Source organism: Amycolatopsis sp. NPDC058278, assembly GCF_042881395.1.
In the GTDB taxonomy this organism is placed as follows: Bacteria; Actinomycetota; Actinomycetes; order Mycobacteriales; family Pseudonocardiaceae; genus Amycolatopsis.
The window spans coordinates 1-57,671 of record NZ_JBHVXZ010000004.1 but is presented as its reverse complement, the minus strand read 5'-3'; the positions used below and the strand labels follow the sequence as shown (position 1 = coordinate 57,671).

General features: G+C 74.1%; 40 protein-coding genes (1 of these 40 running past the window's edge). 26 read left to right on the top strand and 14 right to left on the bottom strand.

What is annotated here, in order from left to right; all coding sequences use genetic code 11:
• Positions 1-251: the beginning of an RNA polymerase sigma factor gene (locus ACFVYA_RS02930; protein WP_387041687.1), read on the bottom strand. 985 nt of this gene lie to the left of the window's left edge; 251 of the gene's 1,236 nt are visible here — the first part of the coding sequence; the start codon lies at positions 249-251; the stop codon falls past the left edge of the window.
• Complete coding sequence (locus ACFVYA_RS02925; RefSeq protein ID WP_387041929.1) at positions 248-622, bottom strand: YciI family protein; 375 nt, start codon at positions 620-622, stop codon at positions 248-250. Before ACFVYA_RS02925 ends, ACFVYA_RS02930 begins: the two co-directional genes overlap by 4 nt.
• Positions 623-765: 143 nt before the next feature.
• Here ACFVYA_RS02925 and ACFVYA_RS02920 point away from each other — a divergent pair, with 143 nt between their 5' ends.
• A complete protein-coding gene (locus ACFVYA_RS02920) occupies positions 766-1,659 on the top strand; it encodes a LysR family transcriptional regulator ArgP (protein ID WP_387041926.1) in 894 nt (297 codons plus the stop codon).
• 4 nt (positions 1,660-1,663) lie between these two features.
• On the opposite strand, the gene ACFVYA_RS02915 is transcribed toward ACFVYA_RS02920, so the two are convergent.
• Both ACFVYA_RS02915 and ACFVYA_RS02910 read right to left on the bottom strand, forming a co-directional pair.
• Positions 1,664-4,012: an ATP-binding protein gene (locus tag ACFVYA_RS02915; RefSeq protein WP_387041685.1), complete on the bottom strand. Its 2,349-nt coding sequence runs from the start codon at positions 4,010-4,012 to the stop codon at positions 1,664-1,666.
• A gap of 145 nt (positions 4,013-4,157) precedes the next feature.
• On the bottom strand, positions 4,158-6,473 hold the full coding sequence (locus tag ACFVYA_RS02910) for an amino acid adenylation domain-containing protein (protein WP_387041683.1): 2,316 nt from the start codon (positions 6,471-6,473) through the stop codon (positions 4,158-4,160).
• A gap of 225 nt (positions 6,474-6,698) precedes the next feature.
• Here ACFVYA_RS02910 and ACFVYA_RS02905 point away from each other — a divergent pair, with 225 nt between their 5' ends.
• Both ACFVYA_RS02905 and ACFVYA_RS02900 read left to right on the top strand, forming a co-directional pair.
• Positions 6,699-10,049 carry an amino acid adenylation domain-containing protein gene (locus ACFVYA_RS02905; protein ID WP_387041679.1) on the top strand — a complete coding sequence of 1,117 codons (3,351 nt, stop codon included), beginning with the start codon at positions 6,699-6,701 and terminating at the stop codon, positions 10,047-10,049.
• Positions 10,046-13,081 (top strand): amino acid adenylation domain-containing protein, encoded by a 3,036-nt coding sequence (locus ACFVYA_RS02900; RefSeq protein ID WP_387041676.1) that lies wholly within the window; start codon positions 10,046-10,048, stop codon positions 13,079-13,081. Before ACFVYA_RS02905 ends, ACFVYA_RS02900 begins: the two co-directional genes overlap by 4 nt.
• A gap of 55 nt (positions 13,082-13,136) precedes the next feature.
• Here ACFVYA_RS02900 and ACFVYA_RS02895 read toward each other — a convergent pair whose 3' ends face one another.
• Positions 13,137-14,267: a glycine amidinotransferase gene (locus ACFVYA_RS02895; RefSeq protein WP_387041674.1), complete on the bottom strand. Its 1,131-nt coding sequence runs from the start codon at positions 14,265-14,267 to the stop codon at positions 13,137-13,139.
• 187 nt (positions 14,268-14,454) lie between these two features.
• On the opposite strand from ACFVYA_RS02895, the gene ACFVYA_RS02890 reads away from it, so the two are divergent.
• From ACFVYA_RS02890 to ACFVYA_RS02870, 5 genes are all read left to right on the top strand, one after another.
• On the top strand, positions 14,455-15,153 hold the full coding sequence (locus ACFVYA_RS02890) for a hypothetical protein (RefSeq protein WP_387041671.1): 699 nt from the start codon (positions 14,455-14,457) through the stop codon (positions 15,151-15,153).
• A gap of 232 nt (positions 15,154-15,385) precedes the next feature.
• Positions 15,386-16,642 carry a cytochrome P450 gene (locus tag ACFVYA_RS02885; RefSeq protein ID WP_387041668.1) on the top strand — a complete coding sequence of 419 codons (1,257 nt, stop codon included), beginning with the start codon at positions 15,386-15,388 and terminating at the stop codon, positions 16,640-16,642.
• Entirely contained in the window at positions 16,639-21,774 is a 5,136-nt protein-coding gene (locus tag ACFVYA_RS02880) for an amino acid adenylation domain-containing protein (protein ID WP_387041665.1), read from the top strand. Before ACFVYA_RS02885 ends, ACFVYA_RS02880 begins: the two co-directional genes overlap by 4 nt.
• The gene (locus tag ACFVYA_RS02875) at positions 21,764-21,985 is read left to right on the top strand and encodes an MbtH family NRPS accessory protein (protein ID WP_285993465.1); all 222 of its coding nucleotides are present in this window, start codon (positions 21,764-21,766) and stop codon (positions 21,983-21,985) included. The genes ACFVYA_RS02880 and ACFVYA_RS02875 overlap by 11 nt, the downstream gene beginning before the upstream one ends.
• Entirely contained in the window at positions 21,982-23,376 is a 1,395-nt protein-coding gene (locus ACFVYA_RS02870) for a hypothetical protein (RefSeq protein ID WP_387041662.1), read from the top strand. Before ACFVYA_RS02875 ends, ACFVYA_RS02870 begins: the two co-directional genes overlap by 4 nt.
• A 4-nt stretch (positions 23,377-23,380) precedes the next feature.
• Here ACFVYA_RS02870 and ACFVYA_RS02865 read toward each other — a convergent pair whose 3' ends face one another.
• The 3 genes from ACFVYA_RS02865 to ACFVYA_RS02855 all read right to left on the bottom strand — a co-directional run bounded on the left by ACFVYA_RS02865 (position 23,381) and on the right by ACFVYA_RS02855 (position 29,328).
• On the bottom strand, positions 23,381-26,488 hold the full coding sequence (locus tag ACFVYA_RS02865; RefSeq protein ID WP_387041660.1) for an amino acid adenylation domain-containing protein: 3,108 nt from the start codon (positions 26,486-26,488) through the stop codon (positions 23,381-23,383).
• Positions 26,489-26,566: 78 nt separating this feature from the next.
• Complete coding sequence (locus ACFVYA_RS02860) at positions 26,567-27,787, bottom strand: MFS transporter (protein WP_387041657.1); 1,221 nt, start codon at positions 27,785-27,787, stop codon at positions 26,567-26,569.
• Entirely contained in the window at positions 27,787-29,328 is a 1,542-nt protein-coding gene (locus tag ACFVYA_RS02855) for an amino acid adenylation domain-containing protein (protein ID WP_387041654.1), read from the bottom strand. The genes ACFVYA_RS02860 and ACFVYA_RS02855 overlap by 1 nt, the downstream gene beginning before the upstream one ends.
• Before the next feature lie 218 nt (positions 29,329-29,546).
• Between ACFVYA_RS02855 and ACFVYA_RS02850 the strand changes: the two genes are divergently transcribed.
• Genes ACFVYA_RS02850 through ACFVYA_RS02820 form a run of 7 tightly spaced genes read left to right on the top strand, consistent with a single transcriptional unit; the run spans position 29,547 to position 42,098 of the window.
• A complete protein-coding gene (locus tag ACFVYA_RS02850; RefSeq protein ID WP_387041651.1) occupies positions 29,547-33,878 on the top strand; it encodes a condensation domain-containing protein in 4,332 nt (1,443 codons plus the stop codon).
• On the top strand, positions 33,875-35,542 hold the full coding sequence (locus tag ACFVYA_RS02845; RefSeq protein ID WP_387041649.1) for a condensation domain-containing protein: 1,668 nt from the start codon (positions 33,875-33,877) through the stop codon (positions 35,540-35,542). The genes ACFVYA_RS02850 and ACFVYA_RS02845 overlap by 4 nt, the downstream gene beginning before the upstream one ends.
• Positions 35,539-36,300, top strand: coding sequence for a thioesterase II family protein (locus ACFVYA_RS02840; RefSeq protein WP_387041646.1), 762 nt, complete (start codon positions 35,539-35,541; stop codon positions 36,298-36,300). Before ACFVYA_RS02845 ends, ACFVYA_RS02840 begins: the two co-directional genes overlap by 4 nt.
• Positions 36,301-36,303: 3 nt before the next feature.
• Positions 36,304-37,695, top strand: coding sequence for a condensation domain-containing protein (locus tag ACFVYA_RS02835; protein WP_387041643.1), 1,392 nt, complete (start codon positions 36,304-36,306; stop codon positions 37,693-37,695).
• Entirely contained in the window at positions 37,692-38,684 is a 993-nt protein-coding gene (sbnA, locus tag ACFVYA_RS02830; protein ID WP_387041641.1) for a 2,3-diaminopropionate biosynthesis protein SbnA, read from the top strand. The genes ACFVYA_RS02835 and sbnA overlap by 4 nt, the downstream gene beginning before the upstream one ends.
• Complete coding sequence (locus tag ACFVYA_RS02825; protein WP_387041638.1) at positions 38,681-39,721, top strand: ornithine cyclodeaminase; 1,041 nt, start codon at positions 38,681-38,683, stop codon at positions 39,719-39,721. The genes sbnA and ACFVYA_RS02825 overlap by 4 nt, the downstream gene beginning before the upstream one ends.
• A 19-nt stretch (positions 39,722-39,740) precedes the next feature.
• A complete protein-coding gene (locus ACFVYA_RS02820; protein WP_387041637.1) occupies positions 39,741-42,098 on the top strand; it encodes a M20/M25/M40 family metallo-hydrolase in 2,358 nt (785 codons plus the stop codon).
• Between the two features lie 60 nt (positions 42,099-42,158).
• On the opposite strand, the gene ACFVYA_RS02815 is transcribed toward ACFVYA_RS02820, so the two are convergent.
• Positions 42,159-45,464, bottom strand: a complete 3,306-nt coding sequence (locus ACFVYA_RS02815) for a hypothetical protein (protein WP_387041634.1) — start codon at positions 45,462-45,464, stop codon at positions 42,159-42,161.
• A gap of 108 nt (positions 45,465-45,572) precedes the next feature.
• Between ACFVYA_RS02815 and ACFVYA_RS02810 the strand changes: the two genes are divergently transcribed.
• Positions 45,573-45,809, top strand: a complete 237-nt coding sequence (locus tag ACFVYA_RS02810; protein ID WP_387041631.1) for a hypothetical protein — start codon at positions 45,573-45,575, stop codon at positions 45,807-45,809.
• Here the strand turns inward: ACFVYA_RS02810 and ACFVYA_RS02805 are convergent.
• From ACFVYA_RS02805 to ACFVYA_RS02790, 4 genes are all read right to left on the bottom strand, one after another.
• Complete coding sequence (locus ACFVYA_RS02805; RefSeq protein ID WP_285993450.1) at positions 45,798-46,223, bottom strand: anti-sigma regulatory factor; 426 nt, start codon at positions 46,221-46,223, stop codon at positions 45,798-45,800. The genes ACFVYA_RS02810 and ACFVYA_RS02805 overlap by 12 nt on opposite strands.
• A gap of 111 nt (positions 46,224-46,334) precedes the next feature.
• Positions 46,335-47,156 carry a SigB/SigF/SigG family RNA polymerase sigma factor gene (locus ACFVYA_RS02800; protein ID WP_285993449.1) on the bottom strand — a complete coding sequence of 274 codons (822 nt, stop codon included), beginning with the start codon at positions 47,154-47,156 and terminating at the stop codon, positions 46,335-46,337.
• Between the two features lie 90 nt (positions 47,157-47,246).
• Complete coding sequence (locus tag ACFVYA_RS02795) at positions 47,247-48,032, bottom strand: GAF and ANTAR domain-containing protein (protein ID WP_387041628.1); 786 nt, start codon at positions 48,030-48,032, stop codon at positions 47,247-47,249.
• 165 nt (positions 48,033-48,197) lie between these two features.
• Positions 48,198-48,338 carry a hypothetical protein gene (locus ACFVYA_RS02790; RefSeq protein ID WP_387041625.1) on the bottom strand — a complete coding sequence of 47 codons (141 nt, stop codon included), beginning with the start codon at positions 48,336-48,338 and terminating at the stop codon, positions 48,198-48,200.
• Positions 48,339-48,489: 151 nt separating this feature from the next.
• Here ACFVYA_RS02790 and ACFVYA_RS02785 point away from each other — a divergent pair, with 151 nt between their 5' ends.
• The 8 genes from ACFVYA_RS02785 to ACFVYA_RS02750 all read left to right on the top strand — a co-directional run bounded on the left by ACFVYA_RS02785 (position 48,490) and on the right by ACFVYA_RS02750 (position 55,510).
• Complete coding sequence (locus tag ACFVYA_RS02785) at positions 48,490-49,620, top strand: epoxide hydrolase family protein (RefSeq protein WP_387041623.1); 1,131 nt, start codon at positions 48,490-48,492, stop codon at positions 49,618-49,620.
• A gap of 40 nt (positions 49,621-49,660) precedes the next feature.
• Positions 49,661-50,611: a GlxA family transcriptional regulator gene (locus ACFVYA_RS02780; RefSeq protein WP_387041621.1), complete on the top strand. Its 951-nt coding sequence runs from the start codon at positions 49,661-49,663 to the stop codon at positions 50,609-50,611.
• A 78-nt stretch (positions 50,612-50,689) separates the two neighbouring features.
• On the top strand, positions 50,690-51,385 hold the full coding sequence (locus ACFVYA_RS02775; protein WP_387041619.1) for an alpha/beta fold hydrolase: 696 nt from the start codon (positions 50,690-50,692) through the stop codon (positions 51,383-51,385).
• 54 nt (positions 51,386-51,439) lie between these two features.
• Positions 51,440-52,009, top strand: coding sequence for a carboxymuconolactone decarboxylase family protein (locus ACFVYA_RS02770; protein WP_387041616.1), 570 nt, complete (start codon positions 51,440-51,442; stop codon positions 52,007-52,009).
• The gene (locus ACFVYA_RS02765; protein ID WP_387041613.1) at positions 52,002-52,808 is read left to right on the top strand and encodes a helix-turn-helix domain-containing protein; all 807 of its coding nucleotides are present in this window, start codon (positions 52,002-52,004) and stop codon (positions 52,806-52,808) included. Before ACFVYA_RS02770 ends, ACFVYA_RS02765 begins: the two co-directional genes overlap by 8 nt.
• A gap of 255 nt (positions 52,809-53,063) precedes the next feature.
• Positions 53,064-53,558 carry a SigE family RNA polymerase sigma factor gene (locus ACFVYA_RS02760; protein ID WP_387041611.1) on the top strand — a complete coding sequence of 165 codons (495 nt, stop codon included), beginning with the start codon at positions 53,064-53,066 and terminating at the stop codon, positions 53,556-53,558.
• A complete protein-coding gene (locus tag ACFVYA_RS02755; RefSeq protein ID WP_387041609.1) occupies positions 53,558-54,445 on the top strand; it encodes a hypothetical protein in 888 nt (295 codons plus the stop codon). Before ACFVYA_RS02760 ends, ACFVYA_RS02755 begins: the two co-directional genes overlap by 1 nt.
• Positions 54,446-54,643: 198 nt before the next feature.
• Positions 54,644-55,510, top strand: coding sequence for a serine hydrolase (locus tag ACFVYA_RS02750; protein ID WP_387041606.1), 867 nt, complete (start codon positions 54,644-54,646; stop codon positions 55,508-55,510).
• A gap of 39 nt (positions 55,511-55,549) precedes the next feature.
• Here ACFVYA_RS02750 and ACFVYA_RS02745 read toward each other — a convergent pair whose 3' ends face one another.
• On the bottom strand, positions 55,550-56,194 hold the full coding sequence (locus tag ACFVYA_RS02745; RefSeq protein ID WP_387041603.1) for a TetR/AcrR family transcriptional regulator: 645 nt from the start codon (positions 56,192-56,194) through the stop codon (positions 55,550-55,552).
• An 85-nt stretch (positions 56,195-56,279) separates the two neighbouring features.
• On the opposite strand from ACFVYA_RS02745, the gene ACFVYA_RS02740 reads away from it, so the two are divergent.
• Both ACFVYA_RS02740 and ACFVYA_RS02735 read left to right on the top strand, forming a co-directional pair.
• Complete coding sequence (locus tag ACFVYA_RS02740; RefSeq protein ID WP_387041601.1) at positions 56,280-57,083, top strand: SDR family NAD(P)-dependent oxidoreductase; 804 nt, start codon at positions 56,280-56,282, stop codon at positions 57,081-57,083.
• Positions 57,084-57,209: 126 nt separating this feature from the next.
• Positions 57,210-57,671, top strand: a 462-nt coding sequence (locus tag ACFVYA_RS02735; protein WP_387041598.1) for a zinc-binding alcohol dehydrogenase family protein, incomplete at its 3' end; no start/stop codon positions are given.

The window sequence follows — 57,671 nt, the reverse complement described above, 5'->3', positions numbered from 1 at the left end:
AGCTCGGCCAGTTTCTCCCGGCCGCGCCGGGCACGGCTGAGCCGGTCGATCGCGCTGTTGCGGGCCGCGGTCAGCAGCCAGGCAACCGGGTCGTCCGGCACCGCGCCGTCCCAATTGCGCAGGGCCAGCGCGCACGCCTCCTGCAGCGCGTCTTCGGCGAGTTCGAAGTCGCCGAGGACGCGGACCAGCGCGGCGAGCATCCGGGACCGGTGTTCGCGGTAGGCCGCCTGCAGGACGGGCGCCGCGGTCATGCGCCGGTCGCGGTCCGGTGGTCGAGGCCGGGCACGCCGGCGAGCGGCCGGACCTCGATCGTGCCCTGGGTGGCCATCGGGCACAGCGCGGCCAGTTCCAGGGCCTCGTCGAGGTCGCGGCAGTCGAGGACGTAGGCGCCCCCGAGGTGCTCGTGGGTCTCGAGGAACGGCCCGTCGGTGATCAGCGTCTTGCCGTCCCGGACGGCCACGGTGGTCGCGGTGTGCTCGCCCTGCAGCGGGTGCGCGGCCACGAAGGCGCCCCGCCGGCGGCACTCGTCGGCGAAGGCGTTCACCCTGGCCAGCGCCTCGGGGAAGCGCGGGTCGCCGGGCTCCGGGCGGTCGCAGTCGAAGATCAGCAACATGTACTGCACGTGTCCTCCAGCTCGGGTGGCGGTGCCGGCGTCGAAGAGGATGACGAACAGCACGACCGTAACTCGACAGGAACGCCCGGGCTCGGGTGAGGAGTTGCGTCAACAGCACCGCTAAGGCTTTCTCCGTAAGATCAGCGCCCGTGATGACGGATCTGCCGCTGGACCAGGTCAGGACGCTGCTGGCGGTGGTCGACGCGGGCACGTTCGACGCCGCCGCGACCGTGCTCCACGTGACGCCGTCGGCCGTCAGCCAGCGGGTCAAGGCGCTCGAACAGCGCACCGGCAGCGTGCTGGTGACCCGTACGAAACCCGTGCGGGTCACCGACTCCGGGCAGGTGGTGGTCCGGTTCGCGCGGCGGCTCGCGGCCCTCGAGCGGGACGCGCGGGCCGAGCTGGGCATGAGCGGGGAGCCCGTCCGGGTGCCGATCGCGGTCAACGCCGACTCGCTGTCCACCTGGTTCCTGCCGGCGCTCGCCGGGGTGACCGCCGACCCGCCGATCTGTTTCGAACTGCACCGCGAGGACCAGGAGCACACCACCACGTTGCTGCGGGAGGGCCGGGTGATGGCGGCGGTGACGTCTTCGGCCGCCCCGGTGCAGGGCTGTTCCGTGCGCCCGCTCGGCGACCTGCGCTACCTGCCGCTGGCCGGCCCCGCCTTCGTGGCGCGGTGGGTGACCGGCGCGCTGCGGGACGACCTGTCCGTGGCGCCGGTCGTGGTGTTCGACGACCACGACGACCTGCAGGACGCCTTCGTGCGGCTGCTCGGCGGCGACGGGGCGAGCGCGCTGCGGCACTACGTCCCGGCCTCGGAGATGGTCGTCGCCGCGGTCGAAGCCGGCCTCGGGTGGGGCATGGTGCCCGAGGTGCAGGCGGCACCCGGGCTGCGGGCCGGCACGCTGGTGCCACTCGTGCGGGACCGGCCGGTGGACGTGCCGCTCTACTGGCAGCAGTGGAAACTGGACCTGCCCGCACTGTCCACAGTGGCCGAAGCGGTCGCGGCCGCGGCGGCGTCCTCGTTGCGCGGCCCCGGTTCCTGACCCGTCAGGCGGGCATCAGCCGTTCGGAGGCCACTCTCGCCGGGATCGGCGGGCCGGCCGGGGTGGAGACCGAGCGGCCGACGATGGTGGCGAGCTGGGCCCGTGAGCACAGCGCGAGCTTCTTGAAGATGCGAGCCAGGTAGGTCTCCACGGTCTTGTGGCTCAGGCCCAGTGTCCGGGCGATCTGCTGGTTCGTCCGGCCGTCGCTGACCAGTCGGGAGATCTCGCGCTCGCGGCCGCTCAGCTGGGCCAGCTCCGACGGCAGGTCCGCCAGGCCCGGGTCCGGCTCGTCCCGGAGCGGGTCCGGCACCTCCGCGATCCGGTCCCCGGAGGGGCCGTCGGTCTCCTGGTACCGCTGCTCGTCGAAGTGCTCGAGCAGGGTGGTGAGGCCGCCGAGGACGTAGCGGTGACCGAACCGGGTGGCGATCGCGAGCGCCCGGCGGAGGTGCCGGCCGGCCTGGTCGTCGTGGGCGAGCGCGTGTTCGGCCCTGGCCAGCCAGTAGAGCGGGGTCACGTCGGGGGCCAGGTCCGCGTCGGACACGTTGGCCATCAGGGTCCGGGCCTTCAGCAGCTGGTCCTCGGCGGTCCGGCCGGCGGGATCGGTGAGGGTGGCCAGGGCCAGCAGCAGCGCGCGCGGGCCCGCATCGGTCACCGGGTCCAGGTGGTCGGCCAGCGGGCAGAGGCCGGGGACCCCCTTCGCGGACGAGAGGATCGACAGGTCGGGGACCGCGGTGGGGTGGCGGCTGTCGACGGTGGTGGCGAGCAGCTCCGCGACCAGCCGGGCCCTGGTGCGGTGGTCACCGGGATCGGCGATGCGCAGTCCGATGCGGAGCAGGTCGCCCGCGGCTTCGCGGTCGCCTTCCAGGTGCAGCGCTCGCCCGGCCCACAGCGCGGTTTCCGGGGAGTGCGCCACCTGGTCGAACAGGAGACGGGCGTCGGACGTGCGGCCGGTGACCACGAGCGCGATGGCCAGCAGCGGCACGTGGTCGGCGCACACCGGGCCGCGCGGGTCCAGCGCCCGGCGCAGCCAGCCGGCGGCGTCCGCCGGTCGCTCCCAGCGGACCTCGCGAGCGGCGTCGACCAGGATCCCGGCGGCGTCGTTCTCTTCGACCAGCACGCAGTGCGCCAGGTGGTAGGCGATCTCCGGGGCGGGCGCGTCGCGGTCACGCAGCGCCTCGGCGGCCCTGGCGTGCGCGCCGAGCCGCCACGCGGCGCCGGCGGCCTGGCGGGCGGTGGCCCGCAGCAGCGCGTTGCGGAACCGGAACGTGCGGTTGCCGCCGTCCACGCGCAGGATGTCGTGCGCGACGAGCTCGTCGACCGCGGCCCTGGTCGGTACCTCGGAGCCCTCCACCACCGCGGCCAGCAGCCCGGTGTCGAAGGACTCGCGCATCAGGGCCGCCGCGTGCGCGACGGTCCAGGTGAACGGGGACAGGGTGCGGAACTCGCGCAGCGGGGACACCGGCATCCCCGGCCCGCCCGGCCGGTTCGGGGCGTACCCGGGCACGGCGAAGGGGTCCTGGTCCTCCGCCGCGGCCAACGCGCGCAGCAGGCCCGGGTTGCCGTCCGCGGCGTCCAGCATGGCCCGGCGGCGGTCGGCGGGCAGGCCGGCCGGCAGCAGGGTGCCGAGGTAGTCCTCGGTGAGCGCGGGCAGTTCGACGTGCGCGACGCCGTCCACCGGCTCGTCGAGTGCCGCCAGCAGGTCACCCGCGGTCTGCCGGGGGCGCAGCGCGGTCACCAGCAGGACCGGCGCGTCCGGCGGCCGCCGGATCAGGTGGGTGAACAGGTCGACCGACGCGGGATCCGCCCACTGCAGGTCGTCGACCACCAGCAGCAGGGGGACGCCGGCGCTGAGCCGTTCCAGCAGGGCGCGCACCGCGTGGAAGAGGTGCCGCATCTCCGACGGGCCGCTCGGCACGGCCGCATCGGGCGAATACCGGGCCAGCGCCGGGCAGATGCCGGCCAGCCAGGAGACGTGGTACTTCGGGAAGCCGTCGAGCAGCGCCGGGTCCCGCGACGTCAGCAGGTCTTCGAGGGCGTCGGAGAAGACGCCGAAGGGCAGCGACCCGGGCAGCGGGCCCGCCGCACCGCAGGCGACCGTCCACCCGCGTTCCTTCGCGTGGCCGGCGAGCGCCGCGAGCAGTTCGGACTTGCCGCTCCACGGATCACCGCTGATCCGCACCGCGCGGACGTCGGGTTCGGCACCGTCCACAATGCCGGTGAGCCGGGCCAGCTCCGCCTCGCGTCCCCGCGCGTCGAGCCGCCAAGGGGCGACGCCACGCGGCCGGGGTACTTGCGGCCCGGGTTCGGGTGAGGCGGAGATGGGCACGTCGTTGTACCCCTGAATCGATGGCATACCTTGATCCCCCAGGATGTCGGTGTCCTCCCGATCGATGCGTCTCGATGATCCACGACCGTCATCAACTTGTACCACAGTTGACATCCGTTTGGCGTAAAAGGCGTCGATTTGTCCACTGTGGACTACCAAGGTTGGTAGTGCCTCAGTGCAGGGGAGCTTCGAAGCGCTCACGCAGCGGGCGCAGCTCCTTGAGCTCCGACAGCTCGGCGATCGTCGGGCTGAGGTAGAACGTGCGCGCGGGCAGCTCCACGCCGAAGTCCTGCTGCAGCTGCCCGAGCAGGTCGGCCGCGACCAGCGAATGGCCGCCCAGCTCGAAGAAGTCGTCGTCGACGCCGACGCTGTCCACCATCAGGACTTTCGCCCACAGGTCGCAGAGGAACCGCTCGAGCGCGTTCTCCGGGGTCCCGTTCTCCTCGGGCACGGCCTCCTCGGCGGCCGAGCCGGGCAGCGCGTCCCGGTCGAGCTTCCCGTTGGGGGTCAACGGGAAGGCGTCGAGGGCGACGATCCTGGCCGGTACCAGGAACTCCGGCAGCCGTTCGCGCAGCCAGTCGCGAAGCGCGGGCACCGTGGGGCGGTCGCCGTCGGCGAGCACGACGTAGGCGGCGAGCCGGGTGCTCCCGCCGGCACCGGGCTCCGGCAGCGCCACGGCGGCCGTGACGGCGGGGTGCGCGCCGAGCGCGGCGGCGACCTCGGCCGGCTCCACCCGGTACCCGTTGATCTTGACCTGGTCGTCGGCCCGGCCGAGGAAGTCCAGCGAGCCGTCCGCGCGCCAGCGGGCCAGGTCCCCGGTGCGGTACTGGCGCTCGCCGCCCGCGGCCGGGGTGAACACGGCCGCGGTGGCCGCCGGCCGGCCGAGGTAGCCCTGGGCCAGCCCGTCGCCGAGGGCGTACAGGTCGCCCACCACCCCCGGCGGCACCGGTCTGCCGAGCCGGTCGAGCACCCGGACCCGGGTGCCCCGGATCGGCCGGCCGATCGGCAGCGGGCCGGTACCGCCGGGGCGGCCGGCCGGGCCACCGAACGTGGCGCAGGTGGTGAAGGTCGTGTTCTCGGTCGGGCCGTAGCCGTTGGTGAAGACCAGGTCCGGGTGCGCGGCCAGCAGCCGCCGCACGGCGTCGGGGGAGATGACGTCGCCGCCCGCGATCAGGTGGCGCACCCCGGTGAGGCGGTCGAGGTGGTGGTCGACCAGCTGGTGGAAGAGCCCCGCGGTCAGCCAGAGCACGGTGACCCGCTCGGCCGCCACGACCGCACCCAGCTCGGCGGGATCGACCCGGCCCGGCGGCAGCAGCACGAGTCGCGCCCCGGCGGAAAGCGGCGCCCAGATTTCCAGCGTGGAGGCATCGAAGGCGATCGGGGCGGCCTGCAGGAACACATCGCCGGGGCGGGCATCCAGCCAGTCCGGTTCGTGCACGAGCCGCGACACCGCCCGGTGCGGCACGCACACGCCCTTGGGGGTGCCGGTGGAACCGGAGGTGTAGCTGACGTAGGCGAGGGTGCCCGGGGAGAGATCGCGGGGCAGCGGCCCCGCGGTGGCCGGTGGCGCCGCGTCGAGTGGGGCGGGGGTGTGGTCGCCTGCGGTGCGGTCGCCGGGCTGCGGCTCGGTGGCGTGGTCGGTGGGTGCCCGGTCGGCCAGCGGCTCGGCGGCGGGCGCTGCCGCGTCGAGGGGGACCGCGTTGAACAGGACCGCCGTCCGGTCGGCCGGTACCCGGCCGGCCAGCTGCGCGTCGGCGAGCACGATGCGGACCCCGGCGTCGTCGAGCAGTCCGGTGAGGCGGGCGTCCGGCCAGTCGGGGGACAGGGCCAGGTAGGCGCCACCCGCCTCGAGCACGGCGAGCAGCCCGGCGATCAGCCCGGCGGACCGGTCGCCGAGCACGCCGACCACCTCGCCGGGACGAACGCCCGCCCGGACCAGCCGGGCGGCCAGCGCTCCGGCGTGCTCCGCCAGCCACCGGTAGGGCAGGGTCGTGCCGGCCGCGGTGAGGGCCGGGGCGTCCGGGGTCCGCCGGGCGCGCTCCTCGACCAGGTCGTGCACGAGCCTTGCGGGAGCCGGCGGATCGCCGCCCTCGAACGTGGCGACCAGGGCCCGGTCGGCGTCCGAAGCGAGGTTCAGCTCCGACACCCGGAGTGAGGGGTCCCGGGTTCCGTCGGCGAGCGCCCGGTCGACCTGCCCGGCCAGCTGAGCCGGCTCGTCGCCGCGCAGCTCGGCCGCGCCCTCGGTGACGACCAACCGGATGTCGCCGACGGTCACCGTGTACTCCGGGCCGGCCGGCGCGGGCACCTCGGCGCCGAGGGCGGCGAACGTGGGGTCGGCGGACAGGTCCACCTCGACGGTGACGTCCCCGGTCACGGCGACCTTGTCGCTGTGCGCGCGCCGGGCGGTGACCGCCACCAGCGCGGCGAGCACCTCCTGGGGCCGTGGGGTGCGGGCCGCCGGCCTCCCGACGCTGACTCCTTCGAGCATGATCGCCGTTCCTCCAGACGTCGCGGGGTGGTGCCGCCCGCGACCTGAGCGTGTCGGGACGGCCGGGTGGCTGCCAGTCAGGGAACTCCCTGATGTGCGGGCGCGACACCGGCGCGACGGCGGAGGGATCCCCGACTTTCCCGGGCCGCCGGTGACGGGAAGCCTCGGGGGCGCACCGGGCTGTCCGGGTGACGCGTGCGACGAGCTGGCCTGAGGGAGACGGGGATGACCCACGACGCCGACCGGCTGAACCAGGCCGTCAGCGAGCTGTCCGAGGAGCGCCGGGCCCTGCTGCTCAGCCGGCTCGGCACCCGTCAGGCCGAGCGGGCGCGGGCCGAGGAGATCCCCCGCCGGCCACCCGGCACCGACCGGCTCCCCTGCTCCGCGGGCCAGGAACGGCTCTACTACCTGCACCAGCTCGACCCGGGTTCGGTGACCTACCTGCTGCCGATCCGCCTGCGGCTGCGGGGGACCCCCGACCCGGCGGCCCTGCGGGTGGCGCTGGCCGGTCTGGTGGCGCGGCACGAGCCGCTGCGCACCGGGTTCGAGGTCGACGCCGAGCACGTCCCGAGCCAGGTGGTGCGCGCGGCCGGCGAGGTGCCGGTACCGCTCGCCGAGGGCGCGGGCACCGCCGCCGAGGTCGACGCCCACGTGCGGCGGCTGACCGGGGAACCGTTCGACCTGGCCACGCCGCCACTGCTGCGGGCCGGGCTGTGGCGCGTCACCGACCGGCCGGACGAGTGGGTCCTCGCGCTGTGCGTGCACCACGCCGTCATCGACGGCTGGTCGCTCGGCGTGCTGGTCGAGGAACTGGCCGAACTGTACGACGCGGCCGTGGTCGCCCGGCCGCCCCAGCTGCCCGAGCTGCCCGTCCAGTACGGCGACTACACGCTCTGGCAGCGCGACCGGCGGGCCGACGCCGTCGCCCGCGACCTGGACTTTTGGCGGCAGGCCCTCGACGGCGCGCCGCCGCTGGAGCTGGCCGGCGACCGGCCCCGCCCGGTCCGGCCCACCTTCGGCGGCGCCTCGGTCCCGGTGCGGATCGAGCCCGCCCGGGCGGGCGCGCTGGACGCGCGGGCCCGGGCGGCGGAGGCCACCCCGTTCATGGTGCTGCTCGCCGCGTTCACCGTGGTGCTGCGCCGCTGGTCCGGGCAGCCGGACCTGGTGGTGGGCACCCCCGTGGCCGGGCGGTCGCGCCCGGAGCTGGAGCGGCTCGTCGGGTTCTTCGTCAACACCCTGGTGCTCCGCGTCGACCTGGCCGGCGCCCGGTCGTTCGGCGAGCTGGTGGGCCGGGTCCGCACGGCCTGCCTGGCCGGCTTCGCGCACCAGGATGTGCCGTTCGAGCAGGTCGTGCGCGAAGCCGGGGTGACCCGCCAGGGCGGCCGGCCCGATCTGCCCAGGGCGCTGTTCGCCCTGCGCAACGTCCCCCTGGGCGCGCCCCGGCTGAGCGGCCTCGAGGTGGTGAACGAGGAGCTGCCGCGGGTGGGCACCGACCTCGACCTCAGCCTCGAGCTCGCCCCGGACGGCGACGGCGGCTACTCCGGCTGGCTGGTCTACGCCACCGACCTGTTCGACGCCGGCACCGCCGAACGGATGGTGTCCGGGCTGCGGGCGGTGCTCGCCGCGGTGGCCGGGGACACCGGCCTCGCCGTCGCCGCCATCCCCGTTCTCCCGCCCGCCGAGCGGGACCGGGTGCTGACCGGGTCGAGCGGCGCCGCGGTGCCCGCCGTGGCCCCCACGACGATGCACGCGCTGGTGGCGGCCCAGGCCGACCGCACGCCCGACGCGATCGCGGTGGCCGGCGGCCGGCCGCTCACCTACCGGGAGCTGGACGACCGGGCGAACCGGCTCGCCGCCACCCTCGCCGAACACGGGGTCCGCCGGGAGGACCGCGTCGGTGTCCACCTGCACCGCGGCCCCGACCTGCTGGTGGCCTTGCTCGGGGTGCTCAAGTCGGGGGCGGTCTACCTGCCGCTCGACCCCGACCAGCCGGCCGAGCGGCTCGACCTGATCCTCCGCGACGCCGACCCGTCCGTCGTCGTGACTTCACCCGGCCTCGCGGGCACCCCCGCCGTGACCGGGCGCGCCACGGTGCTCGTCACCGAGACCGCCGGGGCGACGGCGGGCCGGCCGGACGTGCCCGTCAACCCGGCGAACGCCGCCTGCCTGCTCTACACCTCCGGCTCCACCGGCACGCCGAAGGGCGCGCTGCTGACCCACCACGGCCTGGCCAACCGGATGGGGCAGATGGTCACCGGCCACGGGTTCGGCCCCGGCGACGTCGTCCTGCAGAAGACGCCGATCGGCTCCGACCCGTCGCTGTGGGAGATGCTCGTGCCGCTGTGCGCGGGGGGCCGGGTCGTCTTCGCCGACCCCGGCCGGCACACCGATGCCGGCCACCTGCTCGCCCTGATGCGCGAACACCGGGTCACCGCGTGCGACTTCGTGCCGTCGATGCTGGTGACCGCGCTGGCCGATCCTCGGTTCGCCGAGTCCGTGGCCTCGCTGCGGCTCGTCGTCTGCGGCGGCGAGGAACTGCCCGCGCCGGCCGCGGAGCGGTTCCTGGAGCTGGCTCCCGGGGCCGTGCTGACCAACTACTACGGTCCCACCGAGGTGTCCTTCGACGCCACCGCCGCGGCCGTGACCCGTCCGGTGCGGACGCCGGTCCCGATCGGCCGTCCGCTCGCCGGCGTCGAGGCGTACGTGCTCGACGCGGACGGCGAAGTCACGCCGGCCGGCGTGCCGGGGGAGCTGTTCCTCGGCGGTGTGCAGCTCACGCGCGGCTACCTCAACCGGCCGGGGCACACCGCGGAAACCCTGGTGCCGCACCCGTTCCGCGCCGGCGACCGGCTGTACCGCACCGGCGACCGGGTCCGCCGCCGCCCCGATGGCGAGCTGGACTTCCTCGGCCGGCTCGACAGCCAGGTCAAGATCCGCGGCTACCGGGTCGAGCCGGGCGAGGTCGAAAGCGCGCTGCGCACGCATGCCGACATCGAACACGTCGCGGTGCGGGTCTTCACCGACGAGACCGGCCCCCGGCTGGCCGGCTACCTCACGGTGCGCGCGGGCGCCACCCCGCCCGACGCCGGCGCGCTGCGCCGGCACCTGGCCACCCGGCTGCCCGCGCCGATGATCCCGGCCGCGTTCGTGGTCCTCGACGAGCTGCCGCTGCTGCCCAACGGCAAGGTCGACCGGAGCCGGCTGCCCGAGCCCGGCCGCACCGCCGTGGAATCCGTGCCGCCGGAGACGTCGCTGCAGAAGGTGCTCTGCCACATCTGGGAGCAGGTGCTCGACGCGAAGGACATCGGCGTGCACGACGACTTCTTCGTGCTGGGCGGCCACTCCCTGCTCGCCACCCAGGTCGTGTCGCAGGTGCGCGAGGTCTTCCGGATGGACTTCCCGCTGCACTTCTTCGTCGAGACGCCCACGGTGGCCGCGTTCGCCACGCTGCTGCGCGAGCGCGGGGTCGCCGCGGGGGTCGACGTCGACAAGGTGGCGGGGATCGTCCTGCGGGTCCGGGCCATGTCGGCCGCCGAGGTCGGCGACCACCTCGGATCGGAAACGAGGCAACGATGACCACAGTGTCCGGCCACCGGGTGACCGAGGGGTCCCCGGCCATTCCCCGCTGGGCGACCGGCCAGGCCGGGATCGCCGAGCACCGGTTCCCCCTGCCGGCCGCCGTCGAGGACACCGTGCTGTTCGCCGCGCACGCGGTGGTTCTGGGCGCGCTGACCGGTGAGCCGGTGGTGACCGTCGTCCACGACGGCCGGCCGCGGGTGGTCGACCTCGGGCACCGCACGTGGCGCGAGCTGATCGCCCACGTCGCCGGCGCACCGGCGGTTTCGGCGCGCTGCGACACGGTCGTCGGGGAGGGGGAGCTCGGCGGGGACGCGATAGTCCACATCGGACTCGACGGGAACTCGCTCGTCGTGCGGTGCCGGCGGGAGTGGGTCGACGACGCCTACGCCGCCCGGATCGCCGACTACCACCGGACCGCCCTGCGCCTGGCCGCGGCCGATCCGGACGCCGGACACGCGGATCGGTGCCTGCTGGGCGCCGCCGAGCTGCGGCACCAGCTCACCGCGCTCAGCGGTGCGCCTCGCGAGCTGCCCGATCGCCGGGTGCACCAGCTCATCGCGGACACCGCGGCGGCCCGGCCCGACGACGTCGCCGTCGTCGCCGGGCTCGACCAGCTCACCTACCGCCAGCTCGACGAGCGCGCCAACCAGGTCGCGCACGCCCTGCTGGCCGACGGTCTCACCGCGGAGGACGTCGTCGCCGTCGTCAGCGAACGCGCCATCCCGTGGCTGGTGGCGGTGCTGGGCGTGCTCAAGGCCGGCGGCTGCTACCTCCCGGTGGAACCGCACTTCCCGATCGAGCGGATCGCCGCCATGCTCACCCGGTCGGCGTGCGGGCGCGCCCTCACCGACGACGTGGGCGCGGCCGTGACCGACCGGCTCGCCGGGCTCGTGCCGGGGATCCGCGCCCGCGGGGTGGACGAGATCCTGCGCGGCGGCCACCCGTCGGCCGCCCCCGGGACGCCGGTGGTGGCCGGGCAGCTCGCCTACATCTACTTCACCTCCGGTTCCACCGGCGAGCCCAAGGGCGTCATGTGCGAGCACGAAGGGATGCTCAACCACATGCTCGCCAAGATCGACGACATGGGCGTGCGGGCGGGCACGGTGGTGGCGCAGACCGCGCCGCAGTGCTTCGACATCTCCCTGTGGCAGCTGCTCGCCCCGCTGATCGCCGGCGGCACCGTCGTCATCGTGTCGCAGCAGGCGCTGCTCGACGTCGAGCAGTTCGTCGCCGAGCTGGACCGCAGCCGGGTCGAGGTCGCCCAGCTGGTTCCGTCCTACGTGGAGGTACTGCTGGGACACCTCGAGCGCCGCCCGCGCGCCCTGCCCGCGCTGCGGTGCGTGTCCGCGACCGGCGAGGCGCTCAAGGCCGCGCTCGTCCGCCGCTGGTTCGCCGTGCTCCCCGAAGTGCTGCTGGTCAACGCCTACGGGCTCACCGAGACCTGCGACGACACGAACCACGAGGTGCTGGACCGGGCACCGGACGGGTCCCGCGTGCCGTTGGGGCGGGCCATCGCGGGGGTCGGCGTGCACGTCGTCGACGGCAACCTGATGCCCGTCCCGCTCGGCGCGACCGGCGAGATCGTGTTCTCCGGCCGGTGCCTGGCCCGGGGGTACGTCAACGACCCGATCCGCACCGCACTGGCCTTCACCGCGAGCCCGCTCTTCCCCGGCCAGCGGCTCTACCGCTCCGGCGACTTCGGCCGGTGGACACCCGACGGGCGGCTGGAGTTCTCCGGGCGGCGGGACACCCAGGTCAAGATCCGCGGGTTCCGCGTCGAGATCGGGGAGATCGAAGACCGGCTGCTGCGCCTGCCGGGGGTGCGGGAGGCGACGGTGATCGTGGCCGGGGCCGCCGAGTCCGCCCGGCTGGTGGCCTGTTACTCGGCCTCGCCGTCGCTGGCGCCGGGACCGCTGGTGGAGGCGCTGGCGCGCGTGCTGCCCGACTACATGGTGCCGCGGGACTGGTACTGGCTCGACGTGCTTCCGCTGACCGGCAACGGGAAGGTCGACCGCAAGGAGCTGGCGCGCATCACCGGTGGCCTGAACCGGGCGATGACGGAGGACGAGCGGCCCCGCCCCGGCGCCGAGCGCAGGCTCGCCGCCGCGTGGGCCACGGTGCTCGGCGTCGCACCCGACCGCGTCGGGCGCACCGACGACTTCTTCGCCTCCGGTGGCTCGTCGCTTTCGGCGCTGCAGCTGGTGATCGAGCTCGACCGGGCGGTCTCGCTCGGCGACGTCACCGCCCACCCGGTGCTCGCCGACCTCGCCGGAGTTCTCGGCACCGGCGCGACCGGGACCCGTCCGGTGCTGCACCGGCTGACGCCGCGGGCGGGCCGGACCCTGGTGTGTTTTCCTTACGCGGGCGGCAATGCAGTGACCTACGTGCCGCTGGCCGGCGAGCTCGCCGCCGAGGGCTGGGCCGTGTACGGCGTGGAACCGCCCGGCCGGGACGGCAAATCGGCCCCGGTCGCGGTACCGGAGCTGGCCGAGCTGGTCGCCGACGAGCTCGCCGCGCTCGACGCGGGACCGGTGACGCTGTGGGGGCATTCGATGGGCGTGGCCGCCGCGATGGCCACCGCGCGATTGCTGCGCGAGCGCGGTCACGACGTGCGCCGCGTTCACCTCGGCGCCCAGCTCCCCGGTGACAGCGGTGCCCGCCGGGTCCAGGCCGCCGAGGTGGCCGCGCTGGCGGACGAGGAGGTGGTGACCGCGCTGGTCGAAAGCGGCCGGCCGGAGCTGGCCGAGGTCGGCGGCGCGCACCTGAGGCCGCTCACCGACGCGTACCGGCACGACGTGGCGGCCGCCTGCAGGTATCTCGCGGAGGCCCTCGACGCGGGCGACCGGCTCGACGTGCCGGTGACCGTGGTGCTCGCGGCCGACGACGTCCCGGACGACGTGCCGGGTGATCCGTGGGACTGGGGCCGGCTGGCCGGTGACGTGCGGGTGGTGGAATTGCCGGACGGCGGCCACTACTTCGCCGCGTCGCGGCCGGCGAGCGTGGCGAAGGTGATCGCCGGAACGGACTGAGGCGGGGGACTTCCGTGACCGGCGGGCGAGCCGGGCACCGGAAGTCCACCCGGCTTCACACGTTCTGGTTGGGGAAGTAGTCCTCGCAATCACCATCGCGGCGGACGTCCCACGTGGCGCAGTGCAGGGACCCGCCGTATTCGTACACGTGCCGGAACGGCAGCGGGAACACCTCGAAGCCCAAGCTGCACAGCAGGTCCTGCAACGGCTTCTCCTGCTCCTCGACGATGATCTTCGACGGGGAGATGCTCAGCACGTTGATCGAAACCCACTTGGACGACTGGCAGTAGCGGGGCATTTCGTCGTTGCTGGTGAGCGGCTGGGGCGCGGTCACGAACTCCCAGTCGTTGGCCAGGAACAGCTTCTCCTCGCCGCTGTTGATCGGCCGCTCGGGGTTGGTGAGCACCAGGCCCGCGCGCAGCGGGATGAACGTGGCGTCGATGTGCGAGGGGAAGTAGTCGAGCGGGAAGTGCACCGGGTGCACGCGGAAGCCCTTCGGCTCCAGGTGCCGGGTGATCCACCGGATGCCCGCGCGGTTGGTGGTCATCGACTCCTGGACGAACACGTCCTTGCCCATCCGCGCCATGTCCGCGGCGTCGAAGACGACCTCGTCCTGCGTCACGCAGAACTCGAAGTTGTGCATCTCCTCGTGCCGCTTCGACAGCGGCCACGTCCAGAAGTCCTGGCGGTACATGTCGTCGGCCATGGACGGCTTCGGCGCCACCGACCAGGTCATCAGCGGGTCCTCGTCCCAGTACTTGTAGACCAGGCTCCGGTAGGCCTCGTACTCGAAGTACCGCGACCGGCGCGACATCGTCGCCTCGAGGATCTCGTTGCCCAGGGTGATCATCACGTCCCGGGGGCAGACCGCGCAGTACTGGTTCTCCACCTCGAACGTGGGCGTCTTCAGCGGCACCGAGTAGTCCCGCGGCGACGGCCGTCGAACCGTGACACCCTGCGACTCGAGCAGTGACACGAGGCCGCCGAGCTCCTCTTCGGCCTTCTCGTTCAGCTCCCGGGGCTTCGGGCCGGTGGGGAAGGGCCGCGGCTCGGGCAGCCCGCGCTCCTGGGGCCGGTGCCCCGGCTCGGTCGGTTCGAAGCAGGCGTTCTCCGCGGTGCCCACGACGACCTCCTGGAGAGTGTCCCACTCGTTCCAGGAGTTGACGATTCTGGTGTCAGTCCGCATCGGCTCGTCACATCTCTCTGTAGGACGGTTGCTCGGCGGTCTCGCGACCCCCCGGACGTCCCCAATTCCACCGGTCCGTTCGCGGCGGCCACAGTCCGGAGAACCCCGGATCGCCGGCCCGGTCCCGGGCGTGTGCGGGGAATGTCGGACTTCGCCGCGCCCGCCCCGCCGGGGCACAGTGGACGGCGTGCCGCTCACCATCGACGCCCGCTTCAACGGCCCGGACGACAGCGCCAACGGCGGCTACGCGTGCGGGCTGTTCGCCGGCTTGTGCCCGGAGCCGGTGGCGGTGACCCTGCACGCCCCGCCCCGGCTCGGGGTGCCGCTGCGCGCCGAGATCGGTGGCAGGCGGGCGCACCTGTGGGACGGCGACGCGCTCGTCGCCACCGCCGCGCCCACCCGTCATCAGGTCGTGCCGCCGGCTCCGGTGCCGGCCGAGGCGGCTCGCGCGGCCGTCTCGCACTACCGCGGCCGCGCGGGACACCCGTACCCGCACTGCTTCGCCTGCGGGCCGGGCCGGGCCCCCGGCGACGGCCTGCTGCTGGCGCCCGGCCCGGTGCCGGACCGGGCGGGCACGGTCGCCTGCCCGTGGGTCCCGGACGCGGGGCTGCTCGCCGCGGACGGCCGGGTGCGCGCGGAGTTCGTCTGGGCGGTGCTGGACTGCCCGTCGGGCTGGACGGCGGATCTCGTCGCCGCGCCGAAGGTGCTCGGCTGGATGCGGGCCGAGCTGATCCGGCGGCCGCTCGCCGGGGAGCCCTGCGTGGTGGTGGCCAGGCTGGACAGCCTGGGTGACGGGGGTCTCGCGGCCGGCTCGGCGCTTTACGACGACGCGGGGTCGCTGCTCGCGGCGGCGACGACCCGCTGGTACCCCCCGGCGGCCGGGTGAACCGCGGTGGACCACCCGGCGCGACTCGGCCGGTCCCGGCTTCGGGGGTCGGGATCAGGGGTGGTCGCACCGCACCCTGGCAGGCACCTCCCGGGTCGTGACCCGGCCCAGGTCCCCTACACCGGCGCCGCGCGTCCGGGGTTCTCCGGACTCATCCCGATCAGGGAGAGCGCGGTTCGATGGTCCCCGGCGGCCGCGACTGCGTGCTGTCGACGAACGGAGAGAGCGCGACATGCGGATTCCGACTTCGATCGACGCGATCGGGGACAACACCATCGACCTCGACGCCGTCGACCTCGTGGACCCTCGGACGTACTCCGAGGGCGACCCGCACCCGATCTGGGCCGAGATGCGCCGGCGCGAGCCGGTGCGCTGGCACCCCGTCGGCAGCGACCTCGGGTTCTGGTCGGTGACCACCTACGAGCACGGCTCCTGGGTGCTGCGGGACCACGAGACCTTCACCTCACAGCGCGGCACCCTGCTCAACCTGCTGGGCAAGGACGACCCCGCGGGCGGGCAGCAGATGGCCGCCACCGACCCGCCCAAGCACACCCGGATGCGCGAGCCGCTGCAGCGGGCGCTGACGATCAAGTCGGTGGAGCGCTCCGGCGACCAGATCCGCGCCCAGGTGCGCCGGCTGCTCGAGCCGGCCAAGTCCGGCGAGCCCTTCGACCTCGCCCAGGCCGTCACCCGGCTGCCGATGGCGGTCACCGGGATGCTCATGGGCCTGCCGGAGGAGGACTGGCCGAGGCTGACCCAGCTGACCCTCATGTCGATCGCGCCGGACGACCTGGAGTTCAACGAAGGCGCCGACACCCAGACCGCGCTGCAGCGCGCGCACCGGGAACTGTTCGCCTACTTCGCCGAAATCGTGCGGGCGCGGCAGAAGAACCCGGGCGGCGACGACCTGATCAGCCTGCTGCTGACCATCGACGTCGAGGGCCGCACGATGGGCCTCGGCGAGGTGCTGGCCAACTGCTACAGCCTGCTGCTCGGCGCGAACGTCACCACCCCGTACGTGCCGACGGCCGCGCTGGACGCCGTCATCGGCACCCCCCTGCTCCACGAGGTGCTGGAGAGCGCGAACACCGGCACCATCCTGACCACCGTGGAGGAGGCGCTGCGCTGGGCCTCGCCGGCCAACCACTTCATGCGGCACGCGGTGCGCGACGTCGACCTCGGCGGCCGCCAGGTGCGCTCCGGCGACGCGGTGGTGGTGTGGCTCGGCTCGGCCAACCGGGACGAGACCGCGTTCGAGGACCCGTTCACCTTCAACCCGCGGCGCAAACCCAACCGGCACATCGCCTTCGGGGTCGGCGGGCACTACTGCGTCGGCCACACCGTCGCCCGGGTGACGCTGCGCGCGCTGTTCGACGAGATCGTCAGCACCTTCGCCGACCTCGACCACGCGGGGGAGGTCGAGCACCTGTCGTCGAACTTCGTCGCGGGCATCAAGCACATGCCGGTGATCGCGAAGGTGCGCGGATGAACCGACCGACCCTGGTCGACCTCCTGCGGCACCGGGCCGAGGACACCCCGGCCCGGACGGCGTTCGAGTTCCCGGGTGAGGGCGACCGGCTGGTCGTCGGCTACCGCGACCTCGACCGGCGGGCCCGCGGCGTGGCCGCCGCGCTGCGGGACCGCGGGCTGGCCGGCGAGCGCGTGGTGCTGCTCTTCCCGCCCGGGATCGATTACGTGGCCGCGTTCTTCGGTTGCCTTTACGCCCGCGCCGTGGCGGTTCCGGTGTACCTGCCGACCGGCGTGCGCGGGGCGGCGCGGATGCTCGACGTGGCCGCCGACGCCGGGGCCCGCGCACTGCTGTCGACGGCGGCCACGCGCGACGCGCTGGCGCCATTGATGTCCACAATGGAGGGACCGGACTGGCTGCCGGTGGCCGGCACCGGCGAGGACGCGGACTTCGACGGCTCGGGTCCCGGCCGGGACGACCTGGCTTTCCTGCAGTACACCTCCGGATCCACGGGCACGCCGAAGGGCGTGCGGGTGCGGCACGCGAACCTGATGGCCAACCTGACCGAGATCGGCCGGGTGCTCGGTGCCGGCGCCGGCAGCCGCGCGGTCAGCTGGCTGCCGCCGTACCACGACATGGGCCTCATCGGCGGCATCCTGCAGCCGGTGCACGGCGGCTTCCCGTGCACCCTGCTCTCACCGGCCGCGTTCCTGCGCGCGCCGGTGCGCTGGCTGGCCGAGATCAGCCGGAGCCGCGCGACGTTCACCGCCGCGCCCGACTTCGGCTACCGCGAATGTGTCCGCCGGATCTCCGAGGCCGAGCGCGGGGAACTGGACCTGTCGTCACTGCGGCACGCGATGGTGGGGGCGGAGCCGGTCCGCCGTGCCACGCTCGACGCGTTCACCCGCGCCTTCGCCGGGGCCGGCTTCCGGCGATCGGCGTTCCACCCCTGCTACGGGCTCGCCGAGGCGACGCTGCTGGTGACCGGCGGCTCCCGGCCGGGCGGCCCGGCCGTCGTCGAGGTGGGCCGGGCGGAACTGGCCGAGGGCACCGTGCTGCTCGACCCGCCGGCCGGGCACCCGGCGGTGGCGCTGACGGGCTGCGGCTCCGCGACCGGCGAGGACCTGGTCGTCGTCGACGCCGGACCCGGTGGTGTCGGGGAGATCTGCGTCAGCGGGCCGAGCGTCACCGACGGCTACCACGGGCGGCCGTCCGAGACGGCCGCGCGGTTCGGCGCCGAGCTGCCCGGCCACCCGGGGCGGCGGTTCCTGCGCACGGGGGACCTCGGATTCTCCCTGGCCGGGCAGTTGTACGTGACGGGCCGCGTCACGGATTTAATGGTGCTGCGCGGCCGCAACCACTACCCGGAGGACATCGAGCAGACGGCCGAGCGGGCGCACCCCGCGTTGCGGCCCGGCCGGTCGGTGGCGTTCTCGGTGGACGACGGCGACGACGAGTACCTGGTGCTGGTGCACGAGGTGGCGGCGGCCACGACCGCGGAGACGGCGGACGCGGTGCGGGCGGCGGTCCGGGCGGCGATCGCCACCGAGCACGGAGTGACGCCGAGGGAAGTCGCGCTGGTGCGCCAAGGGGCGATCGCCCGCACGACCAGCGGCAAGGTCCGGCGCAACGCGACCAAGGCGAATTGGCTCGAGGGCACGCTGACCCCGGTCGCGGGCGCCCGGCGGGCCCCGGTCGCGGAGACGGAGGACCGGCCGGCCCCGGCCACCGGCGCCCGCCGGGCCGCGGCCACCGAACCGGACGATGGGCCGGCCGCGGTCGTCGCCACCGTGCTCGACCTCGACACCGTCCCCGCGGACGAGCCCCTGATCGGCCTCGGCCTGGACTCCCTGCGCGCGGTCCGGATCGCCGAAGCCGTCGCCGGGGCCTTCGGTGCCGAGATCCCCGTACCGCGCCTGCTCGACGGTCTCACCCTCACCGGGCTGCGCGCCCTGCTCGCCGAGGCGCCCGCGGTCCGTCCGGCCACAGTGGACAGTGCCGTGCCGTCGCGGGCGCAGGAAGCCATGTGGCTGCTGGACTCGATGGGCGCGGGTGCCGCGTACCACGTCCACGGCGGAGTCCGGCTGACCGGACCCCTCGACCCCGACCGGCTCGCCCGGTGCCTCGACGGCCTCCTCGCCCGCCACCCCTCGCTGCGCACCACCTTCGCGCCCGACGCGGACGGCGCTCTCGGCACGACCGTGCACCCGGCGGGCCCGCTGCCGCTGCGCCGGCTCACCGACGCCGATCCCGGCGAAGCCGAACGCGCGCTGCACGATCTCGCCACCACCCCGTTCGACCTGGCCGCGGGGCCCCTCGTGCGGGCGGTGCTCGTCCGCCGTCGCGACGACTGGTACCTGGGCATCGCCGCGCACCACATCGTCGTCGACGGGTGGTCTCTCGGCGTCCTCCTGCGCGAGCTCGGCGACGCCTACCGCGGCACTCCCTCGACGAGAACGGCACTGCCCCCCGTCCGGCCGGCCGCGCCCCGGCCGTGGGACGGCGCCGACGCCGAGTTCTGGCGCGCCGCTCTGGACGGCGCCCGCCCGCTCGAGCTGCCGCTCGACGCCCCGGCCCGGCCGACCTGGCGCGGGGGCACGGTCGAGCTGGGCCTGGATGCCGCGGCCACCGCGCGCCTGGCCGCGTACGGCGCCGCGCGGCAGGCGACGCCGTTCATGGTGCTGCTGACCGCTCTGGGCGTCGTCGCGGCGCGGTGGTCGGGGCAGGACGACTTCGTGCTCGGCGCGGCGGCCGCCAACCGGGACCACACCGATGCCGACCAGGTCGGGCTGTTCGTCAACGTCCTGCCGCTGCGGCTCGACACCGCCGGTGCCCCGGCGTTCGGAAACCTGCTCGACCGGGTGCGGGCCCGCTGCCTCGCCGCGCAGCGGCACCAGGCGGTGCCGCTCGACGAGATCGTCCGGCTGCTCGACCCCGACCGGTCCGACGGGCGCGCCCCGCTCGTGCGGGCGGTCCTGGCGCTGCAGAACGTGCCGCTGGAGCCGTGGCAGGCCGGGGACGTGCGGGCGGAGGCGTTCGAACTGCCCGCCCCCGGTGCCCAGTTCGAGCTCTCCGTCCACCTCACCCAGCAGGCCGACGGCAGTCTTGCCGGGCACCTCACCCACGCCGCCGACCTGCTCTCCGGAAGTACCGCCCGCCGCTTCGCCGACGCGTTCACCCAGGTGCTGCGCACCGTCGCCGACCTGGACGGCGTCCCGGTCGGCGACGTCCCGCTGCTCGACGAGAGCGAGCGCGCCCGCATCACCGGCCACCTCAGCGGCGCCCCGGCCGAGCCCGCACCACCGGGGCTGCTGCACGAGCTGTTCGAACGGCAGGCCGACGTCGATCCGCACGCGCCGGCCGTCGTGGGCGACCGGACGCTCGGCTACGGGGAGCTGGACGTCGAGGCCAACCGCCTCGCGTGGCTGCTGCGAGAGCGCGGCGTCGGCCCGGAGCAGGCGGTCGCCGTGTGCCTGCCGCGCTCGGCCGACCTGGTCGTCGCGCTGCTCGCGGTGCTCAAGGCGGGTGGCTGCTACGTGCCGCTCGACCCCGCCAACCCGGACGCGCGGCTGACCGCGCAGCTGCGTGACGTCCGGCCCGTCGTGGTGCTGACCGATCCCGGGCTCGCCTCGCGCTTCCCCGGCCAGGCCACGGTCGGCGCCGGCGACGCGGCCGCGTACCCGGCGCACCGGCCGGAGCCGGCGGCCACGCCGGGCAACCTGGTGTACGCGATCCACACGTCCGGTACGACCGGCACGCCCAAAGCCGTGATGAACGAGCACGCCGGGCTGGTCAACCGGATCCGCTGGATGCAGGCCGAGTACGGACTCACCGCCGGGGAACGGGTCCTGCACAAGACACCCATCGGGTTCGACGTGGCCGGCTGGGAGCTGTTCTGGCCGCTGTCGGCGGGCGCGACCGTCGTGCTCGCCCGTCCCGACGGCCACCGCGACGCCGCCTACCTGGCCGCCCTGATCCGCGACAGCGGCGTGAGCACCTGCCACTTCGTGCCGTCGATGCTGCGGGCGTTCGTCGAGGAGCCTTCGGTCGCCGGGTGCGCGGGCACCCTGCGCCGGGTCGTGTGCAGCGGGGAGGAGCTGCCGCCGTCGACCGTCACCCGGCTGCGTGCGCTGCTGCCGGACGTGGCGGTGCACAACCTGTACGGGCCGACGGAAGCGGCCATCGACGTCACCGCCGTCGAGATCACCCCCGGCCACGAGACGCTGCCCCGGCTGCCGATCGGCCACCCGATCACCGGCGCCCGGTTGTACGTGCTCGACCCGCGCGGCGCCCCGGTACCGGTCGGGGTGCCGGGTGAGCTCTTCATCGGCGGCGTGCAGGTGGCCCGCGGCTACCTCGGCCGCGCGGCGCTCACCGCCGAGCGGTTCGTCCCCGACCCGTTCGAACCCGGCGGCCGGCTCTACCGCACCGGGGACCGGGCCCGCTGGACCACCGGCGGCGCACTGGAGTTCCTCGGCCGGCTCGACCAGCAGGTCAAGATCCGCGGTGTCCGGATCGAACCCTCCGAGGTGGAGGCCGCGCTGGCCAGGTACCCCGGCGTCACCGCCGCCGCGGTCGACGCGCGGCCCGGTCCGGACGGGCAACCGCGGCTGGTGGCCTACCTGGTCGGCGCCGAGGCGCCCGACGCGGCCCTGCGGTCGTTCCTCGGCGAGCTGCTGCCGCCCGCGGCGGTGCCGTCCGCGTTCGTCCGGCTGCCCGCGCTGCCGACCGGGCGCACCGGCAAGCTCGACCGGTCCGCCCTGCCCGAGCCGGCCGTCGTCCAGACCGACGGCACCGCGCCGCGGGATCCCGTGGAGCAGGTGCTCGCCGGCATCTGGGCCGAGGTGCTCGACCTGCCGAGCGTGTCGGTGACCAGCGGGTTCTTCGAACTGGGCGGCCACTCGCTGCTCGCGACCCGGATCGTGGCCCGGGTGCGCCGCGAGTTCGGGGTCGAGCTGTCCGCCGGCGACCTGCTCGGCGGCGGGTCCACCGTCGCCGACCTGGCCGCGGCGGTGCGCGCCGCCCAGCTCGAGCAGGCCGACCCGGACGAACTCCGCCGGGCACTGGAAGAACTGGCCGACCTGACCGACGACGAGGTCGCCGCGCTGCTCGCGGACGACCGGACCACACCGAGGAGGACCGATGGCAGCTGAGGCAGCCGCGACGGAGACCGGTGAGCAGACCTTCGTGGTCGTGCTCAACGACGAGCTGCAGTACTCGATCTGGCGGGCGGACGCCGACGTGCCGGCCGGGTGGCGGGCCGAGGGCACCTCCGGCACCAAGGAGGAGTGCCTCGCCCACATCGACCGGGTGTGGACCGACATGCGGCCGCTGAGCCTGCGGCAGCGGATGGACGCGTCGTGACCGGCACGCCGAAGGAACGCCTCACCCGGGTCATCGACGACATGCGCGCCCGCTGGAACGGCCGCGACGTCGTCATGGCCGTCAACCACTTCAACGGCGGGATGAAGGCGCTCGCCGAAGAGCTGCGACTCTCCGGCGCCCGCCTGAAGGCCGTCGTCATCAACACCGTGCCGCGGGCGGACGACCCGCCCGCCGAGCACGTGTGGAGCTGCGCCGAGCACGGCCTGACGATGACGCACCGGCAGTACGAGGCCTGGCTCGCGAGCAAGCCGCCCGAGATCGTCGACTGGCTCGACGGCCTCGACCCCGGACGGGAGTGGGAGGTGCTCGGCACCACCTACGGCGAGTTCGCCGAGCTGGGCGGTCGTCCGGCCTACGGGCATTGGCGGCCGGAGTGGGCGGGGTGGGAGGACAAGACCCGCATCGACGAGCTGTGGCGGCGGGTCGGCATCCCCGCGCCGCCGCACGCGATCGTCGAGGTCGACGACCCCGGCCTGGCCGCCACCGCCGTGTCCCTGGACCGCGGCCACGGCGTGATGATCGCCATCGACACCAGCCTGGACGTCCTGGGCAGCTCCCAGGGGTTGCGCTGGGTCCGCTCGCGCGCCGAGCTGGACCGGGCGGTCGAAGCGCTGCGCGTCCGCACGAAGCGGGTCCGCCTCGCCACGTTCGTCCCCGGCGTCCCGTGCAGCCTGATGGGCATGGTCTTCGACGACGGCGTGGCCGTCTTCGACCCGATCGAGGTCATCACCCTCCACCGGCCGAGCACCGGGCAGCTGGTGTACGGCGGCTGCTCGACGGCCTGGCGACCGGCGACCGCCCGGACGGAGACGTTGCGCGGCTACGCCCGCCGCGTCGGGGAGGAGCTGTCGGCGTCACTGGGGTACACCGGCGTGTTCAGCGTCGACGGCCTGTCCGGCGAGGACGGGTTCGTGGCCACCGAGCTCAACCCGCGGCACGTCTCGGGCATCGGCGTCCGGCCCGGCTGGCCGGAGTTCCCGACCCGGCTGCTCAACCGGGCCGTCCAGGACCACCGCCCGGAGGCCGCCGGGGCGCGGTGGCAGGACGTGGAGGCGGCTTACCGGGAGGTCGTCCGCGACACCCCGTCGGCGTCCCTGTGGATCGAGGTGCCGGGGACCGAGCTCGGGCCGGAGGGCCGGGTGTCGTCCACGACGCTGCCGGTGCCGGCCGGGGACTCGGTCGTGGAGTGCGTGGTCGAGTACCGGCCGCAGTGCGGCGGAGTGTGGATCCTCGGGGCGGCCGGAGTGGACTCGGCGGTGCCGCACGACGGGGCACTGGGCCCGGTGACGGCGGCGCTGGCGGAGCGGCTCGGGGTGGCGGACCTGCGGTCGTTCGGGGAGATCACGGCCAGGTCGACGTTGGCGGGATGACGCCTCAGGGGCCTACCGGCTTCTCCTCACCCCCGGCGACCGCGGTCAGGTGCGCGGTCAGCGTGTCCGCGAGACGGCGGACCCGGCTCTCCGGGATGAGGTGGGGCCGGTAGGTGAAGGCGATCCGCAGCGTTTCCCCCGGGGTGACCAGCAGGCTCAGCGCGTAGTGCGTGTCGTCGCTGTGCCGCACGTCGGCGATCTTCGGGTCGTCGAGCAGCAGGTCGGGGTTCTCGAACACCAGCAGGGTGTCGAACTCCGCGTCCCAGGACGCCAGGCGCCGGATCGTGCCGAGGCCGAGGTGCTGGTGCGGGGCCAGGGCGAGCTGCTCGGCCCGCACCCGCCGCAGCAAGGCCCGCACCGGTTCGCCGGGATCCACGTCCACCACCACGGGCACCGTGTTGACCAGCATCGCGACCAGGTTCTCCACCTCGGGCACTTCGGCCAGCCGCCCGGACACCGTCGTCCCGAACACCGCGGGCCGCCGGCCGGACTCGGCGGCCAGGACGACCCCCCACAACGCCACCATGATCGTGTTCAGCGTCAGCCGGTCGGTCCTCGCCAGCTCCACCAGGCGGGCCGTCACCGGGGCGGGCAGGTCGACGACGTGGTGGGCCGAGGCGGACGACCCGGCCACCGGTTCGGTCAGCATGGCCGGTTCGGTGATGCCGTCCAGCGCGGACCGCCACGCCGCGGCCGCCGCCTCCCGGTCCCTGGTGCGGAGGACGCGGAACCAGTCACGCAGGGGCGGTGCCGGTGCCCCGGCGGCTTCGGGCGCCAGCAGCTCGCGCACCAGGAGGGTGACCGACCAGCCGTCGAGCAGGAGGTGGTGGTAGTCGAGCAGGAGGTGGGCGGCCCCACCCGGGAGGTGGACGAGGTGCAGGCGCAGGAGCGGGGGAGTGCCCACGTCGAACGGGGCGGCCTTGCTGTGGGCGGCCAGGACGTCCGCCCGGGCCCGCGCTTCGGCCGGGTCCAGCGCGCTCAGGTCGGTCTCCCGCCACGGCGTCTCGAGCTCGCCCACGGTGATCTGCACGGGTTCCGGGAGGCCGGCGACTTCGAACGCGGCCCGGAGCGGGGCGTGCCGGCGCAGCGCCGAAGCGGCCGCGGCACGCAGCGCCCGCGCGTCCACCGGGGCGGTCAGCTCCAGCCGCAGCTGCTCGGTGTAGCTGTCGGTCTCCTGCAGGCGGTGGAACAGGAACCCCTGCTGCACCGGGGTCACCGGCAGGATCTCCGTCAGGCCCGGGTGCCTCGCCCGCAGCCGGTTGAGCTGGTGGTGGTGCAGGGCCACCAGCGGCCGCACCGGGATCGCCGGGGCTCCCGCGCCCGCCGCCGCGGCGGCGAGCCTGCGCGGGGTGCCCAGCTCGAACACCTGCCGGGTGTCGAGCGCCAGCCCGGCGCGCCGGGCCAGGACCACCAGCCGCACCGCACCCAGGCTGTCGCCGCCGAGGGCGAGGAAGTCGTCGTCCACCCCGGCGGGGACGCCGAGCGCCGCGGCGAAGGCGTCCACCAGCGCCTGCTGCTCCGGGGTTTCCGGCTCGGCGGCTCCGGTCGCGAACGCGGGTGACGGCAACGCTTTCAGGTCCACTTTGCCGTTCGGCGCGACCGGCAGTTCCGGCAGCGCCAGCACCGCGGCGGGCACCATGTGCGCGGGCAGCGTCCGCGCCAGCTCGGCCCGGATCGCCACGCCGTCGAGGTCGGTTCCGACCACGTAGGCCACGAGCTGTTTGCCGCCGCTGGCCGCCGGCCGGGGCAGCGCCAGTGCCTGCCGCACGCCCGGCAGGGTCCGCAGCCGGGTCGCGATCTCGCCCAGCTCCACCCGGAATCCGTTGATCTTGACCTGGTTGTCCTTGCGCCCCAGGCATTCCAGCTCACCGTCGGCGTTCCACCGCGCCAGGTCGCCGGTGCGGTACATCCGCTGCCCCGGCGCGCCGAACGGGTCGGGCAGGTAGCGCTCCGCGGTCAGCCCGGGCCGCCCCAGGTAGCCGCGGGCCAGGCCGGCGCCCGCGACGTAGAGGTCACCCGGCTCGCCGTCCGGCACCGGCCGCAGGTCGTCGTCCAGCACGTGGACCCGGACATTCCACAATGGAGTGCCGATCGTCGGCAGCTCGGTCCGGCCGGTCGACCACGCGGTCGCGTCCTGCATTTCGGTGGCGCCGTAGTGGTTGTGGACGCGCAGGCCGGGGTGGCTGCGGAGGAAGCCGCGCAGGGTCTCGCCGAGGACCAGGGGTTCGCCGGACTGGATGATGTCGCGCAGGTCGGCCAGGGCGACCCCGGCGACGCCCGCCGCCTCGCAGAGGGACTCGATGAGCACGTTCGGCAGGAACACCTGGTGCACCCGGTGCCGGTCGAGCCAGCGGGCCAGCCGGATCGGGTCGGTGCGGACGTCCTCGGCCGGCACGACCAGGCACTTGGCGTGCACCAAGGCCGAGAGGATCTCGTGCATGGCGAAGTCGAACCCGATGGCGGACAGGTTGGCCGTGCGCGTGCCGGGGCCGACGTCGAACCGGCCGGCGTGCCAGGCCAGCAGGTTCACCAGGCTCGCGGCGGGCATCGCGACGCCCTTGGGGACCCCGGTCGAGCCGGAGGTGTAGATCAGGTACAGCGGGTGCGCCGGGTCCAGCGGCGCGATCCGGTCGGCGTCGGCCGGGTCGGTGTCCGGGAAGTTCCCGAGCGCGAGGCCGTCCCACTCGAGCGCCGGGGCGGAGCCGAAGTCGAGGCCGGTCGTGGTGAGCACGGTGACCGGATCGGCGTCGGCGACCATCGCGGCCAGGCGGTCCGCCGGGTACTCCGGGTTGAGCGGCAGGTAGACCGCGCCCGCCTTCAGCACCGCCACCATCGCGACCACCGCGTCGGGTGACCGGGGCAGCGCCACCCCCACGACCCGCTCCGGCCCGGCGCCCAGGCCGATCAGCAGGTGCGCGAGCCGGTTCGCTTTCGCGTTCAGCCCGGCGAAGGTGAGGACGCCCGTCTCGTCGCTCAGCAGGGCCGGAGCCGTCGGGTGGACCCGGACGGCCGCCTCGATGAGTTGCGGCAAGGTCGCCTCGGGAACGGACCGGACTTCGCCGGCGACCGGCGGGGACGACAAGGGCGACACTGACTTGAACGACACGGTCATGCGGACGCGGCTCCAACCATCGCGGCGTTTTCGTCGATCCTGGGACGGCGGGCCGGGGCGGAAAAGTCAGGAGAACCGCTACTCGCGCAGCCCGCGCAGCAGCCGCGGGCCGAACACGACCAGCGCCGCCGTCGCCGCCGCCGCGACGAAGAACGGTGCCCGCAGCGTGAACTGCTGGGCGGCGAGCCCGCCGGCGAAGGCGCCGAGCGGGGCGAGGCCGTTGACGAACAGCCGGTAGGCGGCGTTGACCCGCCCGTAGGTCTCGGCCGGGATCGCCCGCAGCCGCAGCGTCGTGCTCACCACCCCGCCCAGCGACGCGGCCGCCCCGACCAGCAGCAACGCGGGCGCCGCGACCCAGGCGGCCGAGGTCAGCGCGGCCACCAGCAGCGGGCCGGGACACAGCGCGAACGCCAGCAGCAGCGTGCGCCGCGCGCCGATCCGCGCGCTGAGGGCCGGGGTGACCGCGAAGCCGAGCAGCCCGCCCACCGCGATGAGCGCCATGAGCAGCCCGTACATCGCCGGGCTGACGTGCAGCACTTCCAGCGCGTACAGGACGGCGATGCCGAGGACACCGACGATGGCGAAGTTCAGCACGCCCATGAGCAGGCACAGCGACCGGAGCAGGGGGTGGCGCAGCAGCCAGTGCAGGGCGCCGGCGGTGTCGGCGAGCACCGGCCGCCGCGCCGTCCGCGGTGGGCGCGGCACCGGGGGCCGCCGCCTGCCCAGTGCGGCGATCAGCAACGCCGACAGCAGGAAGGTGGCGGTGTCCACGGCGAACGGCAAGGCCGCCGCCCAGGCGAACAGGAAAGCCGCGATGGGCGTGCCGATGAACTCGGTGGTGACCATCTGGCCGCCGAACAGCAAGCTGTTGGCCGAGTCCAGCGACCGCGACCCGGCCACGCTCGGCGTGATCGCCTGGGACAGGTTGTCGGCCAGGGTGTCGATGCAGCTGAGCAGGAAGGCCGTGCCGGCCAGGACCGCGATGCCGACCCCGCCGAGCACGGTGACCAGGGTGAACGCGCCCATCAACGCCGTCCGGCCCAGTTCGCAGAGCCACAGCGTCCGCACGCGGTCGAACCGGTCGACGACCACCCCGGTGAACGGCCCGGCCAGCAGCCACGGGAGCTGCCCGGCCACCGTCACCAGCGCGACCAGGAGCGGGTCGCGGGTCAGCACCGCGGCGAAGAGCGCGAAGGCGGCGAACCGCACGCCGTCGCCGAGGCCGGAGACGGTCGTGGCGCTCCAGAGGTACCAGAACCTCGGGTCCGACCGCTTCGAGGTGGTCCCGGTGGCGGCCATCACCCGGCCGGGTCCGGCAGGGCGGCCCGGTCGATCTTGCCGACGGCGGTGAGCGGGAACGCGTCCAGCCACACGAAAACGGCCGGGATCATCGCCGCGGGCAGCTGCCCGGCCAGCGCGCGGCGCAGCGCCGCGGTGGACAGCTCCGGGCCGGCGGCCGAGCGGGTCAGGTAGGCCACCAGCCGCGGCCCGCCGCCGGGCGCGGCCTGCGCCAGCACCACGGCCTGGGCGACCTCGGGACGCGCGGTCAGCGCCGCCTCCACCTCCGCGGGCTCCACCCGGTGGCCGCGGATCTTGACCTGGTGGTCCAGCCGGCCGAGGAACTCCAGGGCGCCGTCCGGCCGCCACCGGGCCCGGTCCCCGGTGCGGTACAGCCGTTCCCCGGCGCGCCCGGGGTGCGGCACGAAGCGCTCGGCGGTCTGGGCGGGGCGTCCCTGGTAGCCCCGGGCCAGCTGCACGCCCGCGATGACCAGCTCGCCGGTGACCCCGGCCGGGCACGGCGCGCCCGCGTGGTCGAGCACGAGGATCTCGGTGCCGGGGATCGGGCGGCCGATCGGGATCGGGTCGGTCACCCCGGCCGCGGCGACCTGGTGCAGGGTGACCGCGATCGTCGCCTCGGTGGGCCCGTAGAGGTTGTACAGCGTGCCGCCGGGGAGCACTTCGGCGAAGCGGGTGGCCAGCTCGGCGTTGAGCTCCTCGCCGCCGCAGATCACCGTGCGCAGCGCGGCCGCGCGCTCGGCGGCGCGCGGTTCCGCCAGGAAGTGCCGCAGCAGCGAGGGGAAGAAGTCGCACGCCGTGACGCCGTAGTGGTCGTGCACGTCGAGCAGGTACGCGGGGTCGCCGTGGTTGAGCGGCTCGGCGAGCACCAGCCGGCCCCCGCTCATCACCGGCACCAGCAGCTCCCACAGGGACGGGTCCGACGCCAGCGGGGTCTTGTGCAGGACGACGTCGGCGGCCCCGAACCGGAACCGGGTGCACAGCCACCCCAGCTGGGTGGCCAGCGCCTCGTACGGCACCACCACGCCTTTCGGGGTCCCGGTCGACCCGGACGTGTAGACGACGTAGGCGGCCGTCGCGCCCCGGTACGGCACCTCCGGCCGGGTCGCCGGGAAGCTCGCCCACTCCGCGCGCACCGTCTCCACCGGGAGGGCGCCCTCCGACGGGAGACCGGGGAGGTCGGCACTGGTGAACGTCACCGCAGGGGCCGAGTCGGCCAGGACGTGGGCCAGCCGGGCGGCGGGCAGGTGGGGGTCGAGCGGCACGTAGACCGCGCCGGCCTTGAAGGTGCCGAGCAGGACCGCGACCAGGTCGAGGCCGCGGTCGAGGTGCACTCCGACGCGGTCCTCGGCGCCGACGCCCCGGCTCCGCAGCCAGTGGGCGATCCGGTTGGCCGACTCGTCCAGCTCGCGGTAGGTGAGCGACACCGCGGTCAGGTCCGTGTCGGCGAGCACCGCCACCGCGTCCGGCGTCTCGGCGGCCCGCTGCTCGACCCACCGGTGTGCCGGCCGGCTCCCGGTCCGGGTGGGGGTGTCGACTGACATGTCCGCCTCTCGTGTCTCGGCGCCGGAGGCGGCCGGATCCCCTCCGGGGGCGTGGCCAGCCTCATCGCGGCGCGGTGCCCGGCGCCAGTCGGGGAAACGACCCCGTCCCCGGCGGCGTCCGGGACGTCACCGACTACCGCCGTCCCGTGGCGTGGGAAGGATGGGCGCCACCGACATTCGTGCGCGGGATCTCTTCGGAACGAAGGTGGTTCGACTCCATGGGGAACGACTGGCTCAGTCCGGAGCAGCGCAGGCTCCTGGACCGGATGCTCGACGAGGAGGGCGTCGACCGCGGGGAGTCCCCCATCGTGGCGCGCGGGGGTGACCGGTCGGCGCTGCCGCTGTCGTTCGCCCAGGAGCGCATGTGGTTCTTCCACCGCCTGCAGCCGGCCTCCACGATGTACAACATCGTCGGCGCGGCCACCCTGCGCGGGCACACCGACCCGGCGGTCCTGCAGCGCTGCGTCGACGAACTGGTGCGACGGCACGAGGTGCTGCGCTCGACGTTCCACCTCGTCGACGCCGGGACGTCGGTCCAGCGCGTCAACCCGCCCGGCCCGGTCCCGATGCCGGTCGCCGACCTGCGCGAGCTCGACCCGGCCGCGCGCGACGAGGCGGTGCGCGCCCGCTACTCCGACGAGGTCGACCGCCCGTTCGACCTGACGAAGGACCTGCTGCTGCGGCCGACCCTGCTGCGGGTCGCCGACGACGAGCACCTGCTGCTGCTCAGCCAGCACCACATCGCCACCGACGGCTGGTCGCTCGGCATCCTGCTGCAGGAGCTGGCTTCGCTGTACGACGCCTACGCCGCGGGCCGCCCGCCCGCGCTGCCCGAACCGGAGCTGCACTACGGCGACTTCGCCCTGTGGCAGCAGGACTGGCAGGCCACCGGGGCGCTCGACGAGCACCTCGAGTACTGGCGGGCGCGGCTCACCGGCGCGCACGCCCTCGACCTGCCGACCGGCCGCCTGCGGGTCGCGGACCGCAGCTGGGACGGCGGCATGTGCGAGGTGCACATCCCCGCCGGGCTGGTCGGCGAGCTCACGGCGCTCGGCGAGTCCGAGCGGGCGACGCTGTTCATGGTGCTGCTCGCCGGCGTGTCCACCGTGCTGTCCCGGTGGACCGGACAGCAGGACCTGGTGGTCGGCGTGCCGGTCGCCAACCGCAACCGCAGCGAGATCGAGTCGATGGTCGGCAGCTTCGTCAACACCCTGCCGATGCGGGTCGAGCTGACCGGCGAGCCGACCTTCCGCGACCTGCTGCGCCGCTGCCGCCAGGAAGCGGTGGACGGGTACGCCCACCAGGACGTGCCGTTCGAGAAGATCATCGAGGAGATCAACCCCGAGCGGGAGGCCAGCGCGCACACCCCGCTCATCCGGCACATGCTCGGGCTGCACAACACGCCGTGGCACGAGCTGCGGGTGCCCGGCCTCACCGTGGACATCCTCACCCTCGACACCGGCAAGGCCCGGTTCGACCTCGAGTTCGAGCTGACCCCCACCGACGACGGCGCCATCGCCGGGCAGCTGTGGTTCGCCGCGGACATCATGGACGAGCCGTACGTGCGGCGCCTGCTGGACTCGGTGTACGCGGTGCTCGCCGCCGCGGTCGCCGATCCGGAGACCCCGGTGTGGCGGCTGCCGCTCGTGGCCGCGCCTGCCGGAGTCCCGGCCGCCGAAGTCCCCGAAGCTGCCGTGGCACCGCCGGCGGACGTGGTGCGGGGTGACCAGGTGCTGTCCCGCGCGGAGTTCACCGCGCGCGTCACCGGACTGGCCCACGACCTGCGCGACCACCACGGCGTGGCCGGCGGCACCGTGGTCGCGCTCTGCCTGCCGCACACCGCCGAACTGGCGGTCGCGCTGCACGCGGTCCTCGCGGCCGGGGCGGTGGCGCTGCCGCTGGACCCGGCTCTGACCCGCGCCGAGCTCGCCGCGGCGATCGAAGAGGCGGCCCCGAAGCGGGTGCTGACCACCGCGGCGCTGGTGGACGTGCTCGACGTCGCCGCCGTCGACGTCGCCACGCTCGGCTCCCCGGCCACCGATCCGCTGCCGCCACCCGCACCGGGCGCGCCCGCGGTGTGCCTGCGCTCGCGGGGCGGCACGCTGAGCACCCACTCCCACGCCGAGCTGGCGGCCCGGGTCCGCGCACTGGCGGCCCGGTTCCCGGCCGCGACGGTCGCCGTGTCCCCGGGGGTCGGTCCGGACCTGCTGGTCACCGCCCTGTGGTGGCCGGTCGTGGCCGGCGGCGCCGTCGTGTTCGGCAATTCCGGCCCCACGCCGGACTTGCTGCTCACCACCCCGGCCCGCTTGTCCACACTGGACACTGCGGCCCGCCGCGTGATCAGCACGGGGGAACCGCTGTGGCCGGACGCCGTCGCCGCGTTCGCCCGCGCGTTCCCCGGCGCCGAGCTGGTCAACCTCTACTCCCTCGCCGAGGTGGGGCCGGTGGCCGCGCACGGGGTGGACCCGGCCGCGCCGGCGCCCTCCGGCCGGATCCCGGCCGGTATCCCGCTGGGCGCCCGGCCCGAGGTGCGCGACGAGCGCGGCGAACCCGTACCGGACGGGGTGGCGGGCGATCTCCACGTGTTCGCCTCCGGCGTCCTGGTGCCCACCGGTGACCGGGCCCGCTGGAACGTCCGGGGCGAGCTGGAGGTCCTCGGCAAGCCGGCGGGCCGCACCTGGGTGGCCGGGCGGCCGGCCGAACTCGGCGACGTCGTCGCGGAGCTGACCGCGCACCCCGCGGTGTCCCGCGCCCACCTCTCCCGCACCGACAACGGCGAGCTGATCGCGCACGTCGTGCCCAGGACCGCCCCCCAGCTCGGTTCCGACGGCGGACGCGAGCGGTTCGTCCAGGACTACCTCGCGCGTGACCCGGAGAGCGACCCGCTGCTCAACCTCACCGGCTGGCGCAGCCCGGACAGCGGCGAGGTGCTGCCCGCGGCCGCGCTGCGCGAGTGGCTCGACGGCGGCGTGCGGCACATCCTGGACACCGGGCCGCGGCGGGTGCTGGAGATCGGCTGCCGCAACGGGCAGCTGCTGTTCAAGCTCGCCCCCCGCTGTGACGCCTACCGGGCGACCGAGCTGTCCGGCCGCGCCCGGCGCTCCATCGAGCGGCAGCGCGACCGGCTCGCCGCCAAGGCCGGCGTCGTCGAGCTGGCCGACCTGCCCCCCGACGACCTGACCGGCCTCGGCGGGGACTTCGACACCGTCGTGGTCAACGGTCTCGCCGGGTACTGCCCCGGCCCCGGTTACCTCGAACGCGTCCTCGCCGAGGCGGTCCGGGTGACCCGCCCCGGCGGCACCGTGTTCGTCTCCGACGTGGCGGACCTGACCGCCCGGGAGGCGGCGCACCTGCCCGCCGAGGCCGGCCGCGTGCCGGCCGGCGCGCCCGCCGCCCGGCTGCGCGAGGCCGTGGCCCACCGGGCCGCCACCACCGGCGGCCTGGCCCTGCACCCGGACTGGTTCCGCGAGGCCGCCGCGCGGCTGCCCGGGGTGCGGGACGTGGCCGTCCTGCGCCGCGTGGGCACGCACCCCAGCGAACTGACCCGGTTCCGCTTCGACGTCGTGCTGCACGTGGCCGGGCCCGATGACGCCCTGCCGCCCGTCCGGGAACTGGCCTGGGCGGACGTCACCGCCGACGGGCTCACCGACCTGCTCGCCGCCGCGCCCGACCTCCTTGTCCTGCACGGCATCCCGGTGTCCGGGCTGACCGGCGTCGCGGCCGCGCTCGACCGGCTCGCCACCGCGGACACCGCCGGCGACGTGCGCCGGGTCCTCGACGATCCGGATCGCGGGGTGGACCCGGCCGAAGTGGTGGCCGCGGCGGCCGCGCTGGGCTTCGACGCGGCCGCCGGGCCGTCCGGGGCCGGGTTCGCCGAGCTGACCGTGGCCCTCCGCCGGCAGGGGAGCACCGCCGTGCCGCTTTCGCGGGTGCTCGCCGCGACCGTCACCGCCGGAGCGTGCCCCGGCCCCCTGGCCGGGGACACCGCATTCGCCGAGTGGGCCAGGACCATGCCCGCCGTGGTCCGCGGCTGGCTGCGGGACCGGCTGCCGCTCAACGTCGTCCCCGCGTCGGTGGTGCCGGTCACCGCCTGGCCGCACCGGCCCGACGGCTCGACGGACACCGCCGTCTTCACCTCGCCGGCCGGTGCGGAACCCGAAGCCGAGACGGAGTCGGACGAGCCGAAGACCGCGACGCAGAAGACCGTGCTGAACATCTGGTCGGACATCCTCGGGGTCGACCACATGGGCATCAACGACGATTTCTTCGCCCTGGGCGGCCATTCGCTGATGGGTGCCCTCGTCGTCGACCGGCTGCGCGAGGAGTTCGCCGTCGACCTGCCGCTGGGCCAGCTGTTCCAGACCCCCACCGTCGCCGAGGTCGCCGAGTACATCGACGGCCGGAGCACCCCGGGACCGGACCCGGCCCCGGCGGAGGCAGTGCCGGCCCACCCGGAGCCGGCCGCGCCCGTCCGCGCGCTGGACCGCTCGGCGTTCCGCCGCAAGCGGCCCGTGTCCTCCCCGTCCGGCGCACAGGAGCGGAGCCGATGACCGACGTTCACCAGGAAGAAGAGCAGGACGTCTTCGTCGTGCCGACGTCGTTCGCCCAGCAGAGCATGTGGCTGGAGAACGAGCTGGACCCCGGCCAGGCGACCTACCACGTCGTGGCCGCCGTCCGGCTGGCCGGCGCGCTCGACCGGGCCGCACTCGAACGCGGCCTCAACACCGTGGTGGCCCGGCACGAGGCCCTGCACACCGTGTTCGAGCTCGACGACGACGGCCCGGTCCAGGTCATCGGGCCCGCCCCGGTGCTGACCGTCGGTGTCACCGACGTGGACCTGGCCGCCGCCGAGGCCGCGGTCGCCGCCGAGGTCCGCGTGCCGTTCGACCTCGAGCGCGGCCCGCTGGTGCGCCTGGCGCTGCTGCGCACCGCGCCCGAGGAGCACATCGCCGTGCTCACCATGCACCACATCGTCACCGACGGGCTCTCCTCGGCGATCTTCGTCGCCGAGCTGGCCGCCTGCTACGTCGCCTACCACGAGGGCCGCGAGCCGGAGCTGCCGCCGCTGCCCATCCAGTACGCGGATTTCGCGGTCTGGCAACGGGAAAACCTGACCGGCGCGAAGCTGGCCGCACTGCAGGAGTACTGGGAACGCCGTCTCGCCGGGGCCCCCGCCCTCACGCTGGCCACGGACCGGCCGCACCCGGCCGTCCCCTCGGCCGACGGCGCCACGCACGTGTTCGCGGTCCCGGCCGCGCTCGTCGGTGAGGTGGAGGCCTTCGCCAGGGCGGAGCGCGTCACCGCGTTCATGGTCTTCCTCACCGCCTTCGACGTGCTGCTGGCCCGCTACAGCGGCCAGCGCGACATCACCGTGGTGTCCCCGATGGCCGGGCGGGTCCGGCCGGAAGTGGAGAACCTGATCGGGTTCTTCGTCAACCCGCTGCTGCTGCGCGTCGACCTCGGCGACGCGCCTTCGGCCCGCGAGCTCGTCGCCCGCGTCCGCGCCACCTGCGCCGGGGCGTACGAGCACCAGGAGTTCCCGTTCGAGCTGGCCCTGGAAATCCTGCGCGCCGAGCGGGGCGCTCCCGCCGGCACCCCGCAGGCGCAGGCGATGCTGGTCCTGCAGAACCAGCCCCCGGTCGACCTGCGTGCCGCCGGTCTCGCCTTCGAGCCGTTGCGGGCGGACACCCGCACCGCGGGCTACGAGCTGGCGCTCGACCTCGAACCGGACGGCACCGGCGCGTACCGGGCGTTCCTGGAGTACTCCCGCGACCTGTTCGACGAGGCCACCGCGAAGGAGATGGTGGACGCGTTCGTCGACGTCCTCGCCGGCGTCGTCGCCGATCCCGCCGCCCCGGTGGACCTGGCCGCCGTGCGCGAGCCACCGCGGCCGCGGACGGCCGAACCCCGGCCCGAGCCGGTGACCGCCGAAGCCGCGTACCGGGCCCCGGAGACGCCGATCGAGATCGAGCTGCAGGAGGTGTTCGGCGAGCTGCTGAGCGCCGAGCGGGTCGGGATGGACGACGACTTCTTCGTCCTGGGCGGCGATTCGCTGTCGCTGATCCAGCTGCGCAACCGGATCCGCGAGCGGTTCGGGGTGGAGTTCCGCGTCCGCGACCTGACCACCCGGGTCGACATCGCCACGCTGGCGCCGATGGTGCTGCGGCGGATGCTCGAGCAGGACCCGGACGCCCCGGTGAAGGAGAACCCGTGACCGCCACCCGAGCGCCCCGCCGTCCCCGGTGGTTCCTGCGCGAACCCTCGCCGGACGCCGGAGTCCGGCTGTTCTGCCTGCCCTATTCCGGCTGCGGCGCCAGCATGTACCGGCAGTGGCCGCCGGCCGTCGCCGACATCGAGATCTGCCCGGTGCAGCTGCCGGGCCGGGAGAACCGGATGCGGGAGGAACCGTTCTCCTCCTTCGGTTCCCTGGCCGAGATGCTCTGCGACGCGCTGGCGCCCTACCTCGACCGGCCGTTCGCGTTCTTCGGGCACTGCAGCTCGGCCCTGGTCGCCTACGAGACCGCCCTGCGGCTGCAGCGGCGCGGCCTCCCGGTGCCGACGCGGCTGTTCGTGTCTTCCCAGGTCGCCCCGCACAAGGGGCCGCACGGACGCTTCCTGGAGATGTCGGAGGACGAGCTGCGCGCGGAGGTCGTCACCCTGATCACCGCGCTCGGCGGCGTCCCGCGCCCGGACATGGTCGACCTGAGCCTCGAGGTGCTCCTGTCCGATGTGGACGCGCACAAGGCGTACGGGGTCAGCGCGCCGGAACCGCTGCCCTGCCCGGCGTCCGTGCTCGGCTGGGACGAGGACGTCGAGGTCCCGCACGAACTGCTGCACGACTGGGCCGAGCTGGGGGAGACCACGTTCCGGCTGCTGTCCGGCCCGCACTACGGCTTCATCGGGGGTCCCGAGGCGCTGATGCGCGCCTTCGCGACGGACCTCGGCCGCACCCACCAGCCGCAGGCCGGGTGAGGCGTGCACCCTTCCGACACGACTTCGCGAGCCGAGCTGGAGGCCGCGCTGCTGCGCAGGCTGCGCGGCGGCTCCCCGGCCATCCCCCGCCTGCCGAGGCCGCCCGGCCCGGCCCGGTTCCCGGCGTCCCCGGCCCAGGCCGAGGCGTGCGCCAGGGCGTGGCGGGACCCGGCGCGGCCGGACCGGGTCGTCCTCACCGGGCTCCGGCTGCGCGGCCCGCTGGACGTCCCCGCGCTCGAACGCGCGCTCGCCGCGGTCGTGCGGCGGCACGAAACCCTGCGGACCGTGTTCGAGCCGGCCGGTGACGGGCTGGTCCAGGTGATCCACCCGGTGCCGGCCGTCCCGGTGACCGTCGTCGAGGCGACCGAGGACGACTTCGCCGCGCAGACGCTGGCCGCCCTGGAACCGCCGATGGACCTGCGCACCGGCCCGCTGATCCGGTTCCGGCTGCTGCGGTTGGCCGCCGACGAGCACATCGCGATCGTCGTGCTCCACCACGTCATCGCCGACGCCCGGGCCACCGAGGTGCTCCTCGCCGACCTCGCCGAGGCCTACCTGGGCGCGGACCTGGCGCCCCTGCCGATCCAGTACGCCGACTTCGTGGTGTGGCAGCGTGACCAGCCGGGCCGGGCCGCGGCCGTCGCCGCGAAGGTCGAGTACTGGCGCACCAGGCTCGCCGGTGCGCGGGCCGTTCCGATCCCGGCGGACTTCCCACCTTCCGACGGACCCGCCCACCGGGGGGACCTGCTCGCCGTGGGCGTCCCGGACGACCTGTTCGCCCGCCTGCGCGCGTTCGCCCGCGCCCGCGACACCACGGTCTTCGTCACCACGCTCGCCGCGTTCCAGGTGCTGCTCGCCCGGCTCGGGGGCACCCGCGACGTCGCCGTCTCCGTTCCGGTCACCTTGCGCGACCGGGCCGAGGTGGAGGGTCTCATCGCCGACTTCTCGCAGGCCGTGGTGAGCCGGCTCGACCTGGCGGGTGACCCGTCCTTCGAAACCGTGCTGGCCACCGCGCGGGACCGCTTCGCCGAGGACCTCGACCACGCCGGCGTGCCGCGCGACCCGGTGGTGCGGGAGCTGCCGGGGCACGCCGCGGAGCTGTTCGACCGGGTGGAGTTCGGCGTCGACCGCGAGACGGCCACCGACGGCTCCGGCCTCGACCTGGAGCCCCTGCCACCGCGCTGGCCGTACGCCGAGCGTCCCCTCACGGTGCGCGTCGGCCACGACGAGGAGCACGCGACGCTGTACGTGACCTACCGCTGCCGGGACTTCTCCCGGGCGCGAGCCGCCGACCTGGCCGAGGACTACCTCACCGTGCTGGCCGGCTGTCTCGGCGACCCCGCCGCCGGCCTCTTCGGCCCGGGCGCTCCCGCCCTGCGGATCGGGCGCCCATGAGCCGCATCTACCGCGACGCCACCGAGCTCGTCTTCGACGACGTGTTCCTCGAACTGCCCGGGGTGCTGTCCGAGAGCCGGGTCATCCTCAAGATCGAGGGGCTCAACCCGGCCGGGTCGATCAAGTTCAAGACCGCGCTCGGCCTGGTGGACTCCGTCGAGCGGGACGGCAGGCTGCGGCCGGGCGGGCGGGTCGTCGAGTCGTCGTCCGGCAGTCTCGGGGTGGCGCTGAGCCTGGTGTGCGCCCAGCGCGGCTACCGGTTCACCTGCGTGGTCGACCCGGTGACCAACCCGCAGGCGATCGACCACATGCGGGCCATGGGCGCGGAGGTGCTGACCGTGCGCGACCGCGACGAGAACGGCGGCTTCCTGGCCACCCGGCTCCGGCTCATCGAGCGGCTGCTCCACGAAGACCCGGAGCTGGTGTGGGTGAACCAGTACGCCAACCCGGCCAACCCCGGCGTGCACGCGAGGCTCACCGCCCGGTCGATCCTGGCCGCCGTGCCGCACGTGCACTACCTGTTCGTCGGGGTCGGCACCGCGGGCACCATGATGGGCTGCGTTTCCGCTTTCCGCCGGTCGTCCCCGGCCACCCGGATCATCGCCGCCGACTCGGTCGGTTCGGTCACCTTCGGGCAGGCCCCGGGGCCCCGGCACATCCCCGGCCTCGGCACCAGCAGGCACCCGGAGATCTGCGACCCCACCGCCCCCGACGACCTGGTCCGGGTCCGCGAGATCGACACGATCCGCGAGTGCCGCGATCTGTCGCGCCGCACCGGCCTGCTCGTCGGCGGCTCCACCGGCACGGTGGTCCGGGCCATCCGCACCTACGCCGACCGCATTCCGCCGGGCAGCACGGTGGTCGCGATCTCGCCCGACTTCGGTGACCGCTACCTGAGCACGATCTACGACTCGGACTGGGTCGAGCGCACCTACGGTCTCAGCCCCACCGAGCCCCTTTCCCCGAGCGAAACGGTGATGAGGTCATGAGTTCCTGGCTGACCGGCGCCCTGGCCGAGCCCCGGCCCGAGTCCCTGCTCTTCCTCCGCCGGGACGAGGTGGTCGAGTGCCTCGAGGACTGCGACCCGGTCGGCGTCGTCCGCGAGGCGCTCCTCGCCCACGGCGCCGGGCAGACGACCCTGCCCGGTGAGGCGTATCTGGCGTGGGACAACGGAAAGGGCGCCTACACCCGTTCCATCGGCATGCCCGGCGCGGTGGCGGGCCGCGACTTCGGCATGAAGATCATCAACGCCAGCGTCACCAACCCGGAGCTCGGCATGGAACGCGCGGGCGGGCTCGGCCTGTGCTTCGACCCGGAGACCGCCCGGGTGACCACGGTCATGGAGGTCGGGGTCCTCAGCGCCGTCCGCACCGCGGCGGTCAGCGTCCTCGCCGTCGAGGCGGCCGGCTACGGCGCCGCCACGCGCGTCGCGGTTGTCGGCTGCGGCACCCAGGCGCGGCTCCACCTGGCCCTGCTCCTCGCCCGCACGGACACCGTCAGGGAGGTCACCCTCTTCGACGAGCGGACCGCCGTGGCGGAGGCACTGGCCGAGGCGTGTGCGTCCCGGCATCCCGGGCTGCGGGTCACGGTCGCCCCCGGCGTCCCGGAGGCCGTGGCGGGCCAGGAGATCGTCTTCTTCCTCACCACCGCGTCCGAAGGCTACGTCCGGAAGTCGTGGATCGGGCCCGGCGCACTGCTCGTCAACGTCTCCCTCGGCGACCTCACCGACGAGGTCCTGACCGGCGCCCGCTCGCTGTACATCGACGACCTCCGGCTCATCGTCGAGAACCCGCGCCGCCCGCTGGGCCGGCTCATCAACGACGGCCACATCGCCCCGGCCGCCGCCGAGGGACCGTCGGTCACCGCGACGATCGCCGAACTCCTGGCCGCCCCCGGCGAACCCGTCGAGGACGGCTACGTCGTCGTCAACCCCTTCGGTCTCGGCGTACTGGACGTGGCGTTGTTCGCCGAAGTCCGTACCCAGGCGGAGAAAGCCGGCCGGGGCCAACGCCTCCGCCTCCTCTGAGGAGCACCCCCTGACCACCGTGAAGGAACCCGATCCCCAGTCCGCCCCGCCGCGCGAGCGGACCGGCGGCGGCCCGGCCGTGCGCCACCGGTGGCCCGCGTGGGCCGCCGGCGTGCTGGTCCTGCTGCTCGCGGTGGGTTCCGTGTTGCACAGCGCGATCGCGCCCGAGCCCCGTCCCGCCGACGCGCCGGCGACGGAGTTCTCCGCGACCAGGGCGCGGGCCGAACTGGACCGGATCGCCCAGCGGCCGCACCCGGCCGGCTCGCCCGCCAACGAGCAGGTCCGCGACCGGCTGGTGGCCCGGCTCACCGAGCTGGGGCTGCGGCCGGCGGTGCAGCGGACGAGCGCGGGGGTGGCCGAGACGGAGTCCGCGCACGCCTACGGCTGGGTGCAGAACGTGTCCGCCACCCTGCCCGGGACCGCGCACGCGGGCCGGGTCCTGCTGGTCGCCCACTACGACTCGGTGGAGATCGGCCCCGGCGCCACCGACGACGGGGCCGGGGTGGTGACCCTGCTGGAGATCGCGCGGGTGCTCACCTCGATGCCGGCTCAGCGGGCCGACATCACGTTCGTGTTCACCGACAGCGAGGAGTTCGGGCAGCTGGGCGCCCGGGCGTTCGCCGCGGCCGGCCTGCTGGGGGACCCGGCGCGCGACGTGGTGCTGAACCTGGACGCCCGGGGCACGACGGGCCGGACCATCATGTTCGAGACCGGCGCGCACAGCGCCGCGCTCATGCCGGCGTTGCGTGCCGGTACGCCGCTGGCGACGTCGCTGTCCCGGGAGGTGTACCGGCTGCTGCCGAACGACACCGACTTCACCGTCTTCCGCGGTGCGTCGCACACCGGGCTGAACTTCGCGATGATCGACGGCAGCGCCCCGTACCACTCCGAGCTGGACGATCTGTCCCATGTGGACTCCGCCAGCCTCGAGGACCTGGGGGACGCGGTGCTGGCCGCGACGAGAACACTGGCGGCCGGCCTTCCGGGACTCACCGGCGCGGGGGAATCGGAGTACTTCACCGTGTTCGGCCTCGTGGTGGACTACCCCGCCGGAGCGGTCCTGCCGCTGGCGGTGCTCGCCCTGCTCGCCGCCGCGGCCGCGGTGTGGCTCGCCCGCCGCCGTGGCCGGCTGCGCCTCGCCGCGACGGCCCGCTGCGCCGCCGCGGCCCTGGTGGTGCCCGCCGGTGGCGCGGCGATCGGCTGGCTCGCGTGGCAGGCCGTGGTGCTCGCCGGCCCGGGCAACCGGCGCTTCCTCGGCGGTGACCCCTACGCCGTCGTGCTCTCGAGAGCCGGTCTGGCGCTGCTGGCGCTGGTGCCGGCGGCGTTGTGGCTGGTGTGGTTCGGCCGCCGCCGCGGCCGGCCGGCGGAGCTCGCGGCGGGTGGGTTGCTCGTCATGGCCGTGCTCGCGGTGGTGGCCGCGGTGCTGGTGCCCGGCGCGGCCTACCTGTGCACCTGGCCCGCGTTCGCCGGAGCGGCGGGGCTGGTCGTGACGGCCCGGTTGCCGGTGGGCTCGCCGTGGCGGGCCGCGGTCGCCTGGCTGGCCGGCGTGCCCACCGTGCTGCTGCTGGTCCCGCTCGGGTGGCTGCTGTTCGGCACGGTCGGGCTCGCGCTCGCCGCCGTCCCGATGCTGCTGCTCGGCCTGGCCGCGGTGACGGTGTTCCCGGCGTGGCGCACACCGCCGCGCACCCGGCCGGTGCTCGCCGCGGCGGCCGTCGTGGCACTGGCGGCCACCGGCCTGGTCGTCTCCGACGCGGTGGCCGACCGGCCCGGCGCACCGGATCCTGCGCAGGTGAGCCTGGTGTATGCGCTGGACGCCGACCGGCACGAGGCGATCTGGGCCAGCGAGGGCGACGGCTCCGGCGAGTGGGCGGGCCAACACGCCCCCGCCGACGATCCCGGTGTGGAGCAACGGTTCCCGGCGTTGTACGGGTCCGAGGGCACGCGCAGCGGCCCGGCCCCGGTGGTCCCGGTGCCCGAAGCCGCCATGAAGGTGCTGGGAGAGACCGCGGCCGGCGACCTGAGAACCGTGCGGCTGCGCATCTCGGTCACCGGCCGGCCCACCCAGTTGACGATCTACGCCGACGACGGCGGCGCCCCGGTCGTCCGGGCCGAAGTGGGGGGAACCACGTTCCCCGGCGGAACGAACCGGCCGTTCACCGCGACCGGCTGGCGGTGGGGCCTGACGCTGTCCGCACCACCACCGGAAGGCGTCGAGCTGACGCTCACGCTGCGCGGTCCGGCGCCCGCACAGCTGCTCCTGGCCGCGCGGAGCCCCGACTTCCCACTGTCCGCTTTGGACGGACCCCGGCCGGACTCGGTCCGGTGGGGCGGTTACTCCAGCGGCCTGACCTTCGCGACCCGCTCGTACCGGATCTGACGCGCGCGATCGCGCTCCGCTACGCGGAGCCACCCGATCCGGTCCGGACGAGCGGTGACGTCAATCGTTCTTCGGCACCCACTTGCCCTCGGCGACCCTCGCTCGGGTGTTGGCTCTGGTGTTGGTGAATTGGGTGACCGGCTCGCCATGGGGACCCGTGATCACGACACGATCGCCGAGCACGTGAACGGTGTTGCCGGTAGCGCTGTCGGTGAACTTGTCGCCGTTGGCGATCACCTCCTGCGCCCGGCCGACCTGCCGACCTGCATCGCCCTGCCTGGCCTGCGCCTGACGCTGCTTCGCGTGCTCCCGGCGGCCGGCCTCGGCTGCCACGTCCCGTTCGCCTTCGGCCTCCGCGTCGGCGTCGATTCCGGACTCCGGTTCGGTCTCGGATTCCAGCGCCTTGGTCATCTGCTCCCATTTTTCGTCTTCGGTCAGTTCGCGCGTCGGTTCCTCGACCGCGGGTTCCGCGGTGGTCGGCTCGGTCGTCGGTGAAGACGGAGTTTCGGCGGGGCCGCCGACCGACGAAGGACGGCCTGCGCCGGGACCTTCGACAGTGGTCGCGGGGGTGGCCCGGCTTCCGGGACCCGGCTTGTCCGCCCCGGCCATGGCTCGTGGGGCGTCGGAGGAGGCGCCGCCTTCGATTACGCGGAGCTCGGGCGGCTTCGGCCCGACGTCGACAGGGCCGTCGGTGCCGGTGCCCGCGAGGACCTGTTCGTTCGCTTCCGACGGCGGGATGGCGTTGTCGTTGGCTGCCGGTCCGCCGGGCAGGTCCGGTTGCGGGATGGCGTTGTCGTTCGCGGCGATCCCCGAGGGCAGCTCGACCGGTTCGGGGGCGGCGGGTGCCGGGCCGGTGTCGGCGGCCGGAGCGGATTCCGGGGCCGAAGCCGGCTCGGGCGCCGCGGCGGGCTCGGGAGCGGGCCCGGACTCGGACTCGGGCACCGGGCCGCCCTCGGGCACGGCACCGGACTCGGGCACCGGGCCGCCCTCGGTCACCGCACCGGACTCGGGCACGGCACCGCCCTCGGTGACCAGGCCCTCGCCGCCCCCTCCGGCGCCGCCGCCCTCGCCACCACCGCCACCGCCGCCCCGGCCGCCCCGGGCGCCGGCGAGGAGCTTGCCGCCGGCCTCCATGGCCTTGGCCATGCCGATCTGCAGTGCCATGGCGCCGGCGTTGGTGGCGTCCTCGGTCATCTGGTCGGACTCGTTCTGCAGTTGGCCCGCGGTCTGCGCGCTGGCCGCGTCGACGAGGTTCTTGATGAACACCAGCCCGTGCAGGGTCAACGCGATCGCCGCGGCCTCCAGCGCCCACGGGGCGACGGTCGCCGCGACCGTGCCGCAGAACGCGATGATCGGCGCCAGCGCCACCCCGGCCGCGCCGAAGGAGAAGATCGAACCGACGATCGCGACCGCGGTGAGGATGATCGCGATCGCGGTGGCGAGCCCGGCGATGGAGCCGAGCACGATCGTGACGCCGGTGGTGATGTCGGCCGCCGACTTGAGGAGGTTGCCCACCGGGTCCTTCGCCCACTGCGCGGCGCTGAACAGGTTCGCGCCGCCCGAGGCGATCATCCCGAACCCCTGGACGATGCCCATCAGCGACATCCGCGGGTCGATGAAGCCGCGCGCGATGTTGCCGATGAACCGGGGGAAGTTCGTCGCCCCCACCGAGGAAAACAGGTGCCGGCCGGTCATCTTCAGCGCGATCCCGGCCTTGTCCGCGGCCGAGAGCCGCTCGAAGTGGCCACCGGCCTCGCGGTCGATCTCGGCGAGCTCGGCACGCCGGCGAGCGTCCTCGGCCGCCTTGTGTTCCGCGCGGGCTCGCGCGCTCTGCGGCTCTTCGCCGCTCAGCCAGGACGGGACGGCCCCGGCGACCGCCCCCGCGGGATCGAAGCGGGCCCGGTCGTCGTACCCGGCCCGTTGCACCTGGTGCGCGCTCCGGCGCGGCACCCGTGCCGGCATCGAGGCCATCCCGTCGGCGTACGACTGCCGGGCCGCGTGCACCCGCAGCTCCAGCCGCGCCGATGCCTCGTCCAGCGTCCGGGCTTGCGCATCGAGGTCGTCCGCGCCCGCCCGCTGGTCCGCGGGGCCGCCCGCCAGCCCGGCCAGCCGGGCGCGGGCCGCCTGGTTCTGGCCGGTCATCTCGGCGGTCTTCTGTCCGGTCCGCTCCAGGGCCTGTTCGGTCGAGGAAATCCGGCCCTGCGCGGCGGTGTTGGCCTGCTGTGCCTGCGTGGCTTCCTCGGCCAGCCGTCCGGCCCGGGTCTTGGTGGCCCCGATGGCGTCGTCGATCGAGCCCAGGTCGGCGCCGACCTTGGTCAGTTTCGAGCCCTGCTCGGCGGACTTCCCCGCGGCCTCGGCGTCCTCGGGCTGCTTGCTCGCGTTCTCCGCCGCCAGCTGCTTCGACTCGGCCGCCATCGGCGACGACTTGGCCTTGCCATCGTCGCTCTGCGCGGACACCTGGGGCGCGCCCGCGGCGACCGTCTCCTGCTTCTGCTTCGACACCTCGAGGGCCTGCCTGGCTTGCCCGGCGACCTCGCGACGGTGCGCGGTGTGCCCCTCGAGCCGGGCCACACCGGCTTCCGCCTCGGTGACGCCGCCCTCCGCGCTGTGCAGGAGCGCTTGGATCCGGTGCGCCTGCGCGCGTTCTCGTGCCGCCTGCGTCCGGACCGCGTGCGCGCCGGTCCGCAGCGCCTGCAGCCGCGCGGCCAGCCCGGCGGCCAAGGCGTCCGCGGCCGGATCGCCGGGGACCGCGCGGCCGGCCGCGTCGGCCGCCGGGACCGGCTCCGGCGGCCGCACCGGCGCGGGCGGCTCCGGTGCAGCTTCCGCGTCGGCTTGGGCCACGGCCTGCTGGGTCAGCTGTGCCGCGCTCGCGACGGCCGCCGTGGCGTCACTGTCGCCGCCGGTCGCCGACGGCGGTGCCGTGTCCTTGCCGCCGGCCGCCGGCGTGGCGGGTGCCGCGGCTTCGGCCTTGACCGCGGCCGCGGCACCGCGGGTCTGCTCCCGCCCGGCGGTGGTGTCCGGAGGCTGGACCGTACCGGCCAGCGCCGCGCGCTGTTTCGCCTTCTCGGCGGCCATCGCCGCGGGATCCGGAGCCGGGGCCTGGGTGCCTTCCGGCCCGGCCGCCGTGGCGGGTGCGGTGGCCGCCGCGATCCGGTCCGCCGCCCGGCTCTGCAGGGTGGCGGCGATCGCCGAACGCTGCACCGCCGGTTTCCGCCCGCCCAGCAGCCGCCCGACCGCGGCGTTGCCCGCCGAGCGTTGCATGGCCAGCAGCGAATGGGCGGTGCTCTCCGGTTCACCGCCCGTGCGCTTCGAGGCCGAGGAGAGGCGTTCGCTGCCGCTGTCCTCGGCGTGCTCGACTCCGGCCACACCTCAGCGTCCCGCGCACGCCGCGGTGCGCAGCACCCGTCCGGGGGCGGCCACGGGGGCGGACGATCGTGCCCGAACGTGCAGGCGGCTTCGGCCTACGCTGGCCGGGTGGCCGATCCACCCCGCCGCAAGGTCAGCTTGGCCGGGCTACCCGGCTGGGTCCGCTACCCCCTGGCCGCGGCCGTCGCGGCCGCGATCGGCGCGGCGGCCTGGTTCTGGGGCGGCCGGCCCGGCGCGCCCGGCTGGTACCAGACGGGAATCCGCGTCGCCGCGGTGCTCCTTATCGGCTGGGCCGTGCTCGTCGTCCTCCGCACCCTGCTGCGCCGGTGGCGTTCAGGCCGGTGAACCCTCGCGACCGCGAGTGAGGTCGACTTCGGCCCACACGGTCTTGCCCGTGGGACGTTGCCACTGACCCCACGACACGCTCATCGCGGCGACCAGTTTGAGCCCGTGCCCGCCGTCGGACGAAGGCGGGCGCGGGCAGGCGGGGTCGACGCAGGCGTCGTCGACTTCCACGGAGAGCCAGTCGCGTTTGCGCAGCAGGCGGACCTGCCGGGGAGGCTTGCCGTGCCGGAGGGCGTTCGACGTCAGCTCGTCGACCACCATGAGCGCGTCGACCCGCTGGTCTTCGGGCAGATCCTGCAGCAACTCCTCGGCCCAGGCGCGCACGGTGGCCAGCTCGGCGAGGTCGTCGGCGACCTCGAGGGCGATCACGCGCAGCGAGTCGTCGAGGTGCGTGGCCTGCTGTTCGATCGGCATCGGGCAGGGCCCTTCCTGGTCCGCGGCTCCCGTCCGGTTCGGGGAGTCGATCTCGGTGCCGGGTTACCCCGTTGCCGAGGGGTGAACCGCCGGACCGGGCTCTCGACCGGGTCAGCCGGCGTCGATGTGCCGCCGCAGCTGCTCCAGGGTCCTGGCCAGCAGCCGGGAGACGTGCATCTGGGAAACGCCGACCCGCTGGGCGATCTGGCTCTGGGTGAGCTCGTCGGCGAACCGCATCTTGACGATGGCGCGTTCCCGGGGCTCCAGGGTGGCCAGTGCCGCTCGCAGGGCGATGTGGTTCTCGAACCGCTCGAAGCCGGTGTCGTCCTCGGCGAGCCGGCCGGTGGCGGCGAAGTCGTCCTCGCCCTCTCGTGCGGGGGTGTCGAGGGAAGTGGCGCGATAGGCCTGGGCGGCCAGCAGGCCCTCCCGGACGGTCTCGACGTCCATGCCGAGGTGGCGGGCGAGTTCGCTGGGCGTGGGCGCCCGGCCCAGTTCGTGGGCCAAGACGTCGCTCGCCTTCGCGAGCTTCTGCTTCAGGTCCTTCAGCGCCCGGGGAACGCGCATCGACCAGCCGACGTCGCGGAAGTGCCGGCGCACCTCGCCCATGATGGTCGGCACGGCGAACGACACGAAGTCGCTGCCGCGGTCGGCGGCGTACCGGTCGACCGCGCGGATCAAACCGGTCCGAGCGACCTGCAGCAGGTCTTCGAAGGGCTCACCGCGGCCGCTGAACCGCCGCGCGATGTGCTCGGCGAGCGGGAGGTGCTCGGTGATCAGCCGCTCGCGGAGGGCGGCGCGACGGGGGTCTTCGGCGTCGAGCCGGCTGCGCTCGTGGAAGAGGGGAGCGCAGTGGGCGTATTCGTTGGACCGTCGCGGCGTCGGGACGGTCAGCGCGTCGTTCGCCGGCGCGTGGTCGGGAGCACAGACAGTCATGGACGACCGGGTACCCCTGATCGTGTGAATTACACGGACGGCTCGCAAGCTGGGCTTGATGCCGAGAGGTGGGCCGGCGCTTCGCGGCCGTCAGCGGGTGGGCAGGTCGATCTCGGTGTGGCGGCCGGCGAGCGTCCGGGCGAGGTCGGCGAGCTTGACGTTGAGGTCCTGGGACGTCCGCCGCAGGACGTCGAAGGCGGCGTCCGCGGAGACGCCTCGGCGCGCCATGATGATGCCCTTGGCCTGCCCGATCACATCGCGGCTGTCGATGGCCTTGCGCAGGTGCGCGGCCTGCAGTTCCGCGCGCGTCACGGCGTCGGTGGCGGCCAGGGCGAGGGAGGCGTCGGTGGCCAGCAGCAGCAGGACGTCGCGGTCGGCCGCGTCCAGCCCGTGCCGGGAGCGGGAGTAGACGTTGAGGGCGCCGCTGGACTCGCCGTTGGGCGGTCCGCTGATGAGAGCGGTGGAGAGGACGGAACCCATCCCGAGTCGCGTGGCGGCCGGGGCCCATTTGGGCCAGCGTGGTTCGGCGGTGAGGTCCGGGGCGATCGCCACCGCCGGGCCGCCGGGGTCGGCGGCCTCGACGCAGGGGCCTTCCCGGAACCGGTACTGCAGCCGGTCGAGTTCGATGGCGACCTCGTCGGTCTCCGCCGGCGTGTGGAAGTGCCCGTCGGCGTCGAGCAGGGTGAAACTGGCGAGGTCGGCGGCCGGGACCATCACGGTCGTGGCCTCGAGCACGGTTTGCAGCACGTCTTCCACGGTGGGAGCGGTGAGCAAGGTGTGTGTCAGCTGCGCGAACTGCCGGGCCAGGGGGCCGGCGGCAGGCCGGTCGGTCACGAAGGCTTCCCTGTCGCGCTGCCAGTCCTGGTCACTGCTCATGCCTGTCTCCCTGGGTGGCTGCGGAAGACGGCTGCCTGTTCAACCATCGCGACGACCAACGTAACCCCCCGGGCGGCCCGGCCGCTACGAGCCTGCCGGCCGGACATTGGCGTGGCGCAAAAAGGGTGACGGCGACCGCGATCCGCGTTCCGGTGCGGGCGGCGCTCAGCCCTGGACCTCGTCGACGGCCCGGAGCATCGCCTCGCCGAACGTGTCCGGCCGGGCGACCGGGAAGTCGTGGTCGCCCGGGAAGTCGTGGTCGAACGGGACCGAGACCGAGTTCGCGCCGAGCTGGCGTTGCCGCACCCGCCCGTACCACGGGATGGCCGCCTACTCGCGGTCGGACATCGTCAACCGGGTCCGGTTCCTCATCAACTAGCCCGAGCTGGGCGCGGCAAGAACGGCGAGCTCCACTCGATATCCTGGTGGCCGAGGAGCGGACGCGAGGAGAAAACCCATGTCCGATCGGCCCGTGCTCGCGGTCACCGATGCCGAACTCGGCGAGCTGCGAACCCGGCTGGCCGGCACGCGATGGCCGGCTCCGTGGCCGGTGACCGGCTGGTCGGCCGGCACCGATCCCGACGAGCTGCGGCGACTGGTCGCCCACTGGGCGTCCGGCTACGACTGGCGTGCGCACGAAGCCGCCATCAACGCGCTGCCCCACCACTTCGCGGACCTCGCCGGGACGCCGGTGCACTACCTGCGTTTCGACGGCGAAGCCCCGGACGCCCTGCCGATCGTGCTGACCAACGGGTGGCCCAGCTCGTTCCTGGAGCTGACCGATTTCGCCCGGCGGCTGGCCACGCCGTCGAAGCACGGTGGTTCCGCGGCGGACTCGTGCACCGTCATTGTCCCGTCCCTGCCCGGTTTCGCCTTCTCCCCGCAACGTCCTTCGCTCGCCGATCCCGTGCCGACCCACGAGCTGTGGCACCTGCTCATGCGCGAGGAACTGGGCTTTTCCCGGTACGCGGCGCACGGCGGGGACCTGGGTGCGGGCATCACCTCCCGGCTGGCCGAAGCCCATCCCGAGGCGGTGATCGGTATCCACCTGACGGCCGTCGCCGCTCCGGTCGCCCACGACGACGAGAGCCTCACCGCGCCGGAGAGGGCCTACCTCGATTCGGTGGCGACCTGGTCGGCGCGGGAAGGCGCCTACCAGCACCAGCAGAGCACCCGGCCGGTCACCCTGGCCTACGGCTTGGCCGACTCGCCGGCCGGGCTGCTCGCGTGGATCATCGAGAAGTACCGCGCGTGGAGCGACTGCGGAGGGGACCTGTCCTCGCGGTTCAGCGACGACTTCCTGCTGACGCAGGCGTCGCTCTACTGGTTCACCAACACCATTTCGACGTCGTTCCGGCCGTACTACGAGTACGGCGAGAAGCTGACCCGCCGGGTCGAGCGGGTCGAGGTGCCGACCGCCGTCGCGCTGTTCCCGGCCGACCTCACCCAGCCGCCGCGCAGCTGGGCGGAGCGCACGTACCACGTCACGAGGTACACGACCATGCCTCGCGGCGGCCACTTCGCCGCCTACGAGGAACCCGGACTGCTCGCCCGCGACATCACCGAATTCTTCCGGGACCTGCGCTGAGCGCGCCGGCAGTATCAGCGCGTGTCGATAGGATGCTGCCATGTCCCGGCACCGGATGGTCGTCGTCCTGCTCGAGAACGTCCTGCCCCTCGACTACGCGATCCCGGTGCACGTGTTCGGCCGGGAGGCGCCGGAGGCGTACGACCTCGTGACCGTGTCCGTGGGAGGCGGGCCCGTGCCGGTCGCCGGGGGAACCACGGTGATCCCGGACGGCGGGCTGGAACTGCTGCGCCGGGCGGACACGATCGTCGTGCCGGGCTACGCCGACGCCGTGGACCGTGAGCTGCCCGGGTCGTTGTTGCGGGCACTCGCCGCCGCGCACCGGCGGGGCGTCCGGCTGGTGTCCATCTGCTCCGGGGCGTTCGCGCTGGCGCGGGCCAAGGTGCTCGACGGCCTGACCGTGACCACCCACTGGTCCTTGTGCGCCGAGCTCGCCGAACGGTTCCCCGAGCTCACCGTCGACCAGTCGGTGCTCGTGGCCGGCACCGGGTCGGTGCTCACCTCCGGCGGTGTGACCGCCGGCGTGGATCTTTGCCTGCACCTGCTGAACGCCGACCTGGGACCGGCGGCCGCGCGGCACGTCGCGCGGCGCATCGTCATGGCGCCGCGCCCGGCGGACGGGCAGCGGCAGTTCGTGGAAAAGGCGGTCGTCCCGCCCGGCGACAACGTCGTCGCGCGGGCCCAGCAGTGGATGCTCGTGTCGCTGGAGCAGTCCCTGTCGGTGAAGGACGTGGCCACCCGGTTCGCCATGTCGGAGCGGACGTTCCACCGGCGCTTCCGCGAGAAGGCCGGGGTGCCACCGTTGACCTGGCTGCGCGATCAGCGCATCGCGCGGGCCAAGGAACTGCTGGAGAACTCGGAACTGTCCATAGAGGACATCGCGCGCCGCGTCGGCCTCGGCACGGCGACCAACCTGCGGGTGCAGTTCCGGCGTGCGACGAACGTTTCGCCCCGCGAACACCGGAGGTCCTTCACCTTCGACGGCGGCTGAGGTCCTTGGCGGGAAAGTTTCGATAGTCGGCAGGACTGCCACTGTCCGCGAACTCCGCGCGGCGCCGAAACTGAGGGCATGAATCAGCCGACCTTCGTTCTCGTCCACGGCGCCCTGACCGATGCTTCGGTGTGGCGCCGGGTCTCCGCGCGCTTGCAGGACGCCGGGCACGCCGTCATCGCGCCGTCCCTGCCGATGCGCGACTTCGACGGCGACATCGCCTACCTCGGGCAGTTTCTGGGCACGCTCACCGGCCCGCTCGTGGTCGCCGCCCACTCCTACGCCGGGTCGGTGATCTCGGCACCCGGCGCCCTGACCGAAGACGTCCGATCGCTCGTGTTCGTCACGGCGTTCCAGCAGGACGCGGGGGAGACGGCCGGCGCGCTCAACGGGAAGTTCCCGGGCAGCCTGCTGATCCCGGAAAACCTGGTCGTACGGGAGTACCCCGGTGGCGCGGAGATCTACCTCCGGCCGGACAAGTTCGGTGCGGTCTACGCCGCTGACGCCAGTGCGCGGGACCAGAAGATCCTCGCCGCGGCCCAGAAGCCCTTCGACCCGGTCACCCTGGAAGGCAGCTTCGCGGACGCCGCCAGCTGGCACGCACTGCCGTCGTGGGCCGTGGTGTCCACACAGGACAATTCCATTCCCCCCGAGGCCCAGCGGTGGATGGCCGGGCGAGCCGGCTCCACCGTCGTGGAGGTCGAGTCCACGCACGCCGTCCCGCTGGTGCACCCGGATGTGGTGGCCGAAACGATTCTCCGCGGCGCCCGGTGAGGTTTACCTCCGAGGGAATTGGTTCGCCGCACCCGGCGGGGAAGACTCGAGCCCATGACCAGTCACCAGCTCCACACCGCAGCCACCGCCGCCGAAGCCGCGAAGGAGCCGCTCAGGGTTCTCGAAGGCGCTTTCGGGTTCGTGCCCGCCGCGGCCGGCCTCATGGCCAACTCGCCGGCGTTGCTGAACACTTTTTTCGCCGCCTTCGGGCACTTCCGGGGCGGCGGCACGTTCGGCCCGGACGAACGGCAGGTCCTGCTGCTGTCCAACGCGGTCGCCAACCGGAGTGAATGGGCGGTGGCGTTCCACACGCTGGAGGCGCTGCGGGACGGTGTCGAGCCGGCCGTGGTCGAGGCGATCCGCCGGGGTGAGGCGCCCGCGGATCGGCGGATGGCGGTGCTGTCGGCGTTCACCCGGTCGCTGATCGGGAAGCAGGGGCACGTCGAGGACGCGGAGGTGGTGGCGTTCAAGGCGGCGGGTTTCACGGAAGAACAGGTCTTCGAAGTGATCACCGGCGTGGCGATCTCGGCGATGACGAACTACGCGGCCAACCTCGCCTGGCCCCCGCTGGAAGCCGCGGTGTTGCCGCACGCCTGGAAGACGGGATACCCGGCGGGTGCCTGACGTGGGTCTCCTGCTCAAACACTGGCGCGGCACCCGGCGGCTGAGCCAGCTGGCGCTGGCCGCCGAGGCCGCCGTGTCGATCCGCCACCTGAGCTTCGTCGAAACGGGACGGGCGAACCCGAGCCGCGCCATGGTGCTGAAGCTCGCGGAGGTCCTCGACGTCCCGTTGCGCGAGCGCAACACCTTGCTGCTCAGCGCCGGCTTCGCCCCGGAATACCCGGAGTCCGAACTGGACGCACCAGCCCTGGCCGCGGTGCGCGACGCACTGGAGACCATCCTCGCCCAGCAGGAACCGTTCCCGGCGCTGGTGATGGACCGCAGCTGGGACATCCGGCACACCAACACCGCCGCCCGCCGGTTCTTCGCCTTCCTCCGGGGCGGGCAGCCGGCAACCCCACCGGGGCCGCCGAACGTGCTGCGCCGGATGTTCCACCCGGACGGCGCGCGACCCCACGTGACGAACTGGCCGGAGGTCGCCGAGGCGCTGGTCCGGCGGGTCCGGCGCGAAGCGATCGGAGGCGTCCTGGACGAGCGGGCCCACCGGATCCTCGACGAAGTGCTGGCCTACCCGGACGTGCCGCCGCACCTGCGGGTACCGGACGCGACGGCCCCGGTTCTCCCGATCGTGCCGATCCGCTACGAGCGCGCCGGCCGGCGGTTCGACTACTTCTCCACGGTGACGACGTTGGGCACCCCGCAGGACGTGACCCTGCAGGAGCTGCGCATCGAATGCTTCTTCCCGATGAACGACGAAACCCGGGAGCACGCCCGAGAACTGGCCGGGCCGCCGGGGAAGTGACCGGAGGACGCAGGCCCCGGCGGCGGATCAGCGGACGAACCCGCGCATTGGCCCGGCCCGTGGGCCGGTGAACGAGACTGGGCGTAGGCGCTCCGGCGTAGGCGTGGGCGGCACCAGTGGATCGCCCGGCGGGCACCCGAGGGCCGACCCGCCCTCGCCCTTCCGCAGGCGAGGGCCCGCGCCGTCCCCCCGAGGCGCTGGATCGGCTCGAACCCGACTGCAACAAACCGCGTGGATGACGGCATCTTGAGGGGTGTGCAGTTCGAAGAGTTCACCCGCGAGCAACTGCCCGGCTTGGTGCGGTTCGCCGCCGTCCTGACCGGCGACCGTGAGCTGGCGCAGGACGTGGTGCAGGACGCGCTCGTGCACGCGCACCGCGCCTGGCGGCAGCTGGCGGCGGCGGATCGGCCGGACCTGTACATGCGGAAGATCGTCGTCAACGGCTACCTCGGCTGGCGGCGCCGCTGGTACCAGCGATCCGTGCGCCCGACCTCGGACGTCACGCGGTTCCGGGAGCCGGCCGAGCCGGATCCGGCCGGGCGGATCGCCGACGCCGACCAGCTCGGCGGCCTGCTCGCCGGGCTGAGCCGTGCCCAACGGGCGTCGATCGTCCTGCGGTTCTACGAGGACCGCGACGACGACGAGATCGCCGCCGTGCTCGGTTGCGCGCCCGGGACCGTGCGCAGCCACATCTCGCGCGGCCTGAGCTCGCTGCGCGTCCAGCTGAACGAAGGCAAGGAGAGTGTGTGATGACCGATCTCGACGAGTTGCGCCGCGCGCTGCGTGCGCAGGAGACCTTGGCGCCCGATCCGGGTGACGTGCTCGCCGTCGCCACCCGCCGGATCCGGCGGCGCCGGGCGACCGGGGTCGCCGCGGTGACGTTCGCGGTGGTCGCGCTGGGCGCGGGTGCCGTCGGGGTGCTGGAGCGGGACACCGCGGTGGTGCCTCCGGCCGCGCACCCGAATCCCTCGTCCGCGGCGGCGACCGAGCCGTCGGACACCGGGAAGGTGCCTCCCGCCGCGCCGGCGGTGAGCCTCCAGGACAGTTCCTGGCAGCTGCTGATGTGGGCCGTCCAGCCGCAGTTCGCGAGTCTGCACTACGGCCAGGACCACCAGTACGCGTTCGAGATCGAAGTCCGGGAAAGCGCCGCACCCAAGAGCGCGCTGGCCGCGAAGCCCTCGGCCGCCGGCCAGATCACCCAGCCGCAGACGGTCATGTGGCAGGACGGACCGGGCCGGTGGATCTTGGTGCGGACCACGAAGCCGGTGACGGCCGCGGAAATGCTCGATCTGGTGGGGAAGATCCGCGCCACGCCGCCGGTGATCAAGTCGCCGTTGAAGTCGGTGCAGATCCCCGATGGGCTGAAGGTCTCCACGTTCACCAGCGAACCCGAGGCCAACACGCTGGTGCTTTGCCCTGACCTCGACGTGCGGAAGGCGCCGCTCGACAGCCGGTGCTTCTCCTTGTTCGTGTCGATCCCGAGGAACGGCGGGGCCGTGGACAGCGGCGCGGCGCAGGATCAGCTGCCGGCCCGCCAATACCGGAAGCTCGGCGCGTACACCCTCGAAATCAACAGCTCGCACGCCAATGAAGCGGCTGCGCTGGCCTTGCTGAACTCCGTTCAGCTCGACCGATAGGTTTCATTTCTTTTCGCGAGGCGGGGCAATCTGTTCGTGGTGGATGAACAGGCCCCGGCCTCGGTGAATCTTCGGTCGTTCATGAGTGCGTGATCACCTCCGCCTCCGGCCGATCTTCGAGATGAGTGAATCTGACGCCTGCCTGCTCGGCAGTCGGTGTGAAAAGCAACGGTCCATCGCTCGGTCGAAGGAGTTCCGATGCGTCTTTCCGTGGCTGCCGTGCTGGGGGGTGCGATCTTCGGTGTCATCGCCGCGGCGATGTTCCTTCGCCCGGTGGACGTGCCCGCCGCCGCGGAACGGCCGGTCCGGTCTCTGCCGTCGCCGCCGGAGGCGGCCGCGCCGGCCCCGACCGCGCGGCTGGTCGTGCCGGATCCGGCGGAGGTCAAGGTGGCCGTCGATGTCCAGGGTGAGTGGTCCTGGGCGTTGCGCGAACTCGGCAGCGGTGCCGTGGTCGGCGACGGGGCGCTGCGCAACACGACCGAATCGATGATCAAGAGCTGGCTCGCCGTGGACTTCCTCGCTTCACGGGAGTCGCGGGTTTCGGCGGAGGACGAGGCCCGGCTGAGCCGGATGATCCAGGTCAGTGACGACCACGCCGCGCAGGCGCTGTACCTCCGGCTCGGCGGGGACGAGTCGATCGAGCGGATGATCCGGACCTGCGAACTGCGCGACACGCGGATCCACCCGGACTGGTGGTCCAAGACGACGATGCCCGCGACCGACGCGACCCTGCTCGGCCGGTGCGTCGCCCGCGGTCCGGGCTTGACCCCGCAGTGGCGGGCGAAGCTGCTCGAGCTCATGCGATCGGTCGACCCGCGCAACGCCTTCGGCATCCCGGAGGCACCGGCACTCGAGGGCCGGCGCCCGGCGATCAAGAACGGCTGGACCCGGCACGGGACCTGGTGGACGGTCAACTGCCTGGCCATCTGGGAGCACTGGGTGCTCGCGGTCATGGTGCACTACCCGGACCGAGGTGACGAGCACCGGTACGGGGCCCGCGTGTGCGCGGACGTCGCCCAGCAACTGTTCGGCCGCAGCGACATCAGCCTCGCGTCGGGTCGGTGACCGAGCCGGAGCCCTGGCCGGGCGCTCTGCGCCTGCGCGTCAGGCCGGCTTCGCCGCCGCGGTGAGGCCGGCCCGGGCGTAGGCGAGCACCTCGTCGACGAGGCCGGACAGTTCGCTCGCCGCCGGCCGCGCTCGGCCCTCGCGCGTCACGTAGATCTCGCGGAGGCCGGTGACGACGGTGACGGCGGCGAGCCGGGGGAGCAGTCCGTCCGCCGGGAGGCCGAGGTCTTCGCCGATCCCCGCCGCTATCGGGAGTTCGAGGTCGCGGTAGCCGGCCCGGGCGCGGCCGCGGAGGTCGTCGTCGGCCATGAGGAGGTCGGCGCGGAGGGCGCGGCGTTGCCAGAGGTGCGTGGGATCCACCCCGGAGTCACGGTCACGCTCGTCGAGTTCGCGCATGATCGCGTGCATCCAGTCGCGGACGGCGTCGAGAGTGGTCTCCGGCTTTCGCCGGCGTATCCGCGCCTCGAGCGACTCCGGGGTGAACGGGTCGTCGGCGAACAGCAGGTCGTCCTTGGCCGGGAAGTGCAGCGTCACCGTGCGGGTGGCGACGTCGGCCCGCGCGGCGATCTGCGCGATCGTCGTCTCCCGGTAGCCCTGGCTCACGAAGAGGTCCAGGGCCGCTTCCTGGATGCGGGTCCGGGTCTGGGCCTTCTTCCGCTCACGGCGGCCGTCGCTCGCGATCATGCCCTGACTGTACCATCAAGTGTAAAAATGCTATCCATGCTACTGTTAGCTTGAGAGGTAGGTATTCAGGCCGGAAGGACATGAAGTGACCAAGAACTGGTTCATCACCGGGACGTCCAAGGGCTTCGGCCGCGAGTGGGCCGAAGCGGCCCTCGAGCGCGGCGACCGGGTCGCCGCCACCGCGCGGGACGTCGAAAGCCTGCGCCCGCTCGTCGACCGGTACGGCGACGCCGTGCTGCCCCTGCGGCTGGACGTCACCGACCGGGCCGCGGCCGTCGACGCGGTACGGCGGGCGGCGGCCGAGTTCGGTTCGCTGGACGTGCTGGTCAACAACGCCGGTTACGGGCACTTCGGCATGGTCGAGGAACTCGCCGAGGAGGAGGTTCGCGCGCAACTCGAGACGAACTTCTTCGGCGCGCTCTGGCTGACCCAGGCGGCCTTGCCGATCATGCGCCGGCAGGGGCGCGGCCGGATCATCCAGGTCACCAGCGAGGGCGGCATCCGCGCGTTTCCCGGCATCGGCGCCTACCACGCGTCGAAGTGGGCCGTGGAAGGACTTTCGCAGTCCTTGCGGCAGGAGGTCGCGTCGTTCGGGATCGACGTGATCTGCCTGGAGCCCGGCCCGTACCGGACGGACTTCGGGGGTGGCAGCATCCGGAACAGCGAGCCGAACCCGGACTACGACGAAGTGCGCGAGGCGAACCGGATCGAGTGGGACTTCGGCGATCCCCGGGCGACCCGTGCACCGCTGCTGGAGCTCGCCGACACCGAGGACCCGCCGCAGCGGGTGTTCTTCGGCAAGTCGTTCGCGGCGGTCGAAGCCGAGTACCGGCAACGGCTGGACGGTTGGCGCCGGTGGGAGCCGCTCGCGCTGGCCGCGTTCGGCTGAGGCCACCGTGGCCGGCCGGACGGTGTGACCCGCGCCTCAGCCGGTTGCCCCTGACACCGGTGTCAGCGATCAGGATGGCCGCAGGGCCCGGAACGACCGGGCCGGTCACCCGGAAAGGCGCGGAATATGGGACAGGCATGGGGTTTCGGCAGGTACGGCGGGCCGGAAGTGCAGGAGTTCTTCGACCGGCCCGATCCCGTTCCCGGTCGCGGTGAGGTGCTGATCCGGGTCGACGTCGCCGGGGTGAACCCCCTCGACCACCTCCTGCGTGCGGGTCTGGTCCCCGGGCTCGACGGCGGGCGGCCGTTCCCCCTCGTGCTCGGCATGGAGGCCGCGGGGACGGTGCTCGCGCTGGGGGAAGACGTCGACGGGCTCGAGGTGGGGGACGCGGTCTTCGGCTTCGCGCTGACCGGCGGCGGCACCTACGCCGAGACGACGGTGCTGTCCGCGCCGAACACCGCGCGCATCCCGGCAGGCCTGTCCGCCACCGTGGCGGGGACGCTTCCGGGGGCCGGGACGACCGCGGGGGACGCGATCGTCCAGCTCCGCCTTCCGGCCGGCGGGAACCTACAGGTGCTCGCGGGCCTG

Excerpts from the sequence above, each read along its gene's own strand:
- ACFVYA_RS02920 (WP_387041926.1), top strand. The coding sequence starts at position 766 with ATGACGGATCTGCCGCTGGACCAGGTCAGGACGCTGCTGGCGGTGGTC.
- ACFVYA_RS02915 (WP_387041685.1), bottom strand. The coding sequence starts at position 4,012 with ATGCCATCGATTCAGGGGTACAACGACGTGCCCATCTCCGCCTCACCC.
- ACFVYA_RS02910 (WP_387041683.1), bottom strand. The coding sequence starts at position 6,473 with ATGCTCGAAGGAGTCAGCGTCGGGAGGCCGGCGGCCCGCACCCCACGG.
- ACFVYA_RS02905 (WP_387041679.1), top strand. The coding sequence starts at position 6,699 with ATGACCCACGACGCCGACCGGCTGAACCAGGCCGTCAGCGAGCTGTCC.
- ACFVYA_RS02900 (WP_387041676.1), top strand. The coding sequence starts at position 10,046 with ATGACCACAGTGTCCGGCCACCGGGTGACCGAGGGGTCCCCGGCCATT.
- ACFVYA_RS02895 (WP_387041674.1), bottom strand. The coding sequence starts at position 14,267 with ATGCGGACTGACACCAGAATCGTCAACTCCTGGAACGAGTGGGACACT.
- ACFVYA_RS02885 (WP_387041668.1), top strand. The coding sequence starts at position 15,386 with ATGCGGATTCCGACTTCGATCGACGCGATCGGGGACAACACCATCGAC.
- ACFVYA_RS02880 (WP_387041665.1), top strand. The coding sequence starts at position 16,639 with ATGAACCGACCGACCCTGGTCGACCTCCTGCGGCACCGGGCCGAGGAC.
- ACFVYA_RS02875 (WP_285993465.1), top strand. The coding sequence starts at position 21,764 with ATGGCAGCTGAGGCAGCCGCGACGGAGACCGGTGAGCAGACCTTCGTG.
- ACFVYA_RS02865 (WP_387041660.1), bottom strand. The coding sequence starts at position 26,488 with ATGACCGTGTCGTTCAAGTCAGTGTCGCCCTTGTCGTCCCCGCCGGTC.
- ACFVYA_RS02860 (WP_387041657.1), bottom strand. The coding sequence starts at position 27,787 with ATGGCCGCCACCGGGACCACCTCGAAGCGGTCGGACCCGAGGTTCTGG.
- ACFVYA_RS02855 (WP_387041654.1), bottom strand. The coding sequence starts at position 29,328 with ATGTCAGTCGACACCCCCACCCGGACCGGGAGCCGGCCGGCACACCGG.
- ACFVYA_RS02850 (WP_387041651.1), top strand. The coding sequence starts at position 29,547 with ATGGGGAACGACTGGCTCAGTCCGGAGCAGCGCAGGCTCCTGGACCGG.
- ACFVYA_RS02845 (WP_387041649.1), top strand. The coding sequence starts at position 33,875 with ATGACCGACGTTCACCAGGAAGAAGAGCAGGACGTCTTCGTCGTGCCG.
- sbnA (WP_387041641.1), top strand. The coding sequence starts at position 37,692 with ATGAGCCGCATCTACCGCGACGCCACCGAGCTCGTCTTCGACGACGTG.
- ACFVYA_RS02825 (WP_387041638.1), top strand. The coding sequence starts at position 38,681 with ATGAGTTCCTGGCTGACCGGCGCCCTGGCCGAGCCCCGGCCCGAGTCC.
- ACFVYA_RS02805 (WP_285993450.1), bottom strand. The coding sequence starts at position 46,223 with ATGCCGATCGAACAGCAGGCCACGCACCTCGACGACTCGCTGCGCGTG.
- ACFVYA_RS02800 (WP_285993449.1), bottom strand. The coding sequence starts at position 47,156 with ATGACTGTCTGTGCTCCCGACCACGCGCCGGCGAACGACGCGCTGACC.
- ACFVYA_RS02795 (WP_387041628.1), bottom strand. The coding sequence starts at position 48,032 with ATGAGCAGTGACCAGGACTGGCAGCGCGACAGGGAAGCCTTCGTGACC.
- ACFVYA_RS02785 (WP_387041623.1), top strand. The coding sequence starts at position 48,490 with ATGTCCGATCGGCCCGTGCTCGCGGTCACCGATGCCGAACTCGGCGAG.
- ACFVYA_RS02780 (WP_387041621.1), top strand. The coding sequence starts at position 49,661 with ATGTCCCGGCACCGGATGGTCGTCGTCCTGCTCGAGAACGTCCTGCCC.
- ACFVYA_RS02775 (WP_387041619.1), top strand. The coding sequence starts at position 50,690 with ATGAATCAGCCGACCTTCGTTCTCGTCCACGGCGCCCTGACCGATGCT.
- ACFVYA_RS02770 (WP_387041616.1), top strand. The coding sequence starts at position 51,440 with ATGACCAGTCACCAGCTCCACACCGCAGCCACCGCCGCCGAAGCCGCG.
- ACFVYA_RS02755 (WP_387041609.1), top strand. The coding sequence starts at position 53,558 with ATGACCGATCTCGACGAGTTGCGCCGCGCGCTGCGTGCGCAGGAGACC.
- ACFVYA_RS02750 (WP_387041606.1), top strand. The coding sequence starts at position 54,644 with ATGCGTCTTTCCGTGGCTGCCGTGCTGGGGGGTGCGATCTTCGGTGTC.
- ACFVYA_RS02745 (WP_387041603.1), bottom strand. The coding sequence starts at position 56,194 with ATGATCGCGAGCGACGGCCGCCGTGAGCGGAAGAAGGCCCAGACCCGG.